Origin of the sequence: Aliihoeflea aestuarii, assembly GCF_024105665.1 — a bacterium.
GTDB lineage: Bacteria > Pseudomonadota > Alphaproteobacteria > Rhizobiales > Rhizobiaceae > Aliihoeflea > Aliihoeflea aestuarii.
In genome coordinates this window covers 1-55,562 of record NZ_JAAAMK010000011.1, presented here as the reverse complement: position 1 = coordinate 55,562, position 55,562 = coordinate 1, and the positions used below count along the sequence as shown (strand labels likewise).

General features: G+C 62.6%; 58 protein-coding genes and 2 tRNA genes (1 of these 60 running past the window's edge). 28 read left to right on the top strand and 32 right to left on the bottom strand.

Going from position 1 to position 55,562, the window contains the following annotated elements:
* From ku to GTW25_RS17730, 4 genes are all read right to left on the bottom strand, one after another.
* Positions 1-378, bottom strand: partial view of a non-homologous end joining protein Ku gene (gene ku, locus GTW25_RS17745; RefSeq protein WP_252913562.1) — the 5' portion only. It extends 429 nt beyond the left edge of the window; 378 of the gene's 807 nt are visible here — the first part of the coding sequence; its start codon is at positions 376-378; its stop codon lies beyond the left edge, outside the window.
* Between the two features lie 8 nt (positions 379-386).
* Positions 387-698, bottom strand: coding sequence for a hypothetical protein (locus tag GTW25_RS17740; protein WP_252913560.1), 312 nt, complete (start codon positions 696-698; stop codon positions 387-389).
* A 56-nt stretch (positions 699-754) separates the two neighbouring features.
* Entirely contained in the window at positions 755-1,609 is an 855-nt protein-coding gene (locus GTW25_RS17735) for an endonuclease/exonuclease/phosphatase family protein (RefSeq protein ID WP_252913558.1), read from the bottom strand.
* Between the two features lie 89 nt (positions 1,610-1,698).
* The gene (locus GTW25_RS17730; protein WP_252913556.1) at positions 1,699-3,141 is read right to left on the bottom strand and encodes a phospholipase D-like domain-containing protein; all 1,443 of its coding nucleotides are present in this window, start codon (positions 3,139-3,141) and stop codon (positions 1,699-1,701) included.
* Positions 3,142-3,226: 85 nt separating this feature from the next.
* Between GTW25_RS17730 and GTW25_RS17725 the strand changes: the two genes are divergently transcribed.
* Positions 3,227-4,504, top strand: coding sequence for a phospholipase D-like domain-containing protein (locus tag GTW25_RS17725; RefSeq protein ID WP_252913554.1), 1,278 nt, complete (start codon positions 3,227-3,229; stop codon positions 4,502-4,504).
* A gap of 2 nt (positions 4,505-4,506) precedes the next feature.
* Here the strand turns inward: GTW25_RS17725 and GTW25_RS17720 are convergent.
* Both GTW25_RS17720 and GTW25_RS17715 read right to left on the bottom strand, forming a co-directional pair.
* Positions 4,507-4,581 (bottom strand) — tRNA-Ala (locus GTW25_RS17720).
* Between the two features lie 64 nt (positions 4,582-4,645).
* The gene (locus GTW25_RS17715) at positions 4,646-5,710 is read right to left on the bottom strand and encodes a dipeptidase (RefSeq protein ID WP_252913553.1); all 1,065 of its coding nucleotides are present in this window, start codon (positions 5,708-5,710) and stop codon (positions 4,646-4,648) included.
* A gap of 163 nt (positions 5,711-5,873) precedes the next feature.
* Here GTW25_RS17715 and GTW25_RS17710 point away from each other — a divergent pair, with 163 nt between their 5' ends.
* The 3 genes from GTW25_RS17710 (at position 5,874) to GTW25_RS17700 (ending at position 7,483) form a co-directional block, all read left to right on the top strand.
* Complete coding sequence (locus GTW25_RS17710) at positions 5,874-6,716, top strand: EamA family transporter (protein ID WP_252913552.1); 843 nt, start codon at positions 5,874-5,876, stop codon at positions 6,714-6,716.
* Between the two features lie 69 nt (positions 6,717-6,785).
* Entirely contained in the window at positions 6,786-7,037 is a 252-nt protein-coding gene (locus GTW25_RS17705) for a type II toxin-antitoxin system Phd/YefM family antitoxin (protein WP_252913551.1), read from the top strand.
* Positions 7,034-7,483 (top strand): type II toxin-antitoxin system VapC family toxin, encoded by a 450-nt coding sequence (locus GTW25_RS17700; protein ID WP_252913550.1) that lies wholly within the window; start codon positions 7,034-7,036, stop codon positions 7,481-7,483. The genes GTW25_RS17705 and GTW25_RS17700 overlap by 4 nt, the downstream gene beginning before the upstream one ends.
* 32 nt (positions 7,484-7,515) lie before the next feature.
* Here the strand turns inward: GTW25_RS17700 and GTW25_RS17695 are convergent, their stop codons facing one another.
* From GTW25_RS17695 to GTW25_RS17680, 4 genes are all read right to left on the bottom strand, one after another.
* Positions 7,516-8,295 (bottom strand): MetQ/NlpA family ABC transporter substrate-binding protein, encoded by a 780-nt coding sequence (locus GTW25_RS17695; RefSeq protein ID WP_252913548.1) that lies wholly within the window; start codon positions 8,293-8,295, stop codon positions 7,516-7,518.
* 31 nt (positions 8,296-8,326) lie between these two features.
* Positions 8,327-8,992 (bottom strand): methionine ABC transporter permease, encoded by a 666-nt coding sequence (locus GTW25_RS17690; RefSeq protein ID WP_252913546.1) that lies wholly within the window; start codon positions 8,990-8,992, stop codon positions 8,327-8,329.
* Positions 8,982-10,070 (bottom strand): methionine ABC transporter ATP-binding protein, encoded by a 1,089-nt coding sequence (locus GTW25_RS17685; RefSeq protein ID WP_252913544.1) that lies wholly within the window; start codon positions 10,068-10,070, stop codon positions 8,982-8,984. The genes GTW25_RS17690 and GTW25_RS17685 overlap by 11 nt, the downstream gene beginning before the upstream one ends.
* A 232-nt stretch (positions 10,071-10,302) precedes the next feature.
* Positions 10,303-10,848, bottom strand: a complete 546-nt coding sequence (locus GTW25_RS17680) for a DUF2076 domain-containing protein (protein ID WP_252913543.1) — start codon at positions 10,846-10,848, stop codon at positions 10,303-10,305.
* Between the two features lie 102 nt (positions 10,849-10,950).
* Here GTW25_RS17680 and pyrC point away from each other — a divergent pair, with 102 nt between their 5' ends.
* The 6 genes from pyrC (at position 10,951) to GTW25_RS17650 (ending at position 16,741) form a co-directional block, all read left to right on the top strand.
* Entirely contained in the window at positions 10,951-11,988 is a 1,038-nt protein-coding gene (gene pyrC, locus GTW25_RS17675) for a dihydroorotase (protein WP_252913542.1), read from the top strand.
* Positions 11,985-12,179: a DUF3329 domain-containing protein gene (locus tag GTW25_RS17670; RefSeq protein ID WP_252913540.1), complete on the top strand. Its 195-nt coding sequence runs from the start codon at positions 11,985-11,987 to the stop codon at positions 12,177-12,179. Before pyrC ends, GTW25_RS17670 begins: the two co-directional genes overlap by 4 nt.
* A gap of 72 nt (positions 12,180-12,251) precedes the next feature.
* Positions 12,252-13,877 carry an AMP-binding protein gene (locus GTW25_RS17665; RefSeq protein ID WP_252913539.1) on the top strand — a complete coding sequence of 542 codons (1,626 nt, stop codon included), beginning with the start codon at positions 12,252-12,254 and terminating at the stop codon, positions 13,875-13,877.
* 43 nt (positions 13,878-13,920) lie between these two features.
* A complete protein-coding gene (locus tag GTW25_RS17660) occupies positions 13,921-14,262 on the top strand; it encodes a winged helix-turn-helix domain-containing protein (RefSeq protein ID WP_252913538.1) in 342 nt (113 codons plus the stop codon).
* 370 nt (positions 14,263-14,632) lie between these two features.
* On the top strand, positions 14,633-16,192 hold the full coding sequence (locus GTW25_RS17655) for a TerC family protein (RefSeq protein WP_252913536.1): 1,560 nt from the start codon (positions 14,633-14,635) through the stop codon (positions 16,190-16,192).
* A 180-nt stretch (positions 16,193-16,372) separates the two neighbouring features.
* Entirely contained in the window at positions 16,373-16,741 is a 369-nt protein-coding gene (locus tag GTW25_RS17650; protein WP_252913534.1) for a response regulator, read from the top strand.
* 62 nt (positions 16,742-16,803) lie between these two features.
* Here GTW25_RS17650 and ctrA read toward each other — a convergent pair whose 3' ends face one another.
* Positions 16,804-17,499: a response regulator transcription factor CtrA gene (ctrA, locus tag GTW25_RS17645; protein ID WP_024587507.1), complete on the bottom strand. Its 696-nt coding sequence runs from the start codon at positions 17,497-17,499 to the stop codon at positions 16,804-16,806.
* 400 nt (positions 17,500-17,899) lie between these two features.
* On the opposite strand from ctrA, the gene GTW25_RS17640 reads away from it, so the two are divergent.
* Positions 17,900-18,265, top strand: coding sequence for a flagellar export protein FliJ (locus GTW25_RS17640; RefSeq protein ID WP_252913533.1), 366 nt, complete (start codon positions 17,900-17,902; stop codon positions 18,263-18,265).
* Positions 18,266-18,408: 143 nt separating this feature from the next.
* Here GTW25_RS17640 and sciP read toward each other — a convergent pair whose 3' ends face one another.
* A complete protein-coding gene (gene sciP / locus GTW25_RS17635; RefSeq protein WP_024587510.1) occupies positions 18,409-18,684 on the bottom strand; it encodes a CtrA inhibitor SciP in 276 nt (91 codons plus the stop codon).
* Positions 18,685-18,912: 228 nt separating this feature from the next.
* On the opposite strand from sciP, the gene mnmA reads away from it, so the two are divergent.
* A complete protein-coding gene (mnmA, locus tag GTW25_RS17630) occupies positions 18,913-20,091 on the top strand; it encodes a tRNA 2-thiouridine(34) synthase MnmA (RefSeq protein ID WP_252913654.1) in 1,179 nt (392 codons plus the stop codon).
* A 3-nt stretch (positions 20,092-20,094) separates the two neighbouring features.
* Here mnmA and GTW25_RS17625 read toward each other — a convergent pair whose 3' ends face one another.
* On the bottom strand, positions 20,095-22,779 hold the full coding sequence (locus GTW25_RS17625; RefSeq protein ID WP_252913532.1) for an autotransporter family protein: 2,685 nt from the start codon (positions 22,777-22,779) through the stop codon (positions 20,095-20,097).
* Between the two features lie 299 nt (positions 22,780-23,078).
* Positions 23,079-24,032: a Gfo/Idh/MocA family protein gene (locus GTW25_RS17620; RefSeq protein WP_252913530.1), complete on the bottom strand. Its 954-nt coding sequence runs from the start codon at positions 24,030-24,032 to the stop codon at positions 23,079-23,081.
* A gap of 356 nt (positions 24,033-24,388) precedes the next feature.
* Between GTW25_RS17620 and GTW25_RS17615 the strand changes: the two genes are divergently transcribed.
* Positions 24,389-24,465: transfer RNA gene (locus GTW25_RS17615), tRNA-Met, on the top strand.
* 77 nt (positions 24,466-24,542) lie between these two features.
* Here GTW25_RS17615 and recQ read toward each other — a convergent pair.
* On the bottom strand, positions 24,543-26,342 hold the full coding sequence (gene recQ / locus GTW25_RS17610; RefSeq protein WP_252913528.1) for a DNA helicase RecQ: 1,800 nt from the start codon (positions 26,340-26,342) through the stop codon (positions 24,543-24,545).
* A gap of 276 nt (positions 26,343-26,618) precedes the next feature.
* Here recQ and GTW25_RS17605 point away from each other — a divergent pair, with 276 nt between their 5' ends.
* A complete protein-coding gene (locus tag GTW25_RS17605) occupies positions 26,619-26,780 on the top strand; it encodes a hypothetical protein (RefSeq protein WP_252913527.1) in 162 nt (53 codons plus the stop codon).
* Between the two features lie 42 nt (positions 26,781-26,822).
* Here the strand turns inward: GTW25_RS17605 and chpT are convergent, their stop codons facing one another.
* Complete coding sequence (gene chpT / locus GTW25_RS17600) at positions 26,823-27,452, bottom strand: histidine phosphotransferase ChpT (protein WP_252913526.1); 630 nt, start codon at positions 27,450-27,452, stop codon at positions 26,823-26,825.
* Between the two features lie 283 nt (positions 27,453-27,735).
* Here chpT and GTW25_RS17595 point away from each other — a divergent pair, with 283 nt between their 5' ends.
* Entirely contained in the window at positions 27,736-28,248 is a 513-nt protein-coding gene (locus tag GTW25_RS17595) for a DUF1134 domain-containing protein (RefSeq protein WP_252913652.1), read from the top strand.
* Positions 28,249-28,370: 122 nt separating this feature from the next.
* Complete coding sequence (locus GTW25_RS17590; protein WP_252913525.1) at positions 28,371-29,513, top strand: coiled-coil domain-containing protein; 1,143 nt, start codon at positions 28,371-28,373, stop codon at positions 29,511-29,513.
* Here the strand turns inward: GTW25_RS17590 and GTW25_RS17585 are convergent.
* The 11 genes from GTW25_RS17585 to GTW25_RS17535 all read right to left on the bottom strand — a co-directional run bounded on the left by GTW25_RS17585 (position 29,460) and on the right by GTW25_RS17535 (position 38,975).
* Complete coding sequence (locus GTW25_RS17585; RefSeq protein WP_252913524.1) at positions 29,460-30,278, bottom strand: TrmH family RNA methyltransferase; 819 nt, start codon at positions 30,276-30,278, stop codon at positions 29,460-29,462. The two genes, GTW25_RS17590 and GTW25_RS17585, sit on opposite strands and share 54 nt — an antisense overlap.
* A gap of 49 nt (positions 30,279-30,327) precedes the next feature.
* Positions 30,328-30,669, bottom strand: coding sequence for an ArsR/SmtB family transcription factor (locus GTW25_RS17580; RefSeq protein WP_252913523.1), 342 nt, complete (start codon positions 30,667-30,669; stop codon positions 30,328-30,330).
* Positions 30,670-30,776: 107 nt separating this feature from the next.
* On the bottom strand, positions 30,777-31,547 hold the full coding sequence (locus GTW25_RS17575; RefSeq protein WP_252913522.1) for a HugZ family pyridoxamine 5'-phosphate oxidase: 771 nt from the start codon (positions 31,545-31,547) through the stop codon (positions 30,777-30,779).
* A 35-nt stretch (positions 31,548-31,582) separates the two neighbouring features.
* Complete coding sequence (locus tag GTW25_RS17570; protein ID WP_252913521.1) at positions 31,583-32,710, bottom strand: CaiB/BaiF CoA transferase family protein; 1,128 nt, start codon at positions 32,708-32,710, stop codon at positions 31,583-31,585.
* Between the two features lie 38 nt (positions 32,711-32,748).
* Positions 32,749-33,510, bottom strand: a complete 762-nt coding sequence (locus GTW25_RS17565) for a 3-hydroxyacyl-CoA dehydrogenase (RefSeq protein ID WP_252913520.1) — start codon at positions 33,508-33,510, stop codon at positions 32,749-32,751.
* A gap of 283 nt (positions 33,511-33,793) precedes the next feature.
* On the bottom strand, positions 33,794-34,582 hold the full coding sequence (locus GTW25_RS17560; protein ID WP_252913519.1) for a molybdopterin-binding protein: 789 nt from the start codon (positions 34,580-34,582) through the stop codon (positions 33,794-33,796).
* On the bottom strand, positions 34,582-35,439 hold the full coding sequence (locus tag GTW25_RS17555) for a cytochrome b/b6 domain-containing protein (RefSeq protein WP_252913518.1): 858 nt from the start codon (positions 35,437-35,439) through the stop codon (positions 34,582-34,584). Before GTW25_RS17555 ends, GTW25_RS17560 begins: the two co-directional genes overlap by 1 nt.
* A gap of 86 nt (positions 35,440-35,525) precedes the next feature.
* The gene (locus GTW25_RS17550; protein ID WP_252913517.1) at positions 35,526-35,732 is read right to left on the bottom strand and encodes a DUF1059 domain-containing protein; all 207 of its coding nucleotides are present in this window, start codon (positions 35,730-35,732) and stop codon (positions 35,526-35,528) included.
* A gap of 84 nt (positions 35,733-35,816) precedes the next feature.
* Positions 35,817-37,007, bottom strand: coding sequence for a choline ABC transporter ATP-binding protein (choV, locus tag GTW25_RS17545; RefSeq protein WP_252913516.1), 1,191 nt, complete (start codon positions 37,005-37,007; stop codon positions 35,817-35,819).
* Entirely contained in the window at positions 37,004-37,858 is an 855-nt protein-coding gene (choW, locus tag GTW25_RS17540; RefSeq protein WP_252913515.1) for a choline ABC transporter permease subunit, read from the bottom strand. The genes choV and choW overlap by 4 nt, the downstream gene beginning before the upstream one ends.
* Before the next feature lie 172 nt (positions 37,859-38,030).
* A complete protein-coding gene (locus GTW25_RS17535; RefSeq protein ID WP_252913514.1) occupies positions 38,031-38,975 on the bottom strand; it encodes a choline ABC transporter substrate-binding protein in 945 nt (314 codons plus the stop codon).
* Positions 38,976-39,164: 189 nt separating this feature from the next.
* On the opposite strand from GTW25_RS17535, the gene GTW25_RS17530 reads away from it, so the two are divergent.
* Complete coding sequence (locus GTW25_RS17530) at positions 39,165-39,782, top strand: thymidine kinase (RefSeq protein WP_252913513.1); 618 nt, start codon at positions 39,165-39,167, stop codon at positions 39,780-39,782.
* Positions 39,783-39,953: 171 nt separating this feature from the next.
* Positions 39,954-41,633, top strand: coding sequence for a formate--tetrahydrofolate ligase (locus tag GTW25_RS17525; RefSeq protein WP_252913512.1), 1,680 nt, complete (start codon positions 39,954-39,956; stop codon positions 41,631-41,633).
* Positions 41,634-41,655: 22 nt separating this feature from the next.
* Here GTW25_RS17525 and GTW25_RS17520 read toward each other — a convergent pair whose 3' ends face one another.
* On the bottom strand, positions 41,656-41,892 hold the full coding sequence (locus tag GTW25_RS17520) for a hypothetical protein (RefSeq protein WP_252913511.1): 237 nt from the start codon (positions 41,890-41,892) through the stop codon (positions 41,656-41,658).
* Positions 41,893-41,996: 104 nt separating this feature from the next.
* Here GTW25_RS17520 and GTW25_RS17515 point away from each other — a divergent pair, with 104 nt between their 5' ends.
* Positions 41,997-42,911 carry a LysR family transcriptional regulator gene (locus tag GTW25_RS17515; protein ID WP_252913510.1) on the top strand — a complete coding sequence of 305 codons (915 nt, stop codon included), beginning with the start codon at positions 41,997-41,999 and terminating at the stop codon, positions 42,909-42,911.
* Here the strand turns inward: GTW25_RS17515 and GTW25_RS17510 are convergent.
* On the bottom strand, positions 42,863-43,621 hold the full coding sequence (locus GTW25_RS17510) for a hypothetical protein (RefSeq protein WP_252913509.1): 759 nt from the start codon (positions 43,619-43,621) through the stop codon (positions 42,863-42,865). The two genes, GTW25_RS17515 and GTW25_RS17510, sit on opposite strands and share 49 nt — an antisense overlap.
* A 150-nt stretch (positions 43,622-43,771) precedes the next feature.
* Between GTW25_RS17510 and GTW25_RS17505 the strand changes: the two genes are divergently transcribed.
* The 5 genes from GTW25_RS17505 (at position 43,772) to GTW25_RS17485 (ending at position 49,091) form a co-directional block, all read left to right on the top strand.
* A complete protein-coding gene (locus GTW25_RS17505) occupies positions 43,772-44,431 on the top strand; it encodes a phosphatase PAP2 family protein (protein WP_252913508.1) in 660 nt (219 codons plus the stop codon).
* A gap of 216 nt (positions 44,432-44,647) precedes the next feature.
* Entirely contained in the window at positions 44,648-46,837 is a 2,190-nt protein-coding gene (locus tag GTW25_RS17500; RefSeq protein ID WP_252913507.1) for an anthranilate synthase, read from the top strand.
* A gap of 186 nt (positions 46,838-47,023) precedes the next feature.
* Positions 47,024-47,932 (top strand): cation diffusion facilitator family transporter, encoded by a 909-nt coding sequence (locus tag GTW25_RS17495; protein ID WP_252913506.1) that lies wholly within the window; start codon positions 47,024-47,026, stop codon positions 47,930-47,932.
* Between the two features lie 80 nt (positions 47,933-48,012).
* Complete coding sequence (locus GTW25_RS17490; RefSeq protein WP_252913505.1) at positions 48,013-48,171, top strand: hypothetical protein; 159 nt, start codon at positions 48,013-48,015, stop codon at positions 48,169-48,171.
* A 146-nt stretch (positions 48,172-48,317) separates the two neighbouring features.
* Positions 48,318-49,091, top strand: coding sequence for a L,D-transpeptidase (locus GTW25_RS17485; RefSeq protein WP_252913650.1), 774 nt, complete (start codon positions 48,318-48,320; stop codon positions 49,089-49,091).
* On the opposite strand, the gene GTW25_RS17480 is transcribed toward GTW25_RS17485, so the two are convergent.
* The gene (locus GTW25_RS17480; RefSeq protein WP_252913504.1) at positions 49,092-49,370 is read right to left on the bottom strand and encodes a MoaD/ThiS family protein; all 279 of its coding nucleotides are present in this window, start codon (positions 49,368-49,370) and stop codon (positions 49,092-49,094) included. It lies immediately after the preceding gene.
* The gene (locus tag GTW25_RS17475; protein ID WP_252913503.1) at positions 49,363-50,442 is read right to left on the bottom strand and encodes a WD40/YVTN/BNR-like repeat-containing protein; all 1,080 of its coding nucleotides are present in this window, start codon (positions 50,440-50,442) and stop codon (positions 49,363-49,365) included. Before GTW25_RS17475 ends, GTW25_RS17480 begins: the two co-directional genes overlap by 8 nt.
* A 397-nt stretch (positions 50,443-50,839) precedes the next feature.
* On the opposite strand from GTW25_RS17475, the gene leuA reads away from it, so the two are divergent.
* From leuA to GTW25_RS17460, 3 genes are all read left to right on the top strand, one after another.
* On the top strand, positions 50,840-52,519 hold the full coding sequence (gene leuA / locus GTW25_RS17470) for a 2-isopropylmalate synthase (protein ID WP_252913648.1): 1,680 nt from the start codon (positions 50,840-50,842) through the stop codon (positions 52,517-52,519).
* Complete coding sequence (locus GTW25_RS17465; protein WP_252913502.1) at positions 52,516-53,280, top strand: alpha/beta fold hydrolase; 765 nt, start codon at positions 52,516-52,518, stop codon at positions 53,278-53,280. The genes leuA and GTW25_RS17465 overlap by 4 nt, the downstream gene beginning before the upstream one ends.
* A gap of 96 nt (positions 53,281-53,376) precedes the next feature.
* Positions 53,377-53,955, top strand: a complete 579-nt coding sequence (locus tag GTW25_RS17460; protein WP_252913501.1) for a hypothetical protein — start codon at positions 53,377-53,379, stop codon at positions 53,953-53,955.
* Here the strand turns inward: GTW25_RS17460 and GTW25_RS17455 are convergent.
* Positions 53,919-54,872 (bottom strand): metallophosphoesterase family protein, encoded by a 954-nt coding sequence (locus GTW25_RS17455; protein WP_252913500.1) that lies wholly within the window; start codon positions 54,870-54,872, stop codon positions 53,919-53,921. The two genes, GTW25_RS17460 and GTW25_RS17455, sit on opposite strands and share 37 nt — an antisense overlap.
* Positions 54,873-54,919: 47 nt before the next feature.
* On the opposite strand from GTW25_RS17455, the gene GTW25_RS17450 reads away from it, so the two are divergent.
* Positions 54,920-55,414 (top strand): NUDIX domain-containing protein, encoded by a 495-nt coding sequence (locus GTW25_RS17450; RefSeq protein WP_372493242.1) that lies wholly within the window; start codon positions 54,920-54,922, stop codon positions 55,412-55,414.
* The last annotated feature ends 148 nt before the right edge of the window (positions 55,415-55,562 follow it).

Sequence of the window (55,562 nt, the reverse complement as noted above, 5' to 3'; positions counted from 1 at the left end):
GAAGGCTTCTTCGCCCACCTTGTCATCGGGCGCGAGGTAGTGCGGCTTGTCGAGCCAAATCCAGCCGATGGAATCGGCCGGCACGAACTTCTCGATGTCGATGGTGCGCGTGCTTTCGAGGGCGACGGCTGCCAGTTCGTCATCCTCGAGCATGACGTGCTCGTCTTCGGCGACCTCGTAACCTTTCACCTCGTCCTTCTCGGCGAGCGGCTTGCCGGTTACCGCATCGATATAGCGGCTCTCGATGCGGTTTCCGGTCCTGGCGTTGATCGTGTGGAACCGGACTTTTTCACCGGCGGTCGTCGCGGGCATCATGGATATGGGGCATGTCACGAGCGACAGTTTGAGATAGCCCTTCCAGAACGACCGCGGAGCCATGGTACGTCCTACCTCGCCACGATCTCGTGGAAGGAATCCTTTCGGCCGGGTTCCTCCTCGCGCACGACGAGGGCGAGACCCTTTTCATTGAAGACCTTGAACCATTCGTCCCACTCGACGATCTCGCGTCCTCCGAGGGCCATCGCGGCGTCCGCGCCACGGTCCTGATCCTGATAGGATGCCTGGTCGAAGACGAGCGAGAGGATCGGATCGTCACCGCCGACGGAGGGCGACGCCTCGCTGATGGCCGGCGAGCCCATTCGGGCGGCCGCCCAGTCGCGGATTTCGTCACGGTCGGTCAAGGTGCGGGTGGGTGCCATTTCAGAAACTCCTTTTATACCCCACGAAACGCCTTCGAGGGACAGGAGGTTCCGGCTCACAGAGCGTGATGTGCGGTCTGTGCCTTGGGGTTTGCCTTGATGGGCTTCAGGTCGATATGGGCTTTGATCGGGCGGTGATCCGAAGCAATTCGGGCAAGTTCCGAATCGTGCACTTCCACACGCGCGACGAGATCGGCAGGCGTACCGACGATGCGGTCGAGCGCCAGCACCGGGTAGCGCGAGGGGAAGCTCGGCAATGCCTCGCTCGGCGCGAATGTTTCGGGTAGACGGCTGAGCGCCGAACGCCGTCCGAGCCGCCATTCGTTGAGATCGCCAAGTATGAGCGTCGGCTTGGTGCCGCATTCAGAAACTTCGGCGATGAGCGCTTCGATCTGGCGCGCGCGCGAATGGCGCAGAAGACCCAGATGCGCCGCGATCACACGCAATACGCCGCTCTTGACCTCCAGATCGACGACGATCGCGCCGCGCGGTTCGGCACCGGGCAGTTTGAGACGCTGCACGTCGCGCACCGCGCCTTCACGGTACAAAAGCGCATTGCCGTGCCAGCCATGGCTGGCGTCGCTCATGCCGACCGGAACGGCGCTCAGTCCCAGCTTTTCCTCGATATGGAGAAGGTCGAGCAGACCGTCGCGCGTGCCGAAGCGCCGGTCGGCCTCCTGGATCGCGACGATGTCGGCTCCAAGCTCGTCGATCACCGTGGCCGTGCGCATGGGATCGAACTTGCCATCCGTGCCGACGCATTTGTGGATGTTGTAGGATGCCACGACCAGATCGGCCCTGTCGCCCGCGCCGTCATGGCGCTCGTAGACCGTCTTTGCATCGCGCAGATTGGCGATGTGCTTCGAATTCGCGAGCTTTTTGATCCTGCCGATCCGGCGGAGTGCTTTCATCCTGCGACCCTGGTCATGGCGAATCCAACGCGGCCCAGCGCAATCCGTTGCAAATGCGTCGATTTGACGATGAATTTACTCACATCGCCTTAAAGATATGGGGATGCGAGCCAGACGATGCGATTGCGCAGCCGCTTGGTAAAGGCGCGGCCTTTCAGCGTCGCCAGCGTTTCCTCCTGCCCCGAGGCGATGCGCCCGCGCAGATGGGTTTCGACGAGCGAGGCGAAGTGCGGATCGTAGACCTCGATGTCGAATTCGAAATTGAGGCGTAGACTTCGCGTGTCCATATTGGACGAACCGACCAGCGACCATCGCCCGTCCACGGTCATCAGCTTGGAATGATCGAAGGGACCCGCCGAGCGCCACACGCGGCAGCCAGGACCGATCACCTGATCGAGCTGCGCCGTCATGGCATAATCGACGAGACGCAGATTGTTCGACGAGGGGATGACGATATCCACCTCGACGCCGCGCCGGGCGGCGGATGCGAGCGCACCGACGAGTTGCAGGTCCGGCAGGAAATAGGGTGAGGCGATAATCAACCTCTTGCGTGCCACGGCGGCTGCGCCCATCACCATCGCATGGGTCGCATCGACGCGCTGGTCGGGGCCGGAAAAGATCACGCGGGCGACCGACGGACCCTGCGGCTCGTCATCGGCGCCGCGCCAGATAGGGCCGTCGAGCCGTTCGCGGTGGACGAAGAACCAGTCATTGGCGAAGACGGCGAAAATCTGCGCGACGACCGGCCCCGTGATGCGAAAATGCGTGTCGCGGTGCGGTTCGGGATTTTCCGGCGACGTGGCGAACATCTGCCGTATGTTCATGCCGCCCGTAAAGCCGACGCTGCCGTCGACGACCATCATCTTGCGGTGATTGCGCAGATTCGCATAGGGCAGGCGGAAGCCGATGATGTTGCCGAGAAACAGCCGGTTCGGCACGTTGCCGTCACGCAGGCGGTCGCGAATGGAGGGGCGCGAATAGCGCGCGCCGATGGCATCGATCAGGACACGGACCTCGACGCCGCGCGCGACCGCCCGCGCCAACGCGTCCGCCACCAGTCGGCCGACCGGGTCATTGTCGAAAATATAGCTTGAAAGGACGATGTAGCGCTGCGCGGCGTCGATCTGCGCGATCATCGCCGGATAGGCCTCGTCGCCGCCATGCAGAATCCGGATTTCGTTACCCGCCGTCAGCCAGAAGGGCGATACCCGGTCGCCGAGCGTTCGCATCGCCTCGAAACGCGACCCTGCGGGAAAGGCAGGCGAGGTTTCTCCCGGTCCGGGGCCGGCCGCGCTTTCGACGTCCTCGCTGGTCCTGGTCTTGCCGACCGTCTCGCGGCGGATACGGTTGACACCCGCAATCGCGTAGATGATCGCGCCGAGAACCGGCGACAGGAGAATGACACCCACCCAGCCGATCGCCGCGCGCACGTCGTCCTTCGTCATCGCGGCATGGATCGCCGCCGGAATTCCCATCAGGAGCCCGAGCGCGAACAGGATGTGCGGCCAGTAAGTCTGAAGCGTTTCATACATGCCGTACAGGATGGATCACGCGCGCGATGGACCTGTCAACCGAACGCCCTACATGGCGAACGCAATAAGCGAGCGGTGGGGTTACATGAACTGGAAACGCATTGCGCAATTCGTCGGCGTTCTGGCGGTTGCGGGTATTCTTTCGATCGTCATCGTCAATCTGGTTCCCCCGCGTACGCAGGTGCAGGAACCGATCCCACACGTCGCGGCCGTGTCCGATCCTGAATTTCTTCGCACGATGCATTCGGTCTTCGAAGGCGATGTGCAGCCCGGCCATACGATCCAGACGCTCGTCAACGGCGATGAAATATTTCCACCAATGCTTCAGGCGATCCGCGAGGCTAAGGTCAGCGTCAATTTCGCTACCTATATCTATTGGTCCGGCGAGATCGCGCGCGAATTCGCCACCGCGCTGGCCGAAAAGTCGCGCGAGGGCGTACCGGTCCGGGTGCTGATCGACTTCGTCGGTTCGATCCCGTTCGACGAGGACATCATCGAAATCATGACCGAAGCGGGTGTCGCGTTCGAGCGCTTCCGCCCGATCCGCTGGTACACGCTCGACCGGATCAATTACCGCACGCACCGCAAGCTCCTGATCGTCGATGGCCGGGTCGGCTTCACCGGAGGGGTGGGGATCGGCGACAAGTGGCTCGGCGACGCGCGCAATCCGGAAGAATGGCGGGACAATCACTACCGCGTCGAAGGGCCGGCGGTGGCCGACATGCAGGCGGCCTTTGCCGAGAACTGGATCGAGGCGACGGGCGAACTGCTTCAGGGCGACGCGTTCTACCCGGAGCAGGAGGATTTGGGCGACTTGCGTGTCCAGCATGTGAAATCGTCGCCGAACGGCGGCGCCAAATCCATGCACCAGATGCTGATGATGGCGATGGCCGGATCCACGCAGAATATCCGCATCGCGATGGCCTATTTCGTGCCCGACGACGTGGCCATCGGGCAGCTTCTCGATGCAAGGGCGCGGGGCGTCGAAGTCGACATCATCGTGCCCGGAGAACAGACCGACATGCCTGTCGTGCGACACGGCTCGCGTCATTTCTGGGGCGAGCTTCTGGAGGCCGGGGTGCGGCTGCATGAATATCAGCCGACCATGTATCACCCGAAGGTCCTGATCGTCGACGGCTGGTGGACGACGATCGGCTCGACCAATCTCGACGAACGCTCGTTCCGGCTCAACGACGAGTCCAACCTCAATGTCTATGACGAGGTGTTCGCGCAGACGCAGATCGACATTTTCAACGCCGACCTCGAATTGTCGCGCCAGATCACGCTGGAGGAATGGCAGAGCCGGTCATGGTGGGAAAAGACGAAGGACTGGGTGTCGAGCTGGCTCAGGACCCAGCTTTGAAGTGGAGGCCTCGCCCAGGAATCGAACCTGGGGTGACGGGACTTGCAGGTCCCTCGCGTCCCCTCCGCCACGAGGCCATGACGAGCTTCTACCCCATGGAGGTTGGCGAAGGGTAAAAGGAACCGGCGGCTTTTTCGTCGGTCATCCGTTCCAGGTTTCGCCGAGCACGCGCAGCCAGTTTCCGAAGCAGAGCTTGTCGATTTCTTCGCCTGAATAGCCATGAGCACGCATCGCTTCGACGAGCTTTGGCAGGCCGCGCGCGTCGCCCAGATCGGCCGGCACCATCGCGCCGTCGAAATCCGATCCGAGCCCGACGCTGTCGATGCCTGCCTTGTCGACCATATGGTCGATATGGCGCAGCATCATTTCGAAAGGCGTATCGGGCCGCATTTGTCCGTCAGGGCGCAGGAATGCCGTGGCGTAATTCAGGCCGGCGATGCCCTTCGTCTCGCCGATCGCGGCGAGTTGCTCGTCGGTGAGGTTGCGCGCGTGCGGCGTCACCGCATGGGCATTCGAATGGGATGCTACGAGCGGCGCGGTGGACAGCCCGGCGGTATCCCAAAAACCCCTTTCGGTGATGTGCGACAGGTCGAACGCGATGCCGAGCGCGTTGCAGCGGCGCACGAGTTCACGGCCGAGATCGGTCAGGCCAGGACCGGTGTCGGGTGTCGAAGGAAAGCGGAATGGGACGCCATGGCCGAATATGTTCGGGCGGCTCCAGACGGGACCGAGCGAACGCAGCCCAGCCCGATACAGCACGTCCAGCGCATTGAAATCCGGGTCGATCGCCTCCGCGCCCTCGATGTGAAGCACAGCCGCAAGATTGCCCGCCGCGGCGGTCGCCGCGATTTCGGCGGCGGTGCGACAGACCTTTACCTTTCCGTTCGATGCGGCTTCGATGCGAAACAGGATCGCGGCCATCGCCAGCGTATGGCCGAGAGCCGCTTCCTGCGCGCAGCGTTCGGGCAATGGTGCATCATAGGTGGGCCGGCTCATGATCTCGTCGACATCGGCCGGCTTGCCGGGTGAGGGGATGAAGATCGCGAACAGCCCCGCGCGCAAGCCCCCTTCGATCGCGCGTGGCAGGTCGATATGACCGCCCGCGCCGCCGTTCAGGAAATCACCGACCGGGTCGGCTGACTTCGATAGATGAAGCCGCAGCAGCGTGTCGTTATGACCATCGAAAACGGGGGTGATTGCAGGCATTGGATCTCGATTCGTCTCATGGATGCGGATTCGCAGTTAAGCACATGGAGGGCGTCTTCGCGGCGCGTTCGCATCAAATTTCTTTGGTTGGACTACGTGCGTCATGCCCTTGGGCCAAGCTGCGTCGATTGTGCTTTTGCGTATCCGGCTATAGTTCGGACGCATGAGCCTTGCCGTCATTTCGATCGTCCTCGCCTCCGCCATGATGCATGCGGGCTGGAACGCCGTTCTGCGTTTTCGCGGCGACCGTGTGGCGCTGATGACGATGCTGGCGGCGATGAGCGCGCTCATCGCGCTGCCCGGTCTGTTCTTCGTCGACTTTCCCCGAGCGGAAGCGTGGCCGTGGCTGGCGCTCTCGGTCGCGCTGCATGTCGGCTACAACGTCTTCCTCGCCAATGCCTATGCGTATGGCGAACTCGGCAAGATCTATCCGCTTGCGCGCGGCACGGCGCCCATGCTCACGCTTGGCGCGAGCATCTTTCTTCTCGGCGAAGACATCTCGCCGCTTGCCACGCTCGGCATCCTCGTGCTCGGCCTCGGCATCGTGACGCTGTCGCTCGACGGCGGCCTGAAAGCGCTGAAGGCGTCGCCGCGCGGGATCGTCTTCGCGTTCATCACATCGGTTTTCATCGCAGGCTACACGATGTCGGATGGCATCGGCGCGCGGGCGGCGCAGGATGCGCATTCCTATGTGCTGTGGCTGTTCGTGCTTGACGGCATCCCGCTTCTTCTCTGGGCGCTGGTGCGGCAGGGCAGGGCGACCGGGCAGATGATCGCACAGAACTGGAAAGCTGGATTCGTGGCCGGCGCGCTGTCGCTCGGCGCCTACTGGATCGCGATCTGGGGCTTCACCGTAGCACCCATCGCGTTGGTGGCGGCACTGCGCGAGACGAGCGTCATCTTCGCCGTCATCATCGGCGTCGTCTTCCTCGGCGAGAAGATGCGAGGCTATCGCATCCTTGCCATAGGGATCGTTCTTGCCGGACTGGTGCTGATGCGGTTTTAACGTCGGCCTTTGACTATGGATACACTCGCCGCTATATTATGACCACTGTAGTCACAAAAGGAACGCGGCATGGATGAGATCCAGCTTCGGGATGCAAAAGCGCATCTGTCACGCGTGCTCGACGATGCCCTTTCGGGTAAGCCCGCGGTGATCACAAGACATGGGCGCAAACAGGCCGTGATCATTTCTTATGCGGAGTACGAACGTCTCTCACGAGTCCCGCCTCTCGGCTGGTTGTTGACGCACTCGCCTATCGATGAGGACGTTACTCCCGAACGCGGCAGCAGACCTGCCCGCGCTCTAAAAGACGACATGTTTTGACGTTCTATCTGGTCGACACCAACATTGTCAGCCGGCTTGCTCCTGCCCATCGCCGTAGCGAGCATGACGACCAACTTGCCGCCTGGATAGAGGAATGCGGCGAGGATTTGTTCTTGTCTGTCATCACCGTAGCGGAAGTTCGTGATGGAATTGAAAAGGCGCGGCGTCTCGGTCACTCACGAAAGGCCGCCTTGCTCGACGAGTGGTGGGATGCGATCGAGCATTATTGGCAGTCGCATATCCTGCCGATCGATATACGCACGGCGCATGAGGCTGGAAGGTTGCTTGACCGTGCGCGCGCAGCCGGCATCGCGCCGGGTTTCGAGGATGTTGCGATCGCAGCGACGGCGTCGATGAACAATCTGACTGTGCTGACCGCAAATGAAAAGCATTTCCGCCCACTTGGCGTCGCGGTGATCAACCCGCTCAAGGCCCTCCCGAAATGAAAAAGGGCGGCTTTCGCCACCCTTTTGAAGTCTTACCAGGCCGGGACGACCGAGCCTTTGAAGGTTTCCTCGACGAAGGCCTTGATCTCGTCATTGTGGTAGGCGGCGACGAACTGGGCGACCCACTCGGCGTCCTTGTCCTGCTCGCGCACGGCGATGAGGTTCACGTAGGGTGCCTTCTCGCCTTCGCGGTAGATCGAATCATTGGCGGGGTCGAGACCGGCTTCAAGCGCATAATTGGTGTTGATCACCGAGGCGTCGGTGTCCGCCAGCGAACGGGGAAGCTGCGCGGCGTCGAGTTCGACGAACGAAAAATTCTTCGCGTTTTCGGTGATGTCGGCGACGGTGACGTTCAGGCCCTTGGACTCGTCCAGTGTGATTGCGCCAGAATCCGCCACGACGAGAAGCGCGCGGCCGCCATTGGTCGGATCGTTCGGGATGCCGATGGTCGCGCCGTCCGGCAGTGCGTCGAAGCTGTCGTGCTTTTCCGAATAGACGCCCATCGGGAAGTTTACGGTGTAGCCAACGTCGACAAGGGTAAAGCCGCGATCACGGACCTGATTGTCGAGATAGGGCTTGTGCTGGAACGAATTGGCCTGGAGCTCGCCGTCGTTCAGCGCCTGGTTCGGCACGACGTAGTCGGAGAATTCGAGGATTTCGATTTCGAGGCCGTCCGCTGCCGCGATTTCCTTTACCTTCTCCATGATCTGTGCGTGCGGTCCGGGCGTGACGCCGACGCGAATGGTTTCGGCGAAGGCGGAGCCGGCCAGAAGCGCGGCGAAGGCGGTGCCGAGAGCAAGTGTCTTCAACATTTCGAGTTATCTCCGGTTGGGATCAGTGAATTCAACGGGGGCGTGCGCGCTTGTCGAACTGGCGGGCGAGGCGGTCGCCGGCCGACTGGACGAGCTGCACGAGGACGATCAGGACGACGACGACGGCGAGCATGATGTCGGGCATGAAGCGCTGGTAGCCATAGCGGATGCCGAGGTCTCCAAGACCGCCGCCACCGACCGCGCCGACCATGGCCGAATAGCCGATCAGGCTGACCACGGTGAGCGTCAGCGCCAGCGTGATACCGGGCCGCGCTTCGGCGAGCAGCACTTTCCAGACGATCTGGAACGGGCTTGCGCCCATGGCGCGTGCCGTCTCGATGAGGCCCGGATCGACCTCGCGGATGGCGGATTCGACCAATCGCGCGACGAACGGGATCGTGGCGACGGTCAGCGGAACGATCGCGGCCGTGGTGCCGATCGAGGTTCCCGCGACCATGCGCGTGAACGGAATGATGGCGACGACGAGGATGATGAAGGGCGTGGAGCGCGTCGCGTTGACGATCGCGCCGAGCACGCGGTTCGTTATCGGGGCGTGGAAGAGTTCGCCGCGCCCCGATGTTGCGAGAAAGACGCCGAGCGGAATGCCGATCAGCGAGCCGATCAAGGCGGCGACGGATACCATGTGCAGCGTCTGCCCGGTGGCGCGGACGATGAGCCAGGCGATATCAGGCGACATGGCCGAGAACCTCCGTGGTGAGGCCGAGAGCGGTCAGAAACGCGCGCGTTTCCGCGACCTTTGCGTCATCGCCTTTGAACGAGACGATCAGCGTGCCGAACGGCCGGCCGGCGATCTCATCGACGGCGCCGCCGAGGATGTTGACCTCGAGGCCGAGATCCTTCGACAGGCGCGACAGGACCGGATCGGTCGCATGCGTGCCGGTGAAGACGATGCGCAGAACCGTTTCGCTGTCCGGCGTCGGCTGTTGCGTGATGCGTGACTGCACGAATTCGGGAAGCGTCATGCCGGGGATACCGGCGAGGAGCGCCCTGGTTGTCTCGTGCTGCGGGCGGGTGAACACGTCGAAAGTCGTGCCGCTTTCCACGATCCGGCCCTTCTCGATGACCGCGACATGATCGGCGATGGATTTCACCACTTCCATCTCATGCGTGATGAGGATGATGGTGAGGCCGAGTTCCTTGTTGATCTTGCGCAGGAGCGCCAAAACGGAAAGCGTCGTCTCCGGGTCGAGCGCCGACGTGGCTTCGTCTGAAAGGAGCAGTTTTGGCCGCGTCGCAAGTGCGCGGGCGATGCCGACGCGCTGTTTCTGGCCACCGGAAAGCTCGGAGGGATAGCGGTTGCGCTTGTCGGCGAGGCCGACGAGATCGAGCAGCGGTGTGACGCGCGCTTCGATTTCCTTGCGCGGCACGCCTGCGATTTCCAGCGGCAACGCCGCGTTGTCGAAGACGGTGCGGGAGGACAGCAAGTTGAAGTGCTGGAAGATCATGCCGATCTCGCGCCGCGCGCTGCGCAAGGCCCGTTCGCCAAGCGGCGCGATGTCCGTGCCGTCCACGATCACCTTGCCCGTCGATGGCTTTTCCAAACCGTTTACGAGACGGATCAGCGTCGACTTGCCCGCTCCCGAACGGCCGATGATGGCCGAGATCGAGCCGCGCGCCGCGTCGAGGTCGATGCCGTCGAGCGCGACGACTTCCCCGGACGCGCGGCTGGCCGGAAAGCGTTTGGACACGGCTTCGAAGCGCACGATGGCGTCCTGCGCAACGGCTTCGGCGGCCGCAAAATTTGTCGGCGTCATGTTCATTCCGGCCGTCCTGCCGGATTCGGGGAGGTCATTTATATTGCCTTTCCGGCCCGCCTGCTCCCTCCCAAAAGCGGCGACCGTATCGTTCGATTTGTGCATGGGGGCCGATCTAGGCCGTCAGGCTCGCCCGGACAATGCCCAAAATCGGGATGCCGTGTGGAGAATTTGCATTCCAAGTTTCAGGCAATGCCGGGAAAATCATTCTCCCGGCATGGCGAAAGCTCATTCAGATATCGAAATCACCGAAGTCGCCGCCATCGAAACCGGCGTCATCCGCCCCGGCATCCACTTCGTCGATCCCCGGTTCGCCCGCCTGCGCATCGCCTGCGATCATACCGCCCAGCATGTTGGCGAGCAGGACGCCGCCGGCTACGCCCATTGCCGTCTGCGCTGCACCCGCCAGAAATCCACCGCCGGAGCGACCGGGTGCCGCGCTTTGTGCGGACAGGTTAGGCGCGCCCATCGGCGAACGCCCCGTGCGCGGCACCGAGCCGCGTGCATTTTGCGAGCCGCCGCCGAACAAGCCGCCGAGAAGACCGCCGGACCCTTGCGACGCGCCGGCCTCGAGTTCTTCGATACGCGCCTGTGCTGCCTTCAACGCCTGTTCCTGCACGACAATCGTCTGCGCCATGTAGTAGGGAGCGCCGGGCTGGCGGGCGATCTGCTCGCGGATGAAGGCTTCGGATTCGCCGTCGCGCGGCTGGCTTTGCCGTTCCACCTCGGCAAGCTTGCCGAACAGGTCTTCGATTGCCTGCTTGTCGTTGCGGTCCATGATTTCGTCTCCTCGTTCGCGTTAGGTTCGAAACGCATATAGGTGCCTTTCGGTCTCGTGCCGAAATCTCTATGGAGAATTCATCGAAAAGAAGGAGCGAGCATGAAGACGCTGACGATCAGGCGGCCGGACGACTGGCATGTTCACTTTCGCGACGGCGAAATGCTGCGGGCAGTGGCTTCGGACACGTCGGCGGATTTCGCCCGCGCGATCATCATGCCCAATCTGGTCCCGCCGGTGGTCACGACCGCCGATGCGGCAAGCTATCGCGAGCGGATCGTTGCTGCCGTTCCGCCCGGCCACCATTTTACGCCGTTGATGACGCTCTATTTGACGGAAGGCACCGACGCCGGCGATGTCGAAGCGGGCTTCCGGTCGGGTCTCGTCACCGCCGTCAAACTCTATCCGGCGGGCGCGACGACCAACTCGCAAAGCGGTGTGCGTGACATCGACAAGGTGATGCCGGTTCTGGAGCGTATGGCCGAAATCGGCATGACACTATGCGTCCATGGCGAGGTCACGGATCCGTCGATCGACATTTTCGACCGCGAGGCCGTCTTCATCGAGCGTGTGCTTCAGCCACTGCGTGCGCGTCTGCCGGAACTGCGCATCGTCATGGAGCATGTGACGACGAAGGACGGCGTCGACTATGTCCGCTCGCAGGACAGGAACACGGCCGCGACGCTCACGACGCACCATCTGATCATCAATCGCAACGCGATTCTGGCGGGTGGTATCCGTCCGCATTATTACTGCCTGCCCGTCGCCAAGCGCGAAGAGCATCGTCTGGCGCTGCGCGGAGCCGCCACCTCCGGCGATGCCCGTTTCTTCCTCGGTACGGATTCGGCGCCGCATCTCGATCCGCTCAAGGAATGTGCCTGCGGCTGCGCGGGCATCTATTCCTCGGTCAACACGCTGTCTTGCCTCGCACATGTCTTCGAGGAGGAGGGCGCACTGGACAAGCTCGAAGCCTTCACATCGCTCAACGGCCCGACCTTCTACCGCCTTGCGCCCAACGAAGCGCGCGTGACGCTGGAAAGACACGAGACGCCGTGGGACTATCCACGCAAACGAGCGACGGCGGAGGGCGACGTCACCGTCTTCGACCCGATGTTTCCGCTGCACTGGACTGTGGCGTGAAGCTTTTCGACACCAACCATACCTTCTTTCGTCCGCTCTGGATCCGGCTTTTGATCTGCGTCCTGACGGGCGGGTGGGCGATCTTCGAATTCGTTGCCGGTTCGTCGTTCTGGGGTCTGATGTTTCTGGCTTTCTTCGCTTTGTCGGTCTGGGGTTTCTTCGTCGATTTTCGCCCGCGCGACGACGCTTGAGTCGATCGGGCCATGTTGCGTCCGCGATGATGTTCTGATCCTCTTTGCACATGATCGGCAGGAGGAGGAAAGATGTCGATGGAGGAAGCCGGCAGCGTCGCGGCGCTGTTCGATGAAGCTGCAATCGTTCATGCCGATCAGCCGTTCGTTGCCTTCCGTACGGAGCCGAACCGGCACTACAGCGAAATTTCCTATTTCGCATTCGCAAAGAAGGTTGCGGCGGCACGCGCGCGATACCTGGCAGCGGGCTATGGCATAGGTCACCGGGCAGCGCTGCTTGCCGGCAACCATCCCGATTTCTACATGCATTATCTTGCGCTCAACGGTCTCGGCGTTTCGATCGTGCCGCTCAATCCCGACGCCCGCCCAAGCGAAATGCGCTATCTGATCGATCATTCGGAAGCCGCCTTCGTAGTGGTTTCGGAGCGATATCGGGACCTGCTCCATCGGGCGCTCGCCGATCCGGTATCCAGTCTGCCGGTCGTGGACGCGGCGACGCTGGGCGGACTTGGCGACGCCGCGTGGCCCGCCGAACGTCAGGATGCGGGCATCGCGGACGAGGCGGCGATCCTCTATACGTCCGGTACGACCGGACGTCCGAAAGGCTGCATCCTCACCAACCGCTATTTTCTGGAGGCCGGGCGTCATTATGCCGGATGGGGCGGGCGCGTGGCGCTGGGCGACGGGTGCGAACGGCTCCTCAATCCGCTACCGCTCTTCCACATGAACAATCTGGTTCTGACCACGACGGCGATGATCTTCAAGGGCGGCTGCAACGCGATGGTCGAGCGGTTCTCGCCCGGTCGCTGGTGGGCCGACTGCCGCGACAGCGGGGCAACCATCGTCCATTATCTCGGCGTCATGCCGGCGCTGCTTCTGGCGCGGCCTGAAGAGCCGGCCGAGCAGGAGAATTCCGTTCGCGCTGGAATCGGAGCAGGCGTCGATCCTATGCATCATGCGGCTTTCGAAGAGCGCTTCGGCTTTCCGCTTCTGGAGCTTTGGGGCATGAGCGAGGTCGGCCGCTGCCTGATCGACAATGTCGAGCCACGCCGCGTCGGCACCCGTGCCTTCGGGCGACCGGACAGCACGATCCGTGCGCGTGTCGTCGGCGACGGAATGCAAGATGTGGCCGTGGGAGAAGTCGGAGAGCTCGTCGTTCAGTCCGACGATGCCGATCCGCGGCGTGCCTTCTTTTCCGGCTATCTCAAGAACGAGGAGGCCACCGAAGCGGCGTGGCACGAAGACTGGTTCCGCACCGGCGACCTCGTGCGGCAGGACGAGACCGGCATGCTCTTTTTCGTCGACCGGAAGAAGAACATCGTGCGGCGCTCCGGCGAGAACATCGCCGCCGCCGAAGTCGAGGCCTGTCTTCAGGCCCATCCGGCGGTCGTGCAGGCGGCGGTCATCGCCGTGCCGGACAGGTTAAGGGAGGAGGAGGTGTTCGCTTGCGTCGTCGCTAAAGACGGCCGCGCGGTCGACGAACGCTTCGCCCGCGAGCTTTTCGACTGGTGCATGGAGCGCATGACCTATTTCAAGGCGCCCGGCTATTTTTCCTTCCGCGACGAACTGCCGACGACAGGCACCCAGAAAATCCAGAAGGGAACGATCTTCGCTGCCGGTGACGATCCGACAAGGCTTGCCGATACCTTCGACCTGCGCGAGCTGAAACGCCGCAAGCCGCAGCCTTGCGGAACGTGATGTCGCCGGGCATTGTCCAATGCTGTTTTCCACGGAGAAAATCATGCCGTCTTTGAGCCTCAGGATCGATCTCGACCCCGATGGTCGCATCGGTCCGGGCAAGATCGAACTTCTGGAGAACATTGCGTCGTTCGGTTCGATCTCGGCCGGCGCGCGCGCGATGGACATGTCCTACAAGCGCGCGTGGGACCTCGTGGAGGAGATGAACACGATCTTCGGCAAGCAGGTGATCGCCGCGCAAAAGGGCGGCAAGAAGGGCGGAGGGGCGCAACTGACGCCGGTCGGGCTGGCTCTCGTCAGCCGTTTCCGGGCCATAGAACGCGCTGCCAGCGCCGCCGCCGAGCAACATATCGTTGCTCTTCAGGCGGAAATCGACGCGGCGTGACCGCCTTCGTCATCCACATGTCATCAAAGCAGGATTTGACGAAACCGACATTTTGGGCGACATGGGTAAGGACTGCACCTGCAAAGGTGTCCATGACAGGAAGGATCGGCCTCCACGACGGGGCCACACTCGATGCCTGACGACCACCCTCCCAGTACCTGCGTCCGCGCGCCGGAACCTGAAAATGGCCCCGCGCACGGACGTTCCTCGGTTTTCAAGCCGACCATCGGATTTTTCGGACCCCTCGTGACCGGCGATCGTGCCGATCCCACGCATGACGGCATTGTTGTCCGCCGTGCTTCGTCCCGAATCCCATACCTTTTTTCCAGTTTCACAAGGACGGCAGTTCACCCCTGCCGAATGACCCTGCATGCTCTTTGAATGGATGTCCGACCCCGCTGCCTGGGCCGGTCTTTTCACGCTCATCCTTTTGGAGATCGTGCTCGGCATCGACAATCTCGTTTTCATCGCGATCCTGGCGGACAAGCTGCCGCCGCATCAGCGCGACAAAGCCCGCATCATCGGCCTGACGCTGGCGCTTCTCATGCGTCTCGTCCTGCTCGCCTCGATCGCATGGATCGTGACTTTGACGCAGCCGCTGATCAGCGTGTTCGGCTGGACCTTCTCCGGCCGCGACCTGATCATGCTGTTCGGCGGTATCTTTCTGCTCGCCAAGGGCACGATGGAGCTTCACGAGCGACTGGAAGGCCATCAGGTCAAGAAGGAAGGAAAGGTCCAGCATGCCGTCTTCTGGCAGGTGCTGGTCCAGATCGTCGTTCTCGACGCCGTTTTCTCGCTCGACAGCGTGATCACCGCCGTCGGCATGGTCGAGCATCTTTCGGTCATGGTCATCGCCGTCATCGTGGCGATGGGTGTCATGATGCTGTCGGCCAAGCCGCTGATGGCCTTCGTTTCGAAGCATCCGACCGTCGTGATCCTGTGCCTCGGCTTCCTGATGATGATCGGCTTCGCGCTGGTGGTCGAAGGGCTCGGCTTCTACATTCCGAAGGGCTATCTTTACGCGGCCATCGGCTTCTCGATCCTCATCGAGGTGTTCAACCAGCTCGCGCGCCGCAACCGCGAGCGCATGATCACGACCGGCGATCTGCGCGACCGCACGGCGGACGCCGTGCTGCGCCTTTTGGGCGGCAAACGCAGCGATATGCAGCTCGGCGAGACGGCGGACGCCATTGCTGAGCAAGCTGCCGAGAGCCAGCTTTTCGCGCCGGAAGAAAAGGAGATGATCGAGGGCGTCCTGTCGCTCGCCGATCGGCCCGTCATTTCGGTGATGACCCCGCGCACCGATGTCGACTGGCTCGATGTCGACGACAGCCAGGCTGAAATCCGGCGTAAGATTCTCGAGATCGGTCATTCGCGCTTTCCCATCGCGCGCGGCAGCCTCGACGAGTTCGTCGGGGTAGCGCTTGCCAAGGATCTTTTGCGCGACCTGATCGAGGGCGGCAAGATCGACCTCGAACGCTCGCTGCGCCAGCCGCTCATCGTCCATGAAAGCGCAAGCGTGCTGCGCCTGATGGAGCAGTTGCGCAAATCGCCGCTACAGCTTGCGGTCGTCGTCGATGAATATGGTTCGTTCGAAGGCATCGCGACCCCGACCGACATTCTGGAAGCCATCGCCGGCGAATTCCCGGACGAAGACGACGAGGGCTCATCGGTGGAACTTGCCGACGACGGAACATGGCTGGTCGATGGCTGGGTCGATATCCGCAAGGCATCGGCGCTTCTCGAAACGCATCTGGAAGACGAGACGGACCGCTATTCGACGCTTGCCGGCTATCTTCTGTGGCAACTCGGCCATCTGCCGGAAGTGGGTGAGAAGGTGGTTGCGGGCGATCTTGAGTTCGAGGTCGTCGCGCTCGACGGCCGCGCGATCGAGCGGGTTCGTATCCGCCGCCTGCAAAGCGCGGAGTAGATGCCCGGCCTGCGACGTTAACCCAAAATTCAGCGCAACATTTACCCGGTTCTTTACTTCGGACGCGTAGCTTGAGCCTCAAGAGCGTCGGAACGAAACCGAACTCGGTCTTCAACCGGTCCCGATGCTCATCAAATTGCGAGGGGCGGGGCTGGTCGTATGAACGGAAAGGATTTCGGGATGAAACGCTGCATGATCGTAGACGATTCCAATGTGATCCGTAAGGTCGCCAAGCGCATCCTCGCCACGCCGGAAATGGCCGTGGTGGAAGCATGCGACGGCCGCGAAGCGCTGTTCTTGTGCGCGGCGCAGATGCCGGACATCATCGTCGTCGACAACCAGTTGCCGGATATGGCGACTGTCGAGTTCATCCGTCAGGCGATGGCGATGGACGTTCCGGTCAAGCCGCGCATCGTCATCTGCATGACCGAATTCGACGTGGGTGCCATCATGCGCGCCAAACGGGCAGGGGCGAAGGGCTACATCCTCAAGCCGTTCAACCGCCCGATCCTGCTCGAACGCTTCCGCGAGATGCAGATCGCGGCGTAACAACTCGCACAAACAAAAACCCGGCACAAAGGCCGGGTTTTTGTTTTGATCTATCTTGAGGATCAGGCGCTGACGCGCATTTCTTCGGGTTCGCGCAGAACATAGCCGCGGCCCCAGACCGTCTCGATGTAGTTCTGACCGCCGGATGCGAGGTCGAGCTTCTTGCGCAGCTTGCAGATGAAGACGTCGATGATCTTCAGTTCCGGCTCGTCCATGCCGCCATAAAGGTGGTTGAGGAACATTTCCTTGGTGAGCGTGGTGCCCTTGCGCAGCGAGAGCAGCTCCAGCATCTGGTATTCCTTGCCGGTCAGGTGCACGCGCTGGCCACCGACCTCGACCGTCTTGGCGTCGAGGTTGACGATCAGGTCGCCGGTCGTGATGACCGACTGGGCATGACCCTTCGAACGGCGCACGATGGCGTGGATGCGGGCGACCAGCTCGTCCTTGTGGAACGGCTTCGTCATATAATCGTCGGCGCCGAAGCCGAGGCCGCGAACCTTGTCCTCGATGCCGGCCATGCCTGACAGGATCAGGATCGGCGTCTTGACCTTGGAAAGCCGCAGCGTGCGCAGAACCTCGTATCCGGACATGTCCGGCAGGTTCAGGTCGAGAAGGATGATATCGTAGTCGTAGAGCTTGCCGAGATCGACACCCTCTTCGCCCAGATCGGTCGAGTAGACGTTGAAGCTTTCCGACTTGAGCATCAGTTCGATGCTTTGTGCGATCGCACTGTCGTCTTCAATCAGCAGAACGCGCATTTCATTCCCCTTCTCCGCCAACAGCCCCGTCAGCTCGGCACATATGGTGATTTGCCTGAATCACACGGTGCCACCCAAATGGTTAACAAACTCTGATTCCCGCTGGCAAGAGGCCGGGCGAACATTCAGCAATTTGTCTCAGCGCCCTGATTCGAAATGATTAACGCACTCGGTCGATGATGAATCAGAGCTTCAGAATTTCCGCGTAAGCGACTCTTTGCAGGGCGCTTTGCAGCTTCGACTTGCGACGGAAATTTTTACCCCGCCTTAAGTCCTCGTCCCTATGATTAACAATGCGCGTAAACGAATGGTTACCATCTGGCGCGATCCGAGCCGATCGCGAAGAAAAAAGTAACGATGTCGTCTGTTGCGTGCGTGTGGCGGTTCGGGAGCGTTGAGCATGAAATCACGAGAAAATCTGGTCCGGCTAAAGCAGTTTCAGGTCGGCGAGAAGCGCAAGCAGCTCCTGCAACTCGATATGATGATCGCCGAATTCGATCGAATGGCAGGTGAACTCGACGCGCAGATCGCGTCGGAGGAAAAAAAGGCCGGCATCACCGACATCACTCATTTCGCCTATCCGACCTTCGCCAAGGCCGCACGCCAGCGTCGCGACAACCTCCACAATTCACGCAACGATCTGATGAGCCAGCGCGGGGCGGCGGAAGCGGCCCTGAATGAAGCCGAAGCGGAACTCGCCAAGGCCGAGGCGCTCGACAATCGCAATCGCGAGCAGGATTACGCCGGACGTGCCGCCGCCGGCTGAGCCGGTAACACGCCTTTTCATGTCAAAAGCCCGTCGCGGACAGTTCCGCTGACGGGCTTTTCGTTATCGGGTAGGATTGCGCGCCGGGCGGCGCAAAAGAAAAGCGCCCGGTCTTGCCGGGCGCTTTTTTCGGAAAGTAACGATCAGTGTCGATATTGCTGGATGCGTGTCGTGCGCAGTCCCGCCAGCCCGTGATCGTCGATCGAGGCCTGCCAGGACAGGAACTCCTCGACAGTGAGCTTGTAGCGCTGGCAGGCTTCATCCAGGCTGAGCAGGCCGCCGCGCACCGCCGCGACGACTTCCGCCTTTCGGCGAATGACCCAGCGACGGGTATTGGACGGCGGCAGGTCGGCAATCGTGAGCGGGCTCCCGTCGGGGCCGATCACGTATTTGACCCTGGGTCTGATAAGATCGGTCATCGTACTCTCTACAACATCAAAGACCTAGTCGACGGACACATTACGGCCACAGCTTTAAGAATTGGCTAAATGACGGGTAATGCTAACGTAACCTTCGTGAACGGCCCGTTCAGAGAGATTGTCAAATCTTAATGATCGTAAAGATCGGCGCGCAAGGGCGTGTTGGCAGGGTGGGGCGGGCTGGCCTATATAGGGCGCGACCATTTCGACCAGACGAAAGCCTTTGCGATGAACAGCCTCGATTTCGACAAGCGCCCGCAGGACACGCGCATCGTCGTCGCCATGTCGGGCGGCGTCGATTCCTCGGTGGTTGCGGGCCTGATGAAGGAGCAGGGCTACGACGTCGTCGGCATCACGCTCCAACTCTACGATCACGGAGCGGCCGTTCATCGCGCGGGCTCATGCTGTGCCGGGCAGGACATCGGCGATGCGCGTGCCGTTTCCGAAAAGCTCGGCATTCCCCATTATGTGCTCGACTACGAAAAGCGGTTTCGCGAAGCGGTTATCAATCCCTTCGCCGAGAGCTACATCGCCGGCGAAACGCCCGTTCCGTGCATTTCGTGCAACCAGACCGTCAAGTTCGCCGATCTCCTCCAGACCGCGCGCGAATTGGGTGCCGACGCACTGGCCACGGGGCATTATATCAGCAGCCGCGTCAACGGCGCTCACCGGGCTCTCTACCGGCCCGTCGATGCGGATCGCGACCAGAGCTATTTCCTGTTCGCCACGACGCAGGAGCAGATCGACTATCTGCGCTTTCCGCTCGGCGGCATGTCGAAGGCGCAGGTTCGCGAAGCGGCCGAACGCATGGGGCTGACGGTCGCCGCCAAGCCCGACAGCCAGGACATCTGCTTCGTGCCGCAGGGAAAGTATTCCGACATCATCGCCAAGCTGAAGCCGGAAGCGGCGACGCCGGGAGACATTTTCCATGTCGACGGCCGGCATCTTGGCCGGCATGACGGCATTCTTCGCTATACGATCGGGCAGCGGCGGGGTCTCGGCGTCGCATCCGGCGAGCCGCTTTATGTCGTCCATCTCGATCCTGCGCGTGCGCGGGTCATCGTCGGCCCGAAGGAAGCGCTGGAGACGCACCGCATCGTGCTGCGGGACGTCAACTGGCTCGGCGACATGCCGCTTGCCGACATCCCCGCCGAAGGCATCGAGCTTTATGCAAAGGTCCGCTCGACGCGACCGCCGCGCGCCGCGCGCCTGTTCGTCCAGGGGGGTGAGGCGATCGTGGAACTTCTCGACGGAGAGGCGGGCATCGCGCCCGGCCAAGCCTGCGTCTTTTACGGCGACGAGGGCGAGGCAAGCCGCGTCTTCGGCGGCGGCTTCATCGCCAGAACGCAACGCAACCGCCGCTCCGAGGAAATGCTTTCGCGACTGGAGGCCCTACCGGCCGCTTGAGCCTCACCATTTCACGCGAAGGCCCACATTCCCGCTGATCGAATGGCCGTCGGTATCGCCGCTGAGCGCCGTCGTATATGAAGCCGTGGCGAATGCACTGATGGCAGTGGAAACGTCCGCCACCACGCCGGCGCCCAGTTCAAGCCGCGTTCCGCCTGTTTGCGTCACGATCGGCGTGGCGGCGAAGCTTGCGACGTGGTCGCTGCCGAAATCATGCCAGAGATTGGCTTTCAGGTAGGGGCGCACCGTCATCGATTCCGTTTCGACGGTGCCGTGAAGGCGTGCGCCGATACGTCCGGTCAGCGCGTCGTCGGCATCGAAGGAAACGGTCGAAAACCGGTCGGCGCGGTCCGACAGCGACACGCTTTGCCAGATCAACTGCGCCTGGGGTTCGATCGTCCAGCCGGGCGACAGGGCGAAAGGAACGCCGCTTTCGACCGACGCCGTAAACCCGCGGCCGGAAATGCCGATCCGTTCGCCATCGACGGATCGTGCATCGCCATCGAAACGCGAACCCATCAGGACCGTGTCGATGTACCAGCCGGAGGGGCCGATGCGCGTCCAGTATCCGCCGAAGCTGAAGGCGTCTGCATCGATGTCGCCGACCGCGTAGCCATTCCAGCCGAGCGCCTGGCCGGTCACGTCGCCCGAGAGGCTGCTTTGTCCGACAAAGACGCCGATCCGGTCGATGACACCGTCGGTTTCACGGCCAAAGATATCCTGGCCGACCTGAAAGCCGACCAGCGATCCGTCGATCTGGGGGGACACCGCGCCTTGCCAGCCGAAGTCGAAATCCTGCCCATAGACGCGGCCCCAACTTGCCGGGAGAAAGCCTGCGCCATCGAGCAACGGTTGTTCGCCGCGACGTTCGTGGAACGTACCCAGTGCCGACAATCCCAGGTGATGCGCGGCAGGCGCGATGGCGGAATAGGTCGCGACTTCCGTGCGGTAGAGCGGCACGATGTCTGCCACGACAGGTGTCGCGCCAGGGTTGGGCGGCGTCGTCAGGCCGCCCGCGCCGGGAAGCGGGGCAGGGGCCGTTCCGGCAACCGGCGGGGGTGGCGGAGGTGTGGGGGCGGACGCCTCGGCCGCTTCGGGCGGAGCAACAGGAGCACCGTCCGTCACATCCACAGGCGGCGCGGGATCAACCGGATCGGGATCGGTCGGTGTGGATTCGGGCGGCAGTTCCGGAACGGGCTGCTCCAGTGGCGGGGGCGCGGCAGCTTCGGGATCGGGATCGACCGGTACGATCGGTTCCGTCGGGCCGGGTTGTACCGGGGCGGGTGTCGGTCCTGCCGTCAAGGTCGAGCGAAGATACCAGTTTTCCCCCGAGCCGTCCGTCACGCCTCCGCGAAACAGCAGATATTCATACGCACCGGCGGCAACGCGCGACCCCAGCGAGAAGGCGCCGGCAGTCGTCGTCGCCCCATTGATCGCCTCGACAACCAGTATCCCGTTCTGGACCGTCAACGCGCCGGTCCCGCCTGCATTGGTCACCGCGATGCTGGTCGCACCGGTTGCGGTTCCACCGGAAATGACGAGTTGGTCCGACGCCGAGGCATCGTCGGCAAGCACGGTATCGACAAGAAGCAGCCCGTTACTGCCGGTGTAGTCGCCGGACACGGTAAAACGGTTCGCCGGGCCGAGCGTGCCGTTGGTCAGGTCGATGCGGCCCGCATTCAGGAGTGACGCTGCGCCGTTGACGCCGGTCACGCCGAAATTCCCGCCGCCGCCATAGATGGTGCTCGTCGCGTCGAGCGAGAGCGTGCCGGTTCCGGTGCCTGAATCGCCGAGCGTGAGGGTGCCGTCGAAGGTCAGTTCCGTGTCGTTGGCAGCACTGATCGCTTCCCAGTTGACGAAGCGGGCAATGCCGGTCGCCTTCACATTTTCCATCGTCAGCGCATCGATGCCCAGGCCGCCGTCAATTCTTGTCGTGGCACCGAGATTGGCGGCCGTCAGATTTGCGAGCCGTGCGGTATCCGCATCCGGCCCCATGTCGACCGCGCCATAGATGATGCCGCCCGAATCCCAGACGAAATCATCCGCGCCAAAGCTCATCAGAACACTGCCGCCGATGGCTCCACCCGTGACCGTGACGCTGTCATTGCCGCCGCTGACGCTTACATTGCCGCCGATGAAGCCGCCCGACAGGATGACCGTGTCGACGTCGAACCCGGTGACCAGATTGCGATCGATCGTCCCACCCGACATGTCGAAGAAATTGCGGTCGAGTTTCATATTGACCCGGCCGATCCGCCCACCGGTCATGATCGCGCGGTCGCCATCGTCGAAGAAGTCGACGATGCGCCCGTCGGACATGAAGAAGGTGTCCAGACCATCGCCCTGATTGAGCGATCCGATGACGCCGCCGGTCATCTGGAAATCGTCTATGCCTGCGCCCTGCTGGACGTTGCCGGTGACGGTGCCGCCAGAAATGACGAAAAAATCGGTGCCGGCGCCCTGATCGACCGCGCCCTGTATCGTGCCCGAACCGATCTCGATGCGATCCTGTCCGCCGCCGAACGCCACATTGCCGTTCACGATGCCCGTTCCGCCGGATGGAAGCAGCAAGGTGTTGTTGCCGGATGTGTCGGTAAGACCGCCTGGAGACGTGCCGCTGTCGCAGATGTAGATATCGTCGCCCGGGCCGGGAAAGAACACGCAGTCCGCTTTCGCGGAGGTGCTCATCAGGCTGGCTGCAACAGCCGTGCCGCACAAAAGGCCAAGCTGAAAGCTATCAAGGTTTGGTTTTTTGTTGGTCGATGAATGAAAAGGGCCGCTTCGCGGCTGATGGGCGTAGTTGATCCGCATGCCGTCGTCCCCGCATCGTCGCGGTACGTGACTGGCACCTCGCATGCCAATCGCACCGTTCGTCGATCATGGGGGATTCCGCAGCGGCGACCAACCCTAAAAGTGTGCGGCGCGAGCAATTACAATGAGCGGGTGTGTCGGGAGAGACACTTGGCCTTGGACCGTGCCACCACCGGTCAGTCGTGCAGGACGGTTCCCGCGGTCAGGATCTTGAGCACGCCGATGGCCTCCTCACCGGAGGTGCGCGGCTCCTCGCGCGTCTCGATGCAGTGGATGAAATGCTGCAATTCACGCGTCAGCGGCAGGCCCTGTTCGACCGGGACATAGGACGGCTCGTTCATCGTGAAGGCCCATTGCCCGCTGTCGCGCCAGACCGCATGCCGATAGACGGCAAGCTTGCGCTCCCAGGGCTCGACATCATCGAAGACGGCCATCGCCTTTTCGCCGACCACCGTCAGGCGTCGCTCGCGATAGGGATTGAGTCGCGACGCGAAGAGATGGCTTCTCAGGTCACCTGGAAAACGCATGTGCAGATGCGCAAAATCTGACAGATGATCGAGGAGGGCGGCGCCCTCTCCACGCACTTCCTCCGGCTGCGTGCCGGTCAGCGCCAGAATCATCGAAAGATCGTGCGGGGCGAGATCCCACAGCGCATCGTTCTCGGTATGGAATTTTCCAAGCCCCAGCCGGTGCGAGTGGATATAGCGCAGGCGGCCGAGTTCGCCGGCGTCCGCGAGCGCCTTCAACCCTTCGAAACCGGGATGGAATCGAAGGACGTGACCGGTCATGAACACGCGCCCGCATTCGCGCGCGCGCGCCACGACGCGTTCCGCATCGGAAACCGCGAGCGCTATGGGCTTTTCGACCAGAACGTCCTTGCCGTTCTCGACGGCGCGGATCGCGGCATCGGCATGGAATTGCGGGGGCAAAGCCATAACGATCGCGTCGATGTCGTCGCGGGTGTGGATTTCGTCGATTCCGACCGCCATGCAGCCGTGCTCGGCCGCGAAGCCTTCGGCGCGCGCGGTATTGGCGTCGGCAACCGCTTGCAGCGCGCCGAGCGACTTGAGAGTTCGGATATGGTTCGATCCCCAATATCCGCATCCGAGTACGGCGATACGCGGCTTCATCGATCTTTCTGACTGAATTTTCGAGCGAGACATAATGGGCGGGTGGTCTGAACTCAACCCTTGGCGTGTCATTGGGCGCTGCGTCAACTGCTCGATGGCGAAACCCCGCGCTTTCCTGACCATCGGCGCCCTTCTTTCAGCTTGAAACGCGTGGCCCGTATCGCATCGGCCAATTCCGCCAAAGACTGCACGGACCTGGCGACCGCAATCGGACAGGCGCGCGGTCGTGCGGAGGTGGCGCTGCGTAACGCGGACAAGCGTCATAATGCCCTTCGGAAAGGGTGTGTGATTGCTTGACAGGAACGTCACCGGCCCCTTATACCCGCCGCACTTTCGCGGCATCCCGTGCCGCTGGAGGCGGAGTAGCTCAGTAGGTTAGAGCAGAGGAATCATAATCCTTGTGTCGGGGGTTCGAATCCCTCCTCCGCTACCATTGCAACAAAAATCTGAACGGCGTGGCGTCGGAGGCTGAATTGCAGCTTTCGAAGCGTGCGTCCCGTCGCAACCTCGTCATGCGTGCTCGGCGATCACCGACAAGAAGGCCGGGCCGTAGCGGTCGAGCTTGGCTTCGCCGACACCCGGAACATCCGCCATTTCGGAACGCGAGGCGGGGCGGGCGGCGGCGAGTTCGATCAGCGTTTTGTCGTGAAAAATGACGTAGGGCGGTACATTCTGCGCGCGCGCCAGTTCGGTCCGCTTCTGCCGCAGCGCCTGGAACAGGTCGCGATCTCTATCGGAAATCACAGACTGCGCGGCGCTTGGCGTGACCTTCCGGCGGCGCGCCCGTGGGGCCGCCGGCACGCGCAGCATGAGCGTTGGCTTGTCGCGCAGGAAATCGCGGCCGGCGGGCGCGATCGACAGGCCGCCATGGCCGGCCAGATCGACATTGATGAGGCGCAGCGCGATCATCTGGCGCAGGATCGCGCGCCAGGTGCGGTTGTCGTGCTCGGTGCCGATGCCGAAGGTGGACACCCGGTCGTGGCCGAACTGGGCTATGCGGTCGTTCTCGGTCCCGAGCAGCACGTCGACGATGTAGGCCTGCCCGAAGCGCTCGCCCGTGCGATATATGCAGGACAGTGCCTTTTGCGCGGCCGTCGTGCCGTCGAACAGTTTCGGCGGCCGTGCGCAGGTGTCGCAATTGCCGCATGGCTCGCAATGGTCGCCGAAATAAGACAGCAGCACCTGCCGGCGGCAGCTTGCGGTCTCGGCGATGCCGAGCAGAGCGTCGAGCTTGCGCCGTTCCGTGCGCTTGCGCTGGTCGGGTGCGTCCGATTCCTCGATGAAGCGGCTGCGCAGCGCGATGTCCTCGTGGCCGTAAAGCATCAGCGTGTCGGATGGCAGACCGTCGCGTCCGGCACGGCCGGTTTCCTGATAATAGGCTTCGATGCTGCCGGGCAGATCGATATGGGCGACGAAACGCACGTCGGGCTTGTCGATGCCCATGCCGAAGGCGAGCGTGGCGACCATGACGACCGCTTCACCGTGCTGGAAACGCTGCTGGTTGGCCTCGCGCGCGGCCTTGTCCATTCCGGCGTGATAAGCGAGCGCGTCATAGCCCTGATCGCGCAGCCAGGCTGCGGTTTCCTCCGTCTTCCGCTTCGACAGGCAATAGACGATGCCGCTTTCGCCTTCGTAGCGCTTGAGGAATTCCTTGAGTTGCGCGCGGGGATTGTCCTTTTCCTCGATGGCGTAGCGGATATTGGGACGGTCGAAGCCGGCGATGAAGGCATCTTGTTGCGCGATGGCCAGATGGGTCAGGATTTCCGCGCGCGTCGGCTCGTCGGCCGTCGCCGTCAGCGCCATGCGCGGCGTGTCGGCAAACTGCCTGACGAGTACATCGAGTTGGCGATAGGAGGGGCGGAAATCATGTCCCCATTGCGAGAGGCAATGCGCCTCGTCGATGGCGATCAGCGACAGTTTCACGCCATTGAGCCGCCGCAATACGTCCGGGCGCAGCAGCGTCTCGGGCGCGACGTAGAGCAGATCGAGGGCTCCCGTCTCGACAGCGTTCCACAATGCGCGCCGCTCGTCGGGTCCAAGGTCGGAGTTGAGCGCGGCCGCCCGCACGCCGGCCTGGCGCAGAGCCGCGACCTGATCGGCCATCAGCGCCAGAAGCGGCGAGACGACAAGGCCCATACCGGGGCGGACGATCGCGGGAATCTGGTAGCAGAGCGACTTTCCGCCCCCCGTCGGCATCAGCACGAAGGCATTGTTGCCGGCAACGACATGCTCGACGATGCGCGCCTGCGGTCCCTTGAACGCATCGTAGCCGTAGACGGTCTTGAGGATTTCGAGGGCGGTGGCGGTCATCTGCACGAGCTGGAAGAATCAGGGAGGCTCCCTTCATAGCAGCTTCGTGGTGGTCGCGATCAAGGATGCGCCGATTGCAAGGCGCGGCCTGCGCCGGGCTGTTGTCGGTAAAGTTTTCGTGAAGGCGTATCGAAGCGCATTTCGAACCCGTTACTGCTCGTCGGTGCAAAGTTGAGAGCGGTCACGATGCCAGTCAGCAGGGAATTGCGGGATAAAGCCTTTCAGACCAAGCATCATCAGAGAAAGGCACTCAAGATACTCGGCAGCGACAAACGGATGCCGGGTACCGGAATAGGTCCCGCGACGCTTCAGGCGCTGCTTCTGGCAGGTCTTGCGATCGAAAATCCCGGGATGATCGGCGGGAGCCGGTTCATCCTGTCGGATACCGGCCGCGAGTTGTATGCCGCGCTGTCTGAACTCGGCTGGTTCCCGCCGTGAAGAGCATGTCAGGCCGGCTGAAAGACGCTTCACCGTCCTGTTTCAACTGGCCGACAGGACGATCTCTTCGGCGTTCGCGTGGATGGTGATCTCCATGCCTGCTTCACGCGCCAGAAGCAGCGTGTAGTAAGGTTGCACGGAATGCGCGTCGATCGCTTCCTCGGGCTTGCGCCCCGAGTGCATCTCGAGAAACTTCGCCGGCACGCGTACCATCGGTCCGTTCGCCGTGATGGTGATCTTCGGCTTGTCCTGAAGGCTTTCCAGAGTGACCGCCAGCTTGCCGCCGCGCGGGATCGCGCCGTTGGAAACGAGCAGAAGGTTGAGGATCAGCTTGACCGCGTTCTTGGGCAGGAGGGCGCGCTCGCCCTTCCATTCCAGTTCCGGTTTTTCATTCTTGAAGAAAGCCTGCGCGACGCTCTCTGCGTCGCCCGTGTCGATCTGCATGCCGGCCGACCCTGCCGCTCCGAAGGCGATGCGGGCGAATTGCAGCCGTGCCGACGCGTTGCGCGCGCTGGTGCGGATGAGGTGCATCGCATCCTCGTCCGCGCCGCCCTCGTCGAGAAGTTCCAGTCCGTTATTGATCGCGCCGACCGGCGAGATGACGTCGTGGCATACGCGGCTGCACAGGAGCGCGGCCAAATCGGTCGCAGTCAGCGAGAAAAATTCGGACATTCCCTCGGGTCCCCATTTCTTGGCGGTGTGGCGCGAATCGCGCGCCGTTCGGATGGATTTCGTCGTGGCACAGGCTGCCTGGCGCTTCAAGAAACGCACCGGCAGCCAAAGCCTTACCTTTCATTAAGCCTGCCGGGTTACCGTTCCTTAAACGTAAATGCGCCGGGCGGCCTCGACATGGCCGCGCGGTATCTGTCCGCTCCGGAGGTTCGCCATGAAGTCGCACATGCCCGCAGCCCTTGTTCAGCGCTTGTCTGTCGTTGTCGTCTGCCTCGCCGCCGCCATGATGGCGTTTGCCGCACCGGCGCGCGCCAGCCAGTACACCGCCCAGGAAATCGTCGATTCGGGCCATCAGTTCTTCGGTTCGACCTCAGGTGGCCTTGCCACCGTCGTCGAGCAGATTTTTCAAAGCTACGGCCTGCCGAACGGCTACATCCTCGGCGAAGAGGCCGGCGGCGCGTTCATCGGCGGCGTGACCTATGGCGAGGGAACGCTTCACACCAAGAATGTGGGCGACCACCGCGTCTACTGGCAAGGCCCCTCGCTTGGCCTCGACGCTGGTGGACAGGGATCGCGCTCGATGATCCTGGTCTATAATCTCGAAAGCGTGCCCAGCCTTTATCAGCGCTATGGTGGCGTTGCAGGCTCCGCTTATCTCGTGGCCGGTCTTGGCTTTAATGTCATGAAGGCCGGCAACACTTTGCTGGTTCCCGTTCGCACCGGCGTCGGTGCGCGGCTCGGCATCAATGTCGGCTACCTGAAGATGACGCCGCAGCCGACATGGAACCCTTTCTGAACGGATTCGACGCTAAGCATCGTCTTGCGGCGGGAGTATCGCCGCAATTGCTCCGCAGGATTTGAACGAGACCGTCTCGTGCCAGCAGGCTCCATTGTCGGGCCATTCATGGAAATGCGTTTGTGATCCAGACCCTGCTGTTTTTCGGCCTCGGCTTCCTGACGGCCACCTTCATCGGCCTTCTCGTCACGCCGACACTTCGGCGGCGCACGGAACGTCTGACGACGCGCCGCATCGAGGCGCGCCTTCCCATGACACGCGACGAAATCCAGGCCGACAAGGATCGGATTCGTGCGGAAGCGGCAATCAACCAGCGCAAGATCGAGATCGAGCTCAACGCCGCGCGTGCGCGCATTGCGGAGCAAATGGTCGAACTCGACCGCCACCGTCAGGGGCTGGAGGTGAAGGACGGCGATCTTTCGGGTCGCGACGGGCGCATTTCAGCGCTCGAAACCGAGATGGAATTGCTGAAAAAAGAGGTTGCGGAAAAGGAGGAGAAGGTCACTCAACTGGAAGACCGCCTCGTTTCCGAACATGCCAACGCGTTCACCCACAAGAGTGAACTCGATCGCCTCAATGCGCTTTATGAGGACGCAAGCCTCACGTCGAGCAGCCGCCAGATCGAGATCGCCCAGCGCGAGACCGACATCGACAGGTTGACGACGGACCTTGCCGCCTTGCGCAACCAGCGCAACGATGGTGACCGCAAGCTGCGTGACCTGACCGCCGACAACAAGGCGCTGCGCGACGCGCTCAAGACAGAAACCCGCAAGGCGGAGGAGACCGGTCGTCGCATGGAAAAGCTCGTGGCCGACCTGTCCGATCGCGACGACAGGCTGGAAAGGCGCGAAAAGGAAATCGAACGTCTCAAAGGCAAGGCGCCGGCAGCGGCGGATGACGGGACCGATGCGGCCGACCGGATCGCGGCCGAACGTGACAGGCTCGAAAAGAAGCTTGCGGCGGTGACCCGTGAGAACAAGAAACTGAAATCGCAGACAATCACGACGGCGCCCGCCGAAGACGACGCGCAGCTACGCGTGCAGTTGCAGGAACTCGCCGCCGAGATGGTCCATCTGACGGCGACGCTGGAAGGGCCGCAATCGCCGATCCGCAAGGCGATCGAACTGGCTCATGCGTCCGCGGGCGAAGGCACGGCCATCAGCCTCGCGGAGCGCATTCAGGCATTGCGCGAGGCTTCGGAACGCTCGCGGTCACGCGATGGCGGCGCGTCCGGTGCGACGGAGCCGGTGAAGGGCGACGGCTGAGGCGGCCGCCACGTTGAGGCTGTCGAAATCGGCTTCCATATCGATGCGCACGCGGCGCATGCGTGCCATCAGATCCTCCGGCAATCCCGGCCCTTCGGCACCGAGATAGATCGCCTGCCTTCCAGTCGGGGCAATGCGCAAAATATCGTCGGCATCGCGCGGCGTCATCGCCAATTGCTCGAATCCGGCCTCAGCGAGGCAGGCGTGGATCGCTTCGGCATCGCCCATCACGGCATAGGGAATTTTCAACGCCGCACCCACCGAGACGCGTATCGCCTTGCGGTAAAGCGGGTCGCAGCTTTCGCGGTCGAGAATGACGGCATCGGCACCGAACGCTGCGGCGTTGCGAAAGATCGCACCGACATTGTCATGGTTGGAGATGCCGACGAGGACGACCACCAGCGCATCCGCATGCAGGGCGGCGAGCAGTTCCAGCGCATCATCTTCGACGCGCTTGCGGCCGATGGCGAGAATGCCGCGATGGATATGGAAGCCGGCGATGGCGTCCATCGTCGCCTGATCGGCCACATAGACCGGCAGGTCGGACGGCGCGAGCGCCAGCGTGTCGGTCACTCCGTCCAGCCGCTTATCGAGAATCAGTGCCGATTCCGCCGTAAATCGGCGCGCGGCGAAGAGCACGTTGAGGACGACTTTTCCCTCGGCCACGAAACGGCCTTCGCGTCCCACGAGATCGCGCTCACGCACGTTGCGATAGGCCGCGATACGCGGGTCGTCAGGGGCGGATATTGGGATTGTCGTCGTCACGCGCCGCTTATTTCACGCGTTCCAAGCACGCGTCAATGCGGCTGATGGGTCAGCTTGCGCGCCTGTTATGCTGCTCCGTCTCATGACGACGGGCGGGCGAATTTCCGAAGATCCGTTCCATGGTCTCGATCAGCATTTCGACGGCAACGGCATCGCTGCTGTAATAGATCGTCTGCCGGTCGCGACGCGTCTGCACGAGGTTCATGGCACGCAGCTTGGCAAGATGCTGGGACAGCGCCGACTGGCTGAGCGAGACTTTCTCGGCGATTGCGCCGACGGAAAGTTCCGTCTTCTGCAGATGGCACATGATGGCGAAACGCTTCTCATTGCCCAGGACGCCAAGCAGAGCGGCTGCCTTGCCCGCATTCCTGACCAGTTCATCGGAAGCCATGCCATCCCTCGGGTAAGTCGAAGAGAATTTGGGCTTTAACGTCTGCGAAGCGCTCAAGTTGCGCGATGCGTCAAACATTTGATCCACGAATTCGTGAGGCAGGATGTCTAGTCGCTTAGTGCGCGGGCTTCCTTCGCCATCGCAACGAGCGCGTGCCGCATGTCGGCGGCCGACGATAGCGGTTGAGGAAAGAACACGCGCGCCACCCGGTCCCAGGCGATGAGATCGACGCCGTCGGGATCCAGTCCGGTCATGCGCCAATCGAGCGGTTCGGAAATTCCGGCGAAATGGCGCGCATAAAGAGCGATCGCGTCGAGATGGTCCTCATTCATGTGATCGACCGCGCGCTGCTCGCCCGCTTCCAGTCCCGCGGCCACCGCCGCATCGCTCAGGAGTTCGTCGCGGGTGATGTGATATGCTTTGCCGAACCCGCCATTGAGACTCGCTTCCTCGGGTTCCAGCCGGAAATGAGAGAAGTCGGCGAAGCCGGCATAGAGCTTCGCCTTTGGATGGCGATTGAGGAAACGGCGCGCAATTTCGGCATGGTCGGCGGTGTCGCGGTCGATGCGGCGGGCCCGGCATTTCACGGTCATGCGCGGATGGGCCAGCGGATCGCCCTTGCCGGGTTCGCCGAGAAGCAGGGAGCAGCGCTCGTCGCCTTCCAGCCCGCTTGTATGCGCCGAAAGCGTCGAGACGAGGATCAGCGGTCGTCCCACGAGGTCGGTCGCCACGGAAACGCGACTTGCCAGCGGCCAGCCCGTGCCCGGCTCCGATACGGTCAGCGCCGCATGGCGGGCCGAGCGCAAAAGCGTCCGTGCAAGGCGGATCGCTTCGGCATCCGTCGCTCGAAGCACATCCTTCGGTTTCTCGTCAGGCATAGCAAGCTCGAAAAGAGGACTTTGTCAGTCCACTTTCAATCGCCGATCACGCCGTCGCTTTCAAGAGCCGTGATCGTGGATGTGTCGATACCCGTCCGAAGCAGCGCCTGGCGGGCGTTCCCGGCGACCATGCCGCAAACCTCGCCTGGCGTACGTGAAAAGCGTGGGGCAGGGTGAGGGCGCGTGAATTGGCTTCCCGGTTCGAATGTGCCGCGTGCGCGGTTATGTGGGTGGGTGGTCGCTTCCGTCATCGACAACACCGGTGCCACGCAGGCGTCGGTCGGCTCGAACAGCGCCGCCCATTCGTCGCGCGTTCGTTGCTTGAGGCGCGCGGCGATGGCGGACCGCATTTCAGGCCAACATGCCAGGTCGTATTGTCCGGCGACGAAGCGTTCGTCGAGCGGCAGCAGGCGCGCGAATTCGGCGAAGAACTGCGGTTCGAGGCAGCCGACCGCAACGTGCTTCCCGTCGCTCGTCTCGTAAGTGTCGTAGAAGGGCGCGCCGGTGTCGAGCAGGTTTGAGCCGCGTGCGTCTTTCCAGAAGCCGGTCGCGATGAACGAGTGGAACGGAGCCGTCAGCATGGCGACGCCGTCGATCATTGCGGCGTCCACCACCTGACCCTTGCCGGAAATGCCCCGCTCGACCAGCGCGGCGAGCACTCCCGTCAGGAGAAACATCGTCCCGCCGCCGAAATCGGCGACGAGGTTGAGCGGGGGAACCGGCTTGCCGTCCTTTTCGCCGATGGCATGCAACGCGCCGGAATAGGCGAGATAGGTGATGTCATGTCCGGCGCGGTCCGCGAGAGGCCCGTCCTGACCGAAACCCGTCATCCGGGCGAAGACGAGGCGCGGATTGCGCGCCGTGCAGATATCCGGCCCTAGCCCCAGCCGTTCCATGACGCCGGGGCGGAAGCCCTCGATCAGCACGTCCGCCCTTTCGATCAGGTCGAGGATGAGCGCGGTGCCGCGTTCGTCCTTCAGGTCGACCTTGACGATGTCTCGGCCGTGCCGATCCAGATCGTATTGCGGCGGGACCTGAAGGAACGCCTGCGCCTTGGACTTGCGCTCGACACGCACGACGCGCGCGCCGAGTTCGGCCAGCATCAGCCCGGCGAGCGGCACGGGTCCGAGCCCCGCCATCTCGATGATTGTGAGACCTGTCAAAGGCCCGGCGCGTTTTTCCTCCCCCACCGCGCCCGCGCCTACTTCGGCGCCATGCGGATTGCCCCGTCGAGACGGATCGTCTCGCCGTTCAGCATCTCGTTTTCGACGATGTGGACGGCGAGCGCACCATATTCGGCCGGCTGGCCGAGGCGCGGCGGGAACGGCACCTGCTGGCCGAGCGATTTTTGCGCGTCTTCCGGCAGGCCGGCGAGCATCGGGGTCATGAAGATGCCGGGCGCGATGGTGCATACGCGAATGCCCGAGCGCGACAGGTCACGCGCAGCCGGCAGCGTCATGCCGACGACGCCGCCCTTTGACGACGCGTAGGCGATTTGTCCGATCTGCCCGTCATAGGCCGCAACCGAAGCGGTGTTGACGATCACGCCGCGCTCTCCGCTTTCCAGCGGGTCCAGATGCTGCGCGCCGTCGGCCATCAGGCGGATCATGTTGAATGTGCCGATGAGGTTCACCTCGATCACCTTGCGATAGGCGTCGAGCGAATGAACGCCGTCCTTGCCGATCGTCTTCAGGGCAATGGCGATGCCGGCGCAATTGATGAGGATGCGGGGCACGCCGAGCTTTTCGGTCACTTCCCTGAATGCCGCTTCGCCGGCTTCGCCATTCGATACGTCGCACTTGACCGCGATGCCGCCGATCTCTTCGGCCACTTTCTGCGCCCGCTCCAGGCCGACATCGAACAACGCGACCTTTGCGCCCTTGGCGGCAAGCGCTCGCGCCGTCGCCTCGCCAAGACCCGAACCGCCGCCCGTGACGACCGCGACGTGACCCGATGGATTCATGGAAATTTCCTCCGAAATGTTATGCGATTGAACAATTCGGCGGCATATTAGCGAGGCGTGGAGGCTGTGCAAGCACCACGCCGTCGCAAAGCGGGTATGGTGAGGCATGGATTCCTGTGACCCCCGTGACAAGCACGGGGGCAGGCGAGCACAGGAATGACGGCATCAAGGGTCGTGCCAACCGTTGAGGCTGGTGAATGGCGGGATCACTTAAGCACCCGTCATTCCTGTGCTCGTCACAGGAATCCATACCTCGACCATGCCAACTCGCGACGCCGCAGATTCAAATCCCCGCGTACCATTCATAGCCGCGATCTTCCCAGTATCCCCCCTGGCCCGCGCCAAAGCCGGCAAGGCTCTCCACAACTTCGATGCCGCGAACGTATTTCGCCATCTTGTAGCCGAGTTGCCGCTCGACGCGCACGCGCAACGGCGCGCCGTTCTCGATCGGCAGGGCCATGTCGTTCATGCCATAGGCGAGAATCGTCTGCGGGTGGCGCGCATCGATCATGTCGATCGATTCGTAATATTTTACCTCGCCCGAAAGGCTGCGTTCGATCGTGTCCATGCAGTGAAACACGACATAGCGCGCCTGTGGCCGGACACCGGCGCTGTCGAGGATGGCTTGGAGCGGCACACCCGTCCATTTGGCGATGCAGGACCAGCCCTCCACGCAGTCATGCCGCGTGATCTGGGTGCGGGCGGGCATCGCACGGATGGCTTCGAGATCGAGCGAAAGAGGGCGATCCACGAGGCCCGTCACCTCCAGCCTGAAATCCGCAAAGCCGTTCGAAGCCAGCGTTTGATAATCGATGTCGTCCGGTCGCGTCACGCCGTTCGGTCGCATCGGCTGGCGGATGTCGGCCTCGGTGAACTCCGTCGCCAGCCTGTCGGGCGAGAGCAGCGCGCGCTGGGCGCGCATCGTCAGACCGTTCGCTTTCAGCATGAATTGCCGCATCGCGTTTTCACGCTCGCCGAGGAAGTCAAAGACGTCGCAGCCAGACAAAACGATGCCCGAGGCCGCGAGCGCTGTGCCGGTCAGGAAGTTGCGGCGGGTGATGAGGCGCGCCATTATCGATCCTTCCCGTCATCGGGGTCGATCCGGCCCCAACCGGTGATCATCGAGCGCAACTCGTTGATCGGCCCGGCTGCGAGCACCATCACGATGTGAACGACGAAGAACAGCACCAGCAGCACCATGATGACGAAATGCAGCGTTCGCGCGCTTTGCCGGCCGCCGAACAATTCGGGCAGCCAGGGCGTCACCGCGTTCATGCCGGGTGACATGGCAAGACCCGTCGCGATCATCAAAGGCAGGAGAACGAGAAGTACGACGGCATAAGAGAGTTTTTGCAACGGGTTGTAGCTGCGACGGTGGTGAAATCTGAGGCGTGCATGGTCGGCCACGTCGCGCGGCAAGGCTTTCAGATCGCTCGGCGTCGGCACGATATCGCGCCGGAAATGGCCGTTGATCACGCTCGCCATGAGCCATACCAGAAGCGTTCCGGCCAGTATCCAGGCAAAGAAGAAATGCACCACGCGGCCGGTCGCCAAGTCCTGATAGGAGGGTATCGTCGCCCACGCGGGGAAGGCGCGGTTCTGCAACTGCCCGTCCGGGCCGGATGCACCGAGAATGCCGGTCGTCTCGAAGCTGCGACCAAGCACCGTGGTGACGCCGATGATGGTCCCGCCGTCGTTTCGCGCGCCGATCCGAAGTACGGAGTTGTCGAACTGGAAGCCGGATTGGTCGCCGAGATAGAGCGCGGGGTGGGCGTTGAATATCTGCAGGCCGGACAGGAGAAGGAAAAACAGGCACGCGGCCCAGATCCAGTGCGTTGCCCGCGTCCAGGCCGACTGGCGATGAACGAGCGGGCGCGCGGGCGCCGTCTGCCGCCCGTCGCCGCTTTGCCGTTCCAAAATGTCAGCCATGCGCATCGAACCCGATTGTGCCGTTGAGCAGATACGCATTCTACCATGGTGTCGGTTTCACCCGCCCGTGACGATTTGGTGAGGCGTCAGGCAGGTGCCGCTACCGGCGGCGTGCCCTTGTGGATGGCGTTGCGGATTTCGGAGCGAAAGGCGGGCGTGTCATGCTCGCCATGGACCGTCACCGCGTGATGGACGGCCGCGTCCACCAGTTCCTTTTCGGTGTCGGCAACGATGGCGACCGAGCACGCCATTTCGCTCGGGAATTCCCGGCAGTCGATGTAAAGGCGTCCCATGTGAACCTCCCGGAACACGCGCTGCCATGCAGCGCGCTTTTAGCATACGCCCATGCCGAGACGTCGCCAATTCACATCATGTGGCTATCGCCGGATGACAGATTTCAGGACATCGCGCACCCCGATCGCACCGACGAAGCGCGACTGGTCGTCGAAGAGCGCGACAGGCGCGGTCGCGGAACGGTGCATCGCCGCCATCACGGTCTTCAGCGACGTGCCGGGCGAGGCCCAGAAGACTTGCGGCTTGTCGGCCGGCAGGTCTTCCATGTTCTCGCACGAGACCCAGATCGCGGGCACGCCATTGCGCTCCGCATCGATCACCAGCATGTTCTCGTCGAACTTGAAGCGCGTCGTGCGGCGGCGGTCGAGCCACAGCCAGTTCTCGCCGGCCGCTTCGAGGTCGCGCGCGTCGCGCATGATGTTCCACGCGGTCAGGACCGAGAGCGGGTTCACGTTGGAGATGAAGTCGCGCACATAGTCATTGGCGGGCGACAGCACGATTTCCTCGGGCGCGCCGGTCTGGACGATCCGGCCGCCCTCCATGATCGAGATCGTGTTGCCGATCTTCAGAGCCTCTTCCAGATCGTGGCTGACGAAGAGGATCGTCTTTTTCAGCTTGTCCTGAAGATCAAGCAATTCGTCCTGAAGCTTGGTGCGGATCAGCGGATCGAGCGCGGAAAAGGGCTCGTCCATCAGGAGGATCGGCGCGTCGGTGGCGAAGGCGCGGGCAAGGCCGACGCGTTGCTGCATGCCGCCGGAAAGCTCGTGCGCGTATTTGCCGGACCACTGCGACAGGCCGACAAGATCGAGCTGCGCGGCGACGCGCTCGTTGCGCTCGGCAGATGGAACCCCGGCAAGCTCAAGTCCGAAGCCGACATTCTCGGCGACCGTGCGCCATGGCAACAGCGCGAATTGCTGGAAAACCATCGCGACCGACTGGCGGCGAATGCTTCGCAACGTGGCTTTGGAACAGGTGACCACGTCGACCTGCGCGCCGTTGCCGTCATCGACCAGAACCTCGCCGCGGGTGACGGTGTTCAATCCGTTGACGGCGCGCAGCAGCGTGGATTTCCCAGAGCCGGACAAGCCCATCAGCACGGAAATCTCGCCTTGGCTGACGGTCAGGTTCGCCTGGCAACAGCCGAGCACGGCACCGGTTTTCGCCAATATTTCGGTGCGGCTCGCGCCCGCATCGATCATCGGCGTTGCGGCGCGTTGCTGGGCCGGATCGCCAAAGACGATGTCGACGCTCCGAAAATCGATCGCGGCGTTCATTTCGCCTTCTCCTGCCCGATGCGGGCCATTCGGTCGAGAATGATGGCGAGGATCACGATGGCGAGGCCGGCTTCCAGCCCGAGCGGGATGTTGACCGTATTGAGCGCGCGCACGACCGGGCGGCCAAGCCCATTGGCACCGATCAGCGCGGCGATCACCACCATCGACAGCGACAGCATGATGCACTGGGTGAGCCCGGCCATGATCGTCGGCAGGGCGGACGGCAGTTCCACCTTCCAGAGCAATTGCCGCTTCGTTGCGCCGAAGGCTTCACCGGCTTCCAGCATTGGTTTCGGCACCGACTTGATGCCGAGATAGGTCAGCCGGATCGGCGCGGGGCAGGCGAAGATGATGGTGACGATCATGCCCGGCGCGATGCCAAGGCCGAAAAGGATAAGAACGGGAATGAGATAGACGAAGGTCGGCAAGGTCTGCATCAGGTCGAGAACCGGCTGCAGCCAGGAATAGACGCGGTCGTTATGCGCGGCCCAGATGCCGATGGGCACGCCGATCGCCATCGACACGGTCGCGGCGGAAACGACGAGCACCAGCGTCTCGACGGTCTCGGCCCACAGGCCCTGATTGATGATGAAGAGGAAGCCGAGGATCACGCCGAGTGCCAGCTTCCACGAACGCTTGAGCGCGAAGGCGAGGGCGGCGATGGCGAGTACCACCACGACCGGGGGGAACCACATCAAAAGGTTCACCAGCGAATCCAGAAAAGTGCGCAAGCCATTGGAGATGGAATCGAAAAACCACGCGAAGTTGGCGATCAGCCAGTCGAAGACCGTCTGGCCCCAGCGTCCCACCGGGATTTTCTCACTCGCCACCCATTGCGATACCGGGTCCATTTCCTGTCGTCCTTTTGGAGCATCGGACCGAAAAGTGGAGTCCGGTTTTCGGACCAATCCCGATGCTCAGTTAAATTTTGGAGCGTCCTTTGTGCGTCTGAAAGACGCACGGCGCTCCAAGCAAAAGGGCGGCCGGATTTTTGCCGACCGCCCGATTTCGTGTTCCGCGTCCCTAGTTCTCCAGCGCGGCCGAAATGGCCTCGGCGCCGTCGGAACCATCGACGGTCGTCACGCCGTCGAGCCACGGCGTGACCTCTTCAGGGTTGCGCTGGAGCCAGGCGAGAGCCGCTGCGTTCGGGTCTTCGCCATCGTCGAGAATTGCGCCCATGATCTCGTTTTCCATGTCGAGCGAGAAGACGAGGTTGGCGAGCAGTCGGCCGACATTCGGGCATTCTTCGGAGTAGCCTGCGCGCGTGTTGGTGTGGACCGTCGCGCCGCCGTAGTTCGGGCCAAACACGTCGTCGCCCCCGTCGAGATATTCCATGTCGATGCGCGCGTTCATCGGGTGCGGCTCCCAGCCGAGGAAGACGACATCCTGGCTCGAACGTTCCGCGCGGGTGATGGCCGACAGCATGCCGGCTTCCGAGCTTTCCACCAGTTCGAAGCCCGAGAGCCCGAATTGGTCGCCCTCGATCATGTCGAGGATCAGGCGGTTGCCGTCATTGCCCGGCTCGATGCCATAGATCTGGCCGCCAAGCTGGTCGCGGAATTCAGCGATCTTGTCGAAGCTCGTCAGGCCCTTGTCGTAGGTGTATTTCGGGACGGCAAGCGTATATTTCGCGCCTTCCAGATTTGTCTTGATATCCTCGACCGTACCGGCGTCGAGATAGGGACGGATGTCTGCCTCCATGGTCGGCATCCAGTTGCCGAGGAAGACGTCGATGTCGCCATTGGCGAGCGAGGCATAGGTCACCGGCACGGACAGGACCTGCGTGTCCGTCTGGTAGCCGAGCGCCTCCAGCACCACCGATGCGGTCGCGGTCGTCGCGGTAATGTCGGTCCAGCCGACATCGGAAAAACGCACGGTCTGGCAGGATGCGGGCTCCTGTGCCTGTGCGGCGCCAACCGTCAGCGTGGTCAAGGCGAGCGTTGTGAGGAATGCGCGGCGTGGCAGCATCGAAATCATCTCCCATTGTGTTGGACGGAGCCACATTAAGGCGGCTTCATTGGTGGTCCAGAGCCAAACACCATTTTAGAACTGATTCAAGAAGCTTGTCGAAAAGACTGAAATCCGGTTGATTTCGATTTTCCGTGGATGGCGGCGCACGCCTCTCCCGCAAGGCGCGCAGTCGGCCTAAGAGGGGCCATGGCCAAGCTCTATTTCCATTATTCGGCGATGAATGCCGGTAAGTCGACACTTCTTTTGCAGGCGACGTACAATTACCGCGAGCGGGGGATGCGCGTTGCGCTCTTCACCGCCGCGCTCGACGACCGCGCCGGCCAGGGGCGTATCGCCTCGCGCATCGGGCTGGAAGCGGACGCCGAACTGTTTGCCGCAGACACGGATCTATATGCCGCCGTCGCCTCGCTGATGGAAAGCGCGCCGCTTCATTGCGTGTTCGTGGACGAGGCGCAGTTCCTGACCGACGAACAGGTTTGGCAGCTTGCGCGCGTGGCCGATCGGTTGGCCGTGCCCATCATGTGCTACGGGCTGCGTACCGATTTCAGGGGCGAGCTCTTCCCCGGCTCGAAAGCGCTTCTCGCGCTCGCCGACACGCTGCGCGAAGTGCGCACGATCTGCCGGTGCGGGCGCAAGGCGACGATGGTCGTGCGTCTCGGCGCGGACGGCAAGGTGCTTCACGAAGGCGATCAGGTCGTCATCGGCGGCGAAGACAAATACGTGTCGCTTTGCCGCCGGCACTGGGAAGAAGAGATGGGGCGGGTGGCGCCGGAGGACATGGTGGGGTTTTTGGCGGGGGAATAGGGCAGTAGGGGTACAGAAGTTCGCTCGCTGTATCTTTACCCTACTGCCGTACTCCCATAATGCCCTTCCTCCTGTCGCATTCCGCCTATTCGGCGGCTCGAATAAGACTGCGAGCCGCCTTCGCGAACGGCATCAATTGCCGCAAGATCAAATCCGTCAGGGGGAGCATTCATGGCCGAGTTCAAAACCGACATCGAGATCGCGCGCGCCGCGAAGAAAAAACCGATCAAGGAGATCGGCGACAGGCTCGGAATTCCGTATGAACATCTCCTGCCCTACGGCCATGACAAGGCGAAGATTTCGGCCGACTACATCAAGTCGGTGCAGGGCAACACAAACGGCAAGCTGATCCTCGTCACCGCGATCAACCCGACGCCGGCGGGCGAGGGCAAGACGACGACGACCGTTGGTCTCGGCGACGGGCTGAACCGCATCGGCAAAAAGGCGGTCGTGTGCATTCGCGAAGCCTCGCTCGGGCCGAATTTCGGCATGAAGGGGGGGGCGGCCGGCGGCGGCATGGCGCAAATCGTGCCGATGGAGGACATGAACCTCCACTTCACCGGCGACTTCCACGCCATTACGACCGCGCACAATCTTCTGTCCGCGCTGATCGACAATCACATCTACTGGGGCAACGAACTGGGCATCGACCAGCGCCGCGTCGTCTGGCGGCGCGTGATGGACATGAACGACCGGGCGCTGCGCCAGATCACCTGTTCGCTCGGCGGCGTTACCAACGGTTTCCCACGCGAGGCGGGTTTCGACATCACCGTTGCGTCGGAAGTCATGGCGATCCTGTGCCTTGCGACCGACCTGAAGGATCTCGAAAAGCGCCTCGGCGACATCATCGTTGCCTATCGCCGCGACAAGAGCCCCATCTATGCGCGCGATTTGAAGGCCGACGGCGCGATGGCCGTTCTGCTCAAGGACGCGATGCAGCCGAACCTCGTCCAGACGCTCGAGAACAATCCAGCCTTCGTGCATGGCGGTCCGTTCGCCAATATCGCGCATGGCTGCAACTCGGTCGTGGCGACCACGACGGCGCTGAAGCTTGGCGACTATGTCGTCACCGAAGCCGGGTTCGGTGCCGATCTCGGCGCGGAGAAGTTCTTCGACATCAAATGCCGCAAGGCCGGTTTGAAGCCCGCCGCCGCCGTCATCGTCGCCACCGTGCGCGCGATGAAGATGAATGGTGGTGTGAAGAAGGACGACCTCGGCGCCGAGAATGTCGATGCCGTGAAAAAGGGCTGCGCCAATCTCGGCCGCCACATCGAAAACGTGCGTCAGTTCGGTGTTCCCGCCATCGTCGCGATCAACCATTTCCACTCCGATACCGACGCGGAAATCCAGGCGCTGAAGGACTATGTCGCCTCGATGGGCGAGGAGGCGGTGCTGTGCAAGCACTGGGCACAAGGCTCGGCCGGCATCGAGGAACTGGCGCACAAGGTCGTCGCGCTTGCCGAAAGCGGCGCCTCGCAATTCGCCCCGCTTTATCCCGACGAGATGCCGCTGTTCGACAAGATGAACACCATCGTCAAGCGTATCTATCGCGGTTCGGGAGCCATCGCCGACAAGTCGGTTCGCGACCAGCTTCACCAATGGGAGCAGGCGGGTTACGGCAATCTGCCGGTCTGCATGGCCAAGACGCAATATTCCTTCTCGACCGATCCGAACCTGCGCGGCGCGCCGACCGACCATGCCGTGCCGGTCCGCGAAGTGCGGCTTTCGGCTGGTGCCGGCTTCGTCGTCGCGATCTGCGGGGAGATCATGACCATGCCCGGCCTGCCGCGCGTCCCCTCGTCGGAGAAGATAGTGCTCAATTCCGAGGGCCAGATCGAAGGGCTGTTCTGATCGGTTCGGGAAGGGGTGCGGGTCAGACTCCGCGCCCTTTCCATCTGTTCCAGTCGGCGATCCCGTGAAGTCGCCGACGCTCGGTCAAATGCGCGATCTCGTCGCGCGTCAGACCTGCATCTTCCAGCAGGTGTGAATGCGGCTTGGCGGCTATGATATCCAGTGCACGGCGTTCTTCCTGGCGTGTCCGGCGGCGGCGCCACATCTCTCGCATCGAGGCGAGAATGGATCGGGGCAGTTCGTCTCTTGTCAACGTCATAACGGCCTCCATCAAAGGCAGGCCGATTTTCGCCGGAAATTGACATTCGACAAGCGAATAGCAAGAATGTCTGCCATTGGTTTATCTGATGGCTGGGTCACGTCATGCAAGTGCCTCTCGACAGCGAATTGCTGCGCACCTTCCTCGCCGTCGCGGAGACGGGCAGCTTCACGCGCGCGGCCGATGCGGTCGGACGCACGCAATCGGCGGTGAGCATGCAGATGAAGCGGCTCGAGGACGCGCTTGGCGATGTGCTTTTCGTGCGGGGAGCCAGGGGTGTGGAATTGAGCGGTCGCGGGCAGCAATTGCTGCCCTATGCGCGGCGCATCGTCTCGCTCATCGAGGAAACGGGGGCTGCGCTGCGCTCATCACCGCTGGAAGGTCCGGTGCGGATCGGGATTCCCGAGGAATACGGGCCTGCCATGCTGCCGCGCATGCTGGCGTCCTTTGCCGAACGTCATCCCGCCGTGGAGGTCACCGTGCGTTCGGAGACGTCCGAACGGCACATGGCGGCGCTGGAGGGTGACCTGCTCGACCTTGCGGTCGTCTATACATCCGACAGGTATTCGGTGGGCGAGGTCCTGCGGATCGATCCGACTGTGTGGGTGACCTCCGTCGCGCACCGGCTGGAAGAGCGTGACCCGGTGCCGGTGGCCGTCTTCGGCGAGAGCTGGTGCGGCAAGCGGGCGATCGATGCGCTCAAGCAGCACGATATCCGCCATCGCGTGGCCTATACGAGCGACACGCTGTTCGGTCTGATCAGCGTCGCCAGCGCGGGACTTGCCGTCGCATCGCTTTCGCGCAGCGCGATACCGCAAGGCTGCCGGGAACTGACGGCGGCGGACGGATTTCCACCCATCGATTCCTCGCGCGTCGTCCTGCGTCGCAACCCGCGCCGGTCGAGCGCGGCGATGGACGGCATGGCGCAGATGATCCGGGAAACTTTCGGGTCCGTCGCGGGCCCGGCCGTTCAGGCCGGCAACGGTATGGAACTGGCCGAGCGAAGCGCCGAATTGTAGAAGCTGATCAGCGTTCGCAGATCGACCTCGTTCTGATTGGCTTCGAAGTCGCGCCAGCAACCGAGCACACGCGTCAACGTCGTAGTCACGACGCCGTAGAGGACTTTTCCACTTTCCGATCCGTCGTAGCTGTCGGCGTTTTCGCGCATGGCGGCGAGGGCCGCCTCCAGTTCGGGAGCTACGCGGGCGGCCTCCTCCAGTTCATTCCGGCTGACCGCCGTTGCCAGAAGGTCGGTTTTTTGCAGCGCCTCCACGAGGCTGGCTTCGGCAACGTGACCGGCTTCCTTCAGCCGAACGACCCGCTGTTCGCTGCGCTGACGCTGAACGACCAAAAGCGATTCACCAAGCTCGTCGAGCGCGGCGAGGCTTTCCGCATAGGCCGTCTTCAATCTCGGATCGGCCGCCTTGCCCTCCTGCAGCGACCGCAACGCACCTTCGAAAGAGGGTATGTCTGCGCCGAGGTTGAGCGTGTTGGCGGGCGTCGCCTCCGGTATATTCAGCAGATGGTAGTTTTCGGCATAGGTGGCCAGACCACTACGGTCGGTGATCAAAACGTTGTAGCCGTTGATGTAGAGGTTGAACTTTTCGTCGAACGAGGCTTGCTGCTGTTGTTCCTGCTCGGCTTGCGCTTGGCTTCCGCCCGAGCCCCAATCGCAGCCTGACAACACGGCCAAGATCAACAGCGTGAAGAAACCCGTCCGATATGTCACCGCATCCCCCTGACTGAGCGTCACTTTAGATGCTTGGCGCGCATCTGCAACTTTTCGCAGTTCCGCGGCAACCCTGTTGTGATTTTCTCTTTCGCCGGCCACATGGCGCCCTATATCGAGCCGGCACCATAAGCGAAGACAGGGGAGCGGATGGACCAGAAAACACAGTTGCGCCGCCGCGTCCTCACATGGGGTTTCTTTTCCGGGGTGACGGGTTTTCTGGTCATCGTCGCCCTGAAATATGCCGGCGCGCTCGATCGCATCGACGAGGTCGTCCTCGTGGCCCTGCGCGCAGTCGACGACCGCACCGCGCCGATCGGGCCGTCCTTTCTCGAGCAGGCCGTCGTGCAGTTCACCGCGCTGGGCGGCTATACGGTCATGGGCGTGGTGGTCATCGTTGCGACCGGCGCGTTGATCCTGTCGCAGCACAGGCGGCTCGCCGCGATCCTGCCCACCGCCTTCCTTTCGGCAATCGCGCTGGAAAACCTGCTCAAGAGCATCTTCGCTCGCCCGCGTCCCGACATCGTCGGCCATCTGGTCGAAACCCACTCCATGAGCTTTCCGAGTGGCCATGCCATGGTCGGGGCGGTCATGTGGCTGACGCTCGGCGCGATCGTCGCTCATCTCGCGCATCGTTCCGCGCTGCGACGCTATGCGCTTGTCGTCGCGCTCGCGATGGCATTTCTGCTCGGGCTGAGCCGGCTTTATCTCGGCGTCCACTGGCCCAGCGACATTCTGGCCGGCTGGGCGCTCGGCGTCGCGTGGGCGGCGCTCATTCTCCTCGCCATGCCGCGCTTCAGGGCAGGCTGACCGTGGTTCTCATTTTGCTTGCAGGCCGCACGCGGCGTGGTATGACTGCGCGGATGAACGCACAACGCATCAGCAATGTTTGGTGGTGGGCCTGCTAAAAGCGGCCTGCAAGCGCGTGCGCGTTTCGAAATCTTGGCCGCAACGGAATTCTCCGGGCGGCCTTCGTCTTTTTGGACCCTGCCGCTCCGGAACCTGAACGAAGAGGGGAAGGACATTATGAGCACCGAACATCTCGACGACGGCGCGGAGCGCTATACGACCGAAGGCGGTGTCGTGGTCACGCGCACGCGCCACGAGACGCCCTATGTCGGCGCGATCGAAACCTATATCGATGCGCTGAATTCGCGGCGCGGCTGCGTCTTTTCCTCCAATTACGAATATCCGGGCCGCTACACGCGCTGGGACACCGCGATCGTCGATCCGCCGCTGGTCGTCTCGGCAAAGGGTCGCGACATGCGGATCGAGGCGCTCAACGCGCGCGGCGAAAAGCTGCTCGACGGCATCGCGCCGGTGGTCGAAGCCTTGCCGGAAGTCGCCGCCTTCGTTCGCGCGCCCGCGTTGGTCACGCTGACGGTGGCCAAGCCGACGCGCATCTTCACCGAGGAAGAGCGTTCTCGCGTGCCGACCGTCTTCACCGTCCTGCGCGCCATCGTTGCGTTCTTCAAATCGCCCGAAGATCCGAATCTCGGCCTTTACGGCGCGTTCGGCTACGACCTCGCCTTCCAGTTCGATCCGGTAGAACTCAAGCTGGAGCGGCCGACGAGCCAGCGCGACGTGGTGCTTTACCTGCCCGATGAAATCCTCGTCGTCGATCACCATCAGGCCAAAGCCTGGCACGACCGTTACGATTATGCCGGAACGGGTTTTTCGACTGAGAATCTGCCGCGCGGGGGTGCGGAGGCACCGTTCGTTCAAGGGACGACGCAGCCGCCGCGCGCGGACCACACGCCGGGCGAATATGCCAGGCTGGTGGGCAAGGCCAAGGAAAGCTTCCGACGTGGCGACCTGTTCGAGGTCGTACCCGGCCAGATGTTCTTCGAGCGCTGCGTCTCCAAGCCCTCGGAGATTTCGCGCAAGCTGAAGGCGATCAATCCGTCGCCCTATTCCTTCTTCATCAATCTGGGCGAAAACGAATATCTGGTCGGCGCATCGCCCGAAATGTTCGTGCGCGTGTCGGGCCGCCGGGTCGAGACCTGCCCTATCTCGGGCACGATCCGGCGCGGCGAGGACGCGATCGCGGATTCGGAGCAGATCCTGAAATTGCTCAACTCCAAAAAGGACGAGTCCGAACTCACCATGTGCTCGGACGTCGACCGCAACGACAAGAGCCGTGTGTGCGAGCCGGGCTCCGTGCGGGTCATCGGCCGCCGTCAGATCGAGATGTATTCGCGCCTCATCCACACGGTCGATCACATCGAGGGGCGTCTGCGCGAGGGCATGGACGCGTTCGATGCGTTCCTGTCGCATGCGTGGGCCGTTACCGTGACAGGTGCGCCGAAGCTGTGGGCGATGCGCTTCATCGAGAACCACGAGAAGAGTTCGCGCGCCTGGTATGGCGGGGCGATCGGCATGGTGCATTTCAACGGCGACATGAATACCGGCCTGACGCTGCGCACGATCCGCATCAAGAACGGCATCGCCGAGGTGCGCGCGGGCGCGACGCTGCTGTTCGACTCCGACCCGGCCGAGGAGGAGGCCGAAACGGAGCTGAAGGCATCTGCCATGCTGTCGGCGGTACGCGAGGCATCGGTCGGCAATGCGGCGAAGACCGTGCGCGACAGCGTCAAAGTGGGCGAGGGGATTTCCATCCTGCTCGTGGATCACGAGGACAGTTTCGTCCACACGCTGGCGAATTATTTTCGCCAGACCGGCGCGACGGTATCGACGGTGCGCAGCCCCGTTGCCGAGGAAGTTCTCGACAGCGTCGATCCCGATCTCGTCGTCTTGTCGCCCGGCCCCGGCATGCCGTCGGACTTCGACTGCAAGGCGACGATTTCCAAGGCACGGGCGCGCAATCTTCCCATTTTCGGCGTGTGCCTCGGTCTTCAGGCGCTGGCGGAAGCCTATGGCGGCGAGTTGCGCCAGCTTCATGAGCCGATGCACGGAAAGCCCTCGCGCATTCGCGTGACGAAGCCAGGCGTCATCTTTTCGGGACTGCCGAAGGAAGTGACGGTCGGACGCTACCATTCGATCTTCGCCGATCCGGTGCGCCTGCCCGACGAATTTCTCGTCACGGCCGAGACGGAAGACGGTGTCATCATGGCGTTCGAGCATCGCTCCGAGCCGGTCGCGGCGGTTCAGTTCCATCCCGAATCGATCATGACGCTCGGTCAGGATGCCGGCATGCGGATGATCGAAAACATTGTCGCGCATCTGCCGCGAAAGGCCAAAGTGAAGGCGGCCTGATTTCGATATGAAATATTCGCACTTTTTCGCGCTCCCCTCTGGCCTGCCGGCCATCTCCCCCGCAAGGGGGGAGATCACGCGCGGCGATGACGAGACTAATCTCCCCACTTGCGGGGGAGATGGCCGGCAGGCCAGAGGGGGGCGTGAAGGGGTGCAGGTCTTCCCGGTTTTCGCGTGCAATCGTCCATGAACGACAAGCAGAAAATCCGCCGCCTCGCGGCCTGGTCGATCGTGGTTGCGCTTGGTGTCATGGGTCTGAAATTCGTAGCCTGGTGGCTGACGGGCTCGGTCGCACTCTATTCGGACGCTCTGGAATCGATCGTCAACGTGATCGCCGGCTGCGCGGCTTTCTGGGCGATCTCCGTCAGCCACAAGCCGGCCGACCGCGACCACCAGTTCGGGCACCACAAGGCGGAATATCTGTCGGCTGTCCTTGAGGGCGTGCTGATCGTCGTTGCCGCGCTTTTGATCCTGACGGAGGTCTGGAGCGCGATCCAGCGGCCGACACCGATCGAGGAACCGGGTCTCGGCCTTGGCATCAACGTGCTCGCGACAATCATCAACGGCTTCTGGGCAACTTTGCTCATCCGGCAGGGGCGCAAGGCCAGATCGCCCGCGCTGGAAGCCGATGGCCATCACGTCATGACCGACGTCGTCACCTCGGTCGGCGTCCTCATCGGCCTCGTCGGCGCGATCGCAACCGGCTGGTGGATTCTCGATCCGCTTCTGGCGCTCATCGTCGCGCTGAATATCCTGTGGCAGGGCTGGAAAGTCATTACCTCGTCGCTAAGCGGACTGATGGACCAGGCCGTCCCGCTCGAGGATCATATGCGCATCCGCGACATCGTTTCGGCCAATTCGCAGGGCGCGCTCGAAATTCACGATCTGAAGACGCGCATTGCCGGCCGGGCGACGTTCATCGAGTTTCATCTGGTCGTGAACGCGCAGATGTCGGTGGGCGAAAGCCATGCGATCTGCGACCGCATCGAGGACGCGCTGCGCACGGAAATTCCCTCCGTGCGGGTTTTGATCCATGTCGAGCCTGAGGACGAGGCGAAGCTGCCGGTCGGGACGACCGCGACGCCGTTCGCGTAGTTGTGGCGGTAAATTCACGCGATGAGCCAATTGAAGCGGGAGGCCTGGATTCCTGTGACGAGCACAGGAATGACGGCACCATGATTGTGCACGCTTCCAACCATTGCGGCAGCAACCTCTTTGCCATCGTCATCCCTGTGCTCGTCACAGGGGGTTATGTCTCACCCCCGAAAGCTGGCGCGGCGGCGACAAATACCTTCTACTATCACGGCACATTTCCGCCCGATTTTCTGCTGTGACACAAACGCCACACCTTCACGCACGACTCCTTTTCGCCGCAATTCATCCCGTCCACGGCCACAGTTGGTTAGCATTGGATAAAGGAAATCTTTGCCATAGTTGCAATCTCCTCCCGCTTCCGAGTGATGTCATGGGTAATGAATTCATGTGTGTGTCCCGCCGCCGTTTCCTCTTGCAGGCCGCGTCCGTCGCCGCCGTTGCGCCGGCAGTCCTGTCGGGTTGCATGTCCTCGCCGACATCGGTGATGGAGTCCGTCAAGCCTGCGCCTGATCCGTATTATCTCGCGATGTACGGTCCCATGCCGAACGAGCGCTTCCCGATGCCGGCCACCGACATCTCCGATCTGGAGGAGCGCTTTTTCCGCCAGCAGGTGCGTTATCATCGTAATGAGCGGCCCGGCACGATCGTGGTCGATACGCAGAACCGGTTCCTCTATCTGGTCCAGCCGAACGGCATGGCAATGCGCTACGGCATCGGTGTCGGTCGCGCTGGCCTCGAATTCGAGGGTACGGCCCGCGTGGCGCGCAAGGCGCAATGGCCGACCTGGACGCCGACAGCGAGCATGATCGAGCGTGAGCCCGAGCGTAATGCGCAATGGGCTGGCGGCATGCCCCCCGGCCTCGACAACCCCCTTGGGGCGCGCGCGCTCTATCTGTTCGATGGGGGCCGCGACACGCTCTACCGCATTCATGGCACCACCGAACCGTGGTCGATCGGTCTTGCCGTTTCATCCGGTTGCGTGCGTCTGTTCAACCAGGACATCATCGATCTTTACGGTCGTGTGGCAATCGACACGCCCGTTCTGGTTCTCCAGAACGAGCCGCTGCAATATCCGCAGCGCCAGACACCGGACTGGGTACGTCGTCAATTGCAAATTCCGCAGCCGGGACAGCAGCAGGTCGGCACGACGGGCGTGTGATCACCCGCCGCTGATTGCCGTCAGCACGAACACTTCATCACCGGGCGCGAGCTTCGTATCGAGCCGCGCCCGTTCGCCGTCGATAAACACGTTGATATGCTTGCGCAGGGCAGGCCGCGTGTCGCACAGCCGGTCGCGCATGCCGGGCCACAGCGCATCCAGCCGGTCCATCATCTCGTCGACCGAACCTGCCTGCATCTCGACCCGACGCTGCGAGCCGGGGAAAAGATCGGTCAGGATCGCCGGCAACCGGACGACGACATTCGGCGCGTCAGTCATGGATCGTCAGCGTTTCGACCGAGAGGATCGCAGGCAAATGGCTTTCGATGGCCTGCCACGTCTCTCCCTCGTCGTTGCTGGCATAAAGCTCGCCGCCGCCGGTGCCGAAATAGACCCCGGCCGTCTTCATCCGGTCGGTCGCCATCGCCTGCCTCAACACGCCGAAATAGGCGTTTTCCTGCGGAAGGCCCTCGCGCAAATCCGTCCATGACGCGCCTGCGTCGCGAGTGCGCCACACGGCCGCCTTCGCATCAGGCACATAACGGCCGGCCGTGTCGCCATTGAGCGGCAGGAGAAAAAGCGTGTCCGGGTCGGTCGGGTGACTCGCCGCCGGAAAGCCGAAGCTCGACGGAAGGCCGTTCTCGATGCTCTCCCATTTTCGCCCGCCATCGTCGGAGCGGTACATGCCGCAATGGTTTTGCTGGTAGAGGCGATCGTCGCCGCCCGGCGCCATCACCAGATTGTGCACGCACTGGCCGAATTCAGGATAGTTCTGGCCTTCCGGCATAAAGTCCGCGCGCGTGCCGCGATTGCGCGGCTCCCACGTCTTGCCGCCGTCTTCGGTCGCGAACACGCCAGCCGAGGAAATGCCGATCCATATCTTCTGCTCGTCGTCAGGGTCGATGACGAGCGAATGCAGGATCAGACCTGCGCCGCCCGGTTGCCAATGCGGGCGCGTCGGGTGCTTTTGCAGCCCGTCGAGATGGCTCCACGTTTCGCCGTCGTCGGAGCGGAAAAGGCCGGCCGGCTGCACACCCGCGTAAAGGCTGCCATTACGTGCGGCAAGGCTCCAGACGGACGCGATCGGTTCGGCCCCTTCCTCATAGGCAAGACCGTTCGACGAATGCGTCCATGTCCGGCCGAGATCGGTCGATTTCCAGACCGCCGGCCCGAACCAGGCGTCGCCGCCTCCGGCATAAAGCGTGCCGGTTTCGGCATGCGCGACGAAATGATTGATCGGCCATGTCTGGCAGAACGGACCCGAAAGCTTCCAGTCTCGCCGCGCGCCATCGCTTTCCAGAATGAACGCGCCCTTTTTCGTGCCGACCAGAACGAGAACTTTTTCCGTCATGTCCTTCTCCATGCCCCCCCCGTTGAGGATACTCCTTTCGGCATGACGATTGAACGGCCGTTAAGCCGACAGGTGCCGCGCAATTTTTGCAAAGGAATCCGGCTTGCCTCGCAACGACCGCTCGGCTATCACTTGGCGCATGATTTCGACCCGCGCCATTTTCCGCAGCTTTCCGGCCCCTTTCGCCGGCGCTCCTGCGCGCGCGCTGTCCCTGCTTCTCCTTCTTAGCGGCGATCGTCGGGTCGGCTGAGGAGCGCCCGGCGATCGATCGTGACGCCGCATGGCAATGCTCCTTGTCCCACAACCGATATTGAGCCATCAAGACGCCCGACCGCGATGCGGGGGGCGAGGAGAATTCGAAATGAACGACCAGTCGAAGATCGCTGCCGTGCACGGCATGCCCGATGCTTCCCGCAAATACGAACCCTATCCCTTTGTCGGCCTGAAGGACCGTACCTGGCCCGAAAAGCGCATCGAGACGGCCCCGATCTGGTGTTCCGTCGATCTGCGCGACGGCAATCAGGCGCTGATCGATCCCATGGGGCATGACCGCAAGGCGCGCATGTTCCAGTTGCTGCTCGACATGGGCTTCAAGGAGATCGAGATCGGTTTCCCATCCGCCTCGCAGACCGATTTCGACTTCACCCGCTTCGCCATCGAGGAAGCGGGCGTGCCGGACGACGTGTCCTTGCAGGTGCTGGTCCAGTGCCGGCCGGAACTGATCGCGCGCACCTTCGAGTCGCTCCAGGGCGCGAAGCACCCGATCGTCCATTTCTATAATTCCACCAGCGAGTTGCAGCGCCGCGTGGTCTTCGAGAAGGACGTGGCCGGCATCACGCAGATCGCGACCGATGCGGCGAAGATGATCATGGACGAGGCAGCGAAGGCGGGTGGGGGCCATCGCTTCCAGTATTCGCCCGAAAGCTTTACCGGCACCGAACTCGAAGTGGCCTTGGAAATCTGCAACGCGGTCACGGAAATCATCGATCCGACGCCTGAGAACAAGCTGATCATCAATTTGCCGGCGACGGTGGAGATGTCGACGCCCAACATCCATGCCGACCAGATCGAGTGGATGAGCCGCAATCTCGACCGGCGCGACTCGATCATCCTGTCGCTGCACCCGCATAACGACCGTGGCACCGGCATCGCCGCGACCGAGCTCGGCCTGATGGCGGGCGCCGACCGCGTCGAGGGCACTTTGTTCGGCAATGGCGAGCGCACCGGCAATGTCGATGTCGTGACGCTCGCGCTCAACATGTACACGCAGGGCGTCGACCCGATGCTGGACTGCTCGCAGATCGAGCGCATGAAGGACGTCTACGAATATTCCAACCAGCTCAGGATTCCCGAGCGCCACCCCTATGTCGGTGAACTGGTCTATACGGCCTTCTCCGGGTCGCATCAGGACGCGATCAACAAGGGTATGAAGGCGAGCAAGACAGCCAACAAGTCGCTCTGGGAAGTGCCTTACCTGCCGATCGACCCGAACGATGTCGGTCGCTCCTACGAGGCGATCATCCGCATCAATTCGCAGTCGGGCAAGGGCGGCATCGCCTATATATTGCAGGCCGATTACGGGCTGAACCTGCCGCGCAATCTGCAGGTCGAGTTCCGCCAGGACATTCAGGAGATCACCGACCGCGACGGCAAGGAATTGCGGCCGAAGGCGATCTACGAGCGCTTTCTCGAACTCTATGTCGACCAGCCGGACGGTCGCCTGAAATTTGTCGATCATCAGACGTTCCCGGCCGAAGGCGGCAAGGGTGGGCGCGTCGTCGAGGCGACGATTCTCGAAAATGGAAAGGAAGTGCAGATCACCGGCAGGGGCACCGGCCCGGTCGACGGGTTTGTCGATGCGCTGTCCAGGCATGTCGGCGTCGACATGACCGTGCTCGACTATTCCGAACACTCCATGCAGCGCGGCTCCAATGCGGCGGCCATCTGCTACATGGAGGTCGAGCATCCCGGTGGAAAGCTCTTCGGCGCGGGCATCAACACCAACATTGTTGCCGCTTCGCTTGAAGCGGTGGTTTCGGCGGCGAACCGCATCCTTGCCGAAAAAGGGGAAAAATGAGCGACAGGCTTGCAGCGCGTGTGATGGGAAAGGGTGGTCGTACGATCATCCTCCTCCACGGTTTCGGCGGTTCCCACTCGACCTGGACCGACATCCAGCCGACGCTCGCGCGCGATGCGACCGTCATCGCTTATGATCTGCCCGGTCACGGTCGCTCGCTCGACTATCCCGGCGCGGGACCGGCAACGCTGGCCGCAAAGGCCGTCGCCGCCGACCTGACCGCGCGCGGCATCGAACGCTTCCATCTCGTCGGCCATTCGATGGGCGGCGCGATCGCGACCCTCATCGCCATGCGCTCGCCGGAGCGCGTGGCATCGCTGACACTGCTTGCGCCGGGCGGTTTCGGGCCGCAGATCAACGGCGAGCTTTTGAAGCGCTATGCCAATGCAGCCCATGCGAGCGAACTTGGCTCCATCATGGACGAGATGTCCGCGCCGGGTTTCTCGACGCCGCCCAAATACGTGCTCGGCCTTGCCGCCGTACGCGGCGTATCCGGCCAGCGGGTCAAGCTCGACGCGTTCCACGGCATCATCCAGCAGGACGGAAAGCAGGGCGAAATCCCGCGCGATGCCGTCGCCGCTTTCTCGATGCCGGTTTCGATGGTGTGGGGAACGCTCGACCCGGTGCTGCCCTTCTCGCAGACCGAAAACCTGCCGGGGAATGTGAGGCTGACGAAGATCGACGGGGCAGGGCACATGCTCACCGTGGAAGCCAGGTCGGCCGTGCTTGCCGCTATCCGCGCCTCGGTTGGTGCCGTATAGAGCGAAGCTCTTGACAATCTGCGCGTTTCTGGCCGAATCCTGATTTAACGATGCGTTAAGCATGCGCAGTCGCGTAAGAGTCCGGAGTTGCCCGCGATGAGTGAAGCCCTCGACGAAATGCCGCGCGACGGCACGATGCGCCGGCTCGCAGCCGCAATCCGCGAGGTCAAGACCAACAATGCGGACCGCACCGATGTCGTGGTCGATCTGCGCGAGGCCCAGCAGACGCGCCTCGAAATACTCGCGCAGGACCTCGAACAGGTCTTTGCCGACATTCCGCCGGATGATGAGCGCTTCGATTTGAACGTGACCGGCGGCATGCAGCCGCGCCTGTGGATCGACGCGGTCAGCCACGTCACGATGGGCCGCGACAAGCGCACCTATCGCTTCTTGAAGGACACGCGCAACGGCCGGCTGGTTTTGGCCGAAACGCCCGATATCAAAAAGGCCGCCGACGCCGTCACCCGCTACGTCGCCGAGCGCATCATCGAGCGCGATGCCATTCTGGCGGGAGATCGCGAAGTGCCCGCGCCGGTGGTCGGCGTACTCGACCGTGGGCCGGCAAAGGCTGCCTTCGACGTTTTCACGGCCTTTGCGCTGTTCCTGGCGGGCGCGTTCGTCGGTGTCGCGGCCGTGATCTATTTCGCGTGGGAGCGGCTCGCGATCAGCTTTTGAACCTGCGGCCGCTCGGCCGCGTCCAGCGACTGCGCCACGATATGCTGGATCCTGTCGGAGTCGGCGACCAGTCCGCGGCGCTGGAGGTTCAGCGTCCATGCGTTCGGTTCGCCGTCGATCTCGATCAGGTTGAACTGCGCCGCAGGCTTCGAGCCGCCGACCGCCTGACCGGCGGCCGCCACGCCGACGACCGGCACGTCGCCATCTCGTCCGTCCAGCCAATAGAGGCTCGGCAGATGGGTGTGGCCGTGGAGGACGAGTTCGGCGCCGTGCTTTTCCATCACCTTCTTGAAACGTCCGATCCCGAACAGCCGCTTGTGCTGAGGTGCTGCCCCTCGCACGGGCGGATGATGGATCATGATGACGCGGCAAAGCCCCTTGGTCTTCGCTTCATCGAGCATCCGGCCGAGCCGGCGCGCCTGCGTCGATCCGAAATAGCCCGACGCCATGAAGGGCGCGGTCGCGCGTGCCGACGAAACGCCGATAAGGGCCGCATTGCCGCGCACGCGCATATAGGGAAACGCGCCGCGATGGGCGGGCCGATCCATGCCGTCGCCCCACATCCAGTCGCCCCATGCCCGGCACGCTTTGTCGAGCGCGCCCGGCACATAGGCGTCGTGATTGCCCGGAACGACGGAAACGTCGTCCCCGGGACCGACCAGTTCCAGCCACTGGCGCGCGAACTCGACCTCGGCGTCGAGCGCCAGATTGACGAGATCGCCGGTCACCGCGATATGGTCGGGGGCCTGCGCCTTGATGTCGTCGAGGATCAGCCCGATAACGTGATCGTGCAGGTTGGCCTTGCGATTGCGCTGCCAGTTGATGTAGCCGGTGATGCGCTTCGACGCGAGTTCACGATAGGAAATGTCGGGAAGGGGGCCGAGGTGGACGTCCGAGAGATGAGCGAGCCTGAGCATTTCCTTCCTTACGACATGACATGCGGCGTGACCACCCCGAGGGGCGTATGACCAACGCCGCGCACCGGTCAATGCCGACCCTGTCGCAATGGTTGCGTGTGAAGCTGTTTCACGGCTGGTTTCTCCTGCGCCGTCCGATGACGCTCGGCGTGCGCGGCATCGTTCACGATGAAGCGGCCGGAGCCGTCTTCCTCATTCGCCACACCTATATCAATGGCTGGCAATTGCCCGGCGGCGGCGTCGAGGTCGGCGAGACGATGCGGCTGTCGCTGGAACGCGAGCTTTCCGAGGAAGGCAATATCGAACTGACGGGCGAGCCGCGCCTCGTATCCATCCACCTGAACCGGCAGGCAAGCCGGCGCGACCATGTCGCGCTCTACCTCGTGAGCGATTACCACCAGACGACGCCGAAACTGCCCGACCACGAGATCGCCGAAGCCGGTTTCTTCCCGCTCGATGCGTTGCCCGAAGGCACGACGCCTGCGACACGGCGACGGCTGGCGGAAGTGTTCGGCGGGGCGTCGGCCGATTTGCATTGGTAGGCACGTCGGGGAGTTGAAAGTCCGAGGCCTGGCAACTGTGTTTTCAGGCGTATTGTTTTTGTTGGCGTTGCATTGCGTTGAGGACGGTGAGGAGTTTCCTTGCGACGGCGATGATGGCGAGTTTCTTGGAGCCGGATCTCGCGGCGAT

Coding starts and splice junctions, on each gene's coding strand:
- GTW25_RS17740 (WP_252913560.1), bottom strand. CDS start 698: ATGGCACCCACCCGCACCTTGACCGACCGTGACGAAATCCGCGACTGG.
- GTW25_RS17735 (WP_252913558.1), bottom strand. CDS start 1,609: ATGAAAGCACTCCGCCGGATCGGCAGGATCAAAAAGCTCGCGAATTCG.
- GTW25_RS17730 (WP_252913556.1), bottom strand. CDS start 3,141: ATGTATGAAACGCTTCAGACTTACTGGCCGCACATCCTGTTCGCGCTC.
- GTW25_RS17725 (WP_252913554.1), top strand. CDS start 3,227: ATGAACTGGAAACGCATTGCGCAATTCGTCGGCGTTCTGGCGGTTGCG.
- GTW25_RS17715 (WP_252913553.1), bottom strand. CDS start 5,710: ATGCCTGCAATCACCCCCGTTTTCGATGGTCATAACGACACGCTGCTG.
- GTW25_RS17710 (WP_252913552.1), top strand. CDS start 5,874: ATGAGCCTTGCCGTCATTTCGATCGTCCTCGCCTCCGCCATGATGCAT.
- GTW25_RS17705 (WP_252913551.1), top strand. CDS start 6,786: ATGGATGAGATCCAGCTTCGGGATGCAAAAGCGCATCTGTCACGCGTG.
- GTW25_RS17695 (WP_252913548.1), bottom strand. CDS start 8,295: ATGTTGAAGACACTTGCTCTCGGCACCGCCTTCGCCGCGCTTCTGGCC.
- GTW25_RS17690 (WP_252913546.1), bottom strand. CDS start 8,992: ATGTCGCCTGATATCGCCTGGCTCATCGTCCGCGCCACCGGGCAGACG.
- GTW25_RS17685 (WP_252913544.1), bottom strand. CDS start 10,070: ATGACGCCGACAAATTTTGCGGCCGCCGAAGCCGTTGCGCAGGACGCC.
- GTW25_RS17680 (WP_252913543.1), bottom strand. CDS start 10,848: ATGGACCGCAACGACAAGCAGGCAATCGAAGACCTGTTCGGCAAGCTT.
- pyrC (WP_252913542.1), top strand. CDS start 10,951: ATGAAGACGCTGACGATCAGGCGGCCGGACGACTGGCATGTTCACTTT.
- GTW25_RS17665 (WP_252913539.1), top strand. CDS start 12,252: ATGTCGATGGAGGAAGCCGGCAGCGTCGCGGCGCTGTTCGATGAAGCT.
- GTW25_RS17660 (WP_252913538.1), top strand. CDS start 13,921: ATGCCGTCTTTGAGCCTCAGGATCGATCTCGACCCCGATGGTCGCATC.
- GTW25_RS17655 (WP_252913536.1), top strand. CDS start 14,633: ATGCTCTTTGAATGGATGTCCGACCCCGCTGCCTGGGCCGGTCTTTTC.
- GTW25_RS17650 (WP_252913534.1), top strand. CDS start 16,373: ATGAAACGCTGCATGATCGTAGACGATTCCAATGTGATCCGTAAGGTC.
- ctrA (WP_024587507.1), bottom strand. CDS start 17,499: ATGCGCGTTCTGCTGATTGAAGACGACAGTGCGATCGCACAAAGCATC.
- GTW25_RS17640 (WP_252913533.1), top strand. CDS start 17,900: ATGAAATCACGAGAAAATCTGGTCCGGCTAAAGCAGTTTCAGGTCGGC.
- sciP (WP_024587510.1), bottom strand. CDS start 18,684: ATGACCGATCTTATCAGACCCAGGGTCAAATACGTGATCGGCCCCGAC.
- mnmA (WP_252913654.1), top strand. CDS start 18,913: ATGAACAGCCTCGATTTCGACAAGCGCCCGCAGGACACGCGCATCGTC.
- GTW25_RS17625 (WP_252913532.1), bottom strand. CDS start 22,779: ATGAGCACCTCCGCGAAAGCGGACTGCGTGTTCTTTCCCGGCCCGGGC.
- GTW25_RS17620 (WP_252913530.1), bottom strand. CDS start 24,032: ATGAAGCCGCGTATCGCCGTACTCGGATGCGGATATTGGGGATCGAAC.
- recQ (WP_252913528.1), bottom strand. CDS start 26,342: ATGACCGCCACCGCCCTCGAAATCCTCAAGACCGTCTACGGCTACGAT.
- GTW25_RS17605 (WP_252913527.1), top strand. CDS start 26,619: ATGCCGGGTACCGGAATAGGTCCCGCGACGCTTCAGGCGCTGCTTCTG.
- chpT (WP_252913526.1), bottom strand. CDS start 27,452: ATGTCCGAATTTTTCTCGCTGACTGCGACCGATTTGGCCGCGCTCCTG.
- GTW25_RS17595 (WP_252913652.1), top strand. CDS start 27,736: ATGATGGCGTTTGCCGCACCGGCGCGCGCCAGCCAGTACACCGCCCAG.
- GTW25_RS17580 (WP_252913523.1), bottom strand. CDS start 30,669: ATGGCTTCCGATGAACTGGTCAGGAATGCGGGCAAGGCAGCCGCTCTG.
- GTW25_RS17575 (WP_252913522.1), bottom strand. CDS start 31,547: ATGCCTGACGAGAAACCGAAGGATGTGCTTCGAGCGACGGATGCCGAA.
- GTW25_RS17565 (WP_252913520.1), bottom strand. CDS start 33,510: ATGAATCCATCGGGTCACGTCGCGGTCGTCACGGGCGGCGGTTCGGGT.
- GTW25_RS17560 (WP_252913519.1), bottom strand. CDS start 34,582: ATGGCGCGCCTCATCACCCGCCGCAACTTCCTGACCGGCACAGCGCTC.
- GTW25_RS17555 (WP_252913518.1), bottom strand. CDS start 35,439: ATGGCTGACATTTTGGAACGGCAAAGCGGCGACGGGCGGCAGACGGCG.
- GTW25_RS17550 (WP_252913517.1), bottom strand. CDS start 35,732: ATGGGACGCCTTTACATCGACTGCCGGGAATTCCCGAGCGAAATGGCG.
- choV (WP_252913516.1), bottom strand. CDS start 37,007: ATGAACGCCGCGATCGATTTTCGGAGCGTCGACATCGTCTTTGGCGAT.
- choW (WP_252913515.1), bottom strand. CDS start 37,858: ATGGACCCGGTATCGCAATGGGTGGCGAGTGAGAAAATCCCGGTGGGA.
- GTW25_RS17535 (WP_252913514.1), bottom strand. CDS start 38,975: ATGCTGCCACGCCGCGCATTCCTCACAACGCTCGCCTTGACCACGCTG.
- GTW25_RS17530 (WP_252913513.1), top strand. CDS start 39,165: ATGGCCAAGCTCTATTTCCATTATTCGGCGATGAATGCCGGTAAGTCG.
- GTW25_RS17525 (WP_252913512.1), top strand. CDS start 39,954: ATGGCCGAGTTCAAAACCGACATCGAGATCGCGCGCGCCGCGAAGAAA.
- GTW25_RS17520 (WP_252913511.1), bottom strand. CDS start 41,892: ATGACGTTGACAAGAGACGAACTGCCCCGATCCATTCTCGCCTCGATG.
- GTW25_RS17515 (WP_252913510.1), top strand. CDS start 41,997: ATGCAAGTGCCTCTCGACAGCGAATTGCTGCGCACCTTCCTCGCCGTC.
- GTW25_RS17505 (WP_252913508.1), top strand. CDS start 43,772: ATGGACCAGAAAACACAGTTGCGCCGCCGCGTCCTCACATGGGGTTTC.
- GTW25_RS17500 (WP_252913507.1), top strand. CDS start 44,648: ATGAGCACCGAACATCTCGACGACGGCGCGGAGCGCTATACGACCGAA.
- GTW25_RS17495 (WP_252913506.1), top strand. CDS start 47,024: ATGAACGACAAGCAGAAAATCCGCCGCCTCGCGGCCTGGTCGATCGTG.
- GTW25_RS17490 (WP_252913505.1), top strand. CDS start 48,013: ATGATTGTGCACGCTTCCAACCATTGCGGCAGCAACCTCTTTGCCATC.
- GTW25_RS17485 (WP_252913650.1), top strand. CDS start 48,318: ATGTGTGTGTCCCGCCGCCGTTTCCTCTTGCAGGCCGCGTCCGTCGCC.
- GTW25_RS17480 (WP_252913504.1), bottom strand. CDS start 49,370: ATGACTGACGCGCCGAATGTCGTCGTCCGGTTGCCGGCGATCCTGACC.
- GTW25_RS17475 (WP_252913503.1), bottom strand. CDS start 50,442: ATGACGGAAAAAGTTCTCGTTCTGGTCGGCACGAAAAAGGGCGCGTTC.
- leuA (WP_252913648.1), top strand. CDS start 50,840: ATGCCCGATGCTTCCCGCAAATACGAACCCTATCCCTTTGTCGGCCTG.
- GTW25_RS17465 (WP_252913502.1), top strand. CDS start 52,516: ATGAGCGACAGGCTTGCAGCGCGTGTGATGGGAAAGGGTGGTCGTACG.
- GTW25_RS17460 (WP_252913501.1), top strand. CDS start 53,377: ATGAGTGAAGCCCTCGACGAAATGCCGCGCGACGGCACGATGCGCCGG.
- GTW25_RS17455 (WP_252913500.1), bottom strand. CDS start 54,872: ATGCTCAGGCTCGCTCATCTCTCGGACGTCCACCTCGGCCCCCTTCCC.
- GTW25_RS17450 (WP_372493242.1), top strand. CDS start 54,920: ATGACCAACGCCGCGCACCGGTCAATGCCGACCCTGTCGCAATGGTTG.